The organism is Thalassococcus sp. (assembly GCF_982780845.1).
Genome location: NZ_CEYADA010000001.1, coordinates 1 through 56196 on the forward strand (window position 1 = coordinate 1; position 56196 = coordinate 56196).

Annotated in this window: 55 protein-coding genes and 1 tRNA gene (1 of these 56 only partly in view); 27 read left to right on the top strand and 29 right to left on the bottom strand. The window is 57.4% G+C overall.

Annotated features, from left to right (window positions below; translation table 11 throughout):
• Positions 1 to 206: 206 nt before the first annotated feature.
• The gene (locus tag AC4FIA_RS00005) at positions 207 to 893 is read right to left on the bottom strand and encodes a hypothetical protein (RefSeq protein WP_490364219.1); all 687 of its coding nucleotides are present in this window, start codon (positions 891 to 893) and stop codon (positions 207 to 209) included.
• 130 nt (positions 894 to 1023) lie between these two features.
• Between AC4FIA_RS00005 and AC4FIA_RS00010 the strand changes: the two genes are divergently transcribed.
• Positions 1024 to 2388, top strand: coding sequence for a cytochrome P450 (locus AC4FIA_RS00010; RefSeq protein WP_490364539.1), 1365 nt, complete (start codon positions 1024 to 1026; stop codon positions 2386 to 2388).
• Here the strand turns inward: AC4FIA_RS00010 and AC4FIA_RS00015 are convergent.
• From AC4FIA_RS00015 to AC4FIA_RS00030, 4 genes are all read right to left on the bottom strand, one after another.
• On the bottom strand, positions 2385 to 2957 hold the full coding sequence (locus AC4FIA_RS00015; RefSeq protein WP_490364220.1) for a cob(I)yrinic acid a,c-diamide adenosyltransferase: 573 nt from the start codon (positions 2955 to 2957) through the stop codon (positions 2385 to 2387). The two genes, AC4FIA_RS00010 and AC4FIA_RS00015, sit on opposite strands and share 4 nt — an antisense overlap.
• A 4-nt stretch (positions 2958 to 2961) precedes the next feature.
• Entirely contained in the window at positions 2962 to 3165 is a 204-nt protein-coding gene (locus tag AC4FIA_RS00020) for a twin transmembrane helix small protein (RefSeq protein WP_103910361.1), read from the bottom strand.
• 72 nt (positions 3166 to 3237) lie between these two features.
• Positions 3238 to 4065: an SDR family NAD(P)-dependent oxidoreductase gene (locus AC4FIA_RS00025; protein WP_490364221.1), complete on the bottom strand. Its 828-nt coding sequence runs from the start codon at positions 4063 to 4065 to the stop codon at positions 3238 to 3240.
• A 74-nt stretch (positions 4066 to 4139) separates the two neighbouring features.
• Entirely contained in the window at positions 4140 to 4859 is a 720-nt protein-coding gene (locus AC4FIA_RS00030) for an SH3 domain-containing protein (protein ID WP_490364222.1), read from the bottom strand.
• Here AC4FIA_RS00030 and AC4FIA_RS00035 point away from each other — a divergent pair.
• The 5 genes from AC4FIA_RS00035 (at position 4858) to AC4FIA_RS00055 (ending at position 11522) form a co-directional block, all read left to right on the top strand.
• Complete coding sequence (locus tag AC4FIA_RS00035) at positions 4858 to 7179, top strand: DNA topoisomerase IV subunit A (RefSeq protein WP_490364223.1); 2322 nt, start codon at positions 4858 to 4860, stop codon at positions 7177 to 7179. The genes AC4FIA_RS00030 and AC4FIA_RS00035 overlap by 2 nt on opposite strands.
• Positions 7180 to 7304: 125 nt before the next feature.
• Complete coding sequence (locus AC4FIA_RS00040) at positions 7305 to 8510, top strand: YjgN family protein (protein WP_490364224.1); 1206 nt, start codon at positions 7305 to 7307, stop codon at positions 8508 to 8510.
• Positions 8510 to 9631, top strand: a complete 1122-nt coding sequence (locus tag AC4FIA_RS00045) for a M48 family metallopeptidase (RefSeq protein ID WP_490364225.1) — start codon at positions 8510 to 8512, stop codon at positions 9629 to 9631. Before AC4FIA_RS00040 ends, AC4FIA_RS00045 begins: the two co-directional genes overlap by 1 nt.
• A gap of 206 nt (positions 9632 to 9837) precedes the next feature.
• Positions 9838 to 10596 carry an electron transfer flavoprotein subunit beta/FixA family protein gene (locus AC4FIA_RS00050; protein ID WP_103910367.1) on the top strand — a complete coding sequence of 253 codons (759 nt, stop codon included), beginning with the start codon at positions 9838 to 9840 and terminating at the stop codon, positions 10594 to 10596.
• On the top strand, positions 10596 to 11522 hold the full coding sequence (locus AC4FIA_RS00055; RefSeq protein WP_103910368.1) for an electron transfer flavoprotein subunit alpha/FixB family protein: 927 nt from the start codon (positions 10596 to 10598) through the stop codon (positions 11520 to 11522). The genes AC4FIA_RS00050 and AC4FIA_RS00055 overlap by 1 nt, the downstream gene beginning before the upstream one ends.
• A 53-nt stretch (positions 11523 to 11575) precedes the next feature.
• On the opposite strand, the gene AC4FIA_RS00060 is transcribed toward AC4FIA_RS00055, so the two are convergent.
• A complete protein-coding gene (locus tag AC4FIA_RS00060; protein ID WP_490364226.1) occupies positions 11576 to 12418 on the bottom strand; it encodes a DUF6473 family protein in 843 nt (280 codons plus the stop codon).
• Positions 12419 to 12573: 155 nt separating this feature from the next.
• On the opposite strand from AC4FIA_RS00060, the gene AC4FIA_RS00065 reads away from it, so the two are divergent.
• Positions 12574 to 13449 (top strand): 3-hydroxybutyryl-CoA dehydrogenase, encoded by an 876-nt coding sequence (locus AC4FIA_RS00065; protein ID WP_103910370.1) that lies wholly within the window; start codon positions 12574 to 12576, stop codon positions 13447 to 13449.
• Positions 13450 to 13515: 66 nt separating this feature from the next.
• A complete protein-coding gene (locus AC4FIA_RS00070; protein WP_490364227.1) occupies positions 13516 to 15462 on the top strand; it encodes an acyltransferase family protein in 1947 nt (648 codons plus the stop codon).
• Between the two features lie 31 nt (positions 15463 to 15493).
• On the opposite strand, the gene AC4FIA_RS00075 is transcribed toward AC4FIA_RS00070, so the two are convergent.
• Positions 15494 to 16414, bottom strand: a complete 921-nt coding sequence (locus AC4FIA_RS00075; protein ID WP_490364228.1) for a hydrogen peroxide-inducible genes activator — start codon at positions 16412 to 16414, stop codon at positions 15494 to 15496.
• Between the two features lie 97 nt (positions 16415 to 16511).
• Between AC4FIA_RS00075 and AC4FIA_RS00080 the strand changes: the two genes are divergently transcribed.
• On the top strand, positions 16512 to 17483 hold the full coding sequence (locus AC4FIA_RS00080) for a sodium-dependent bicarbonate transport family permease (RefSeq protein WP_490364229.1): 972 nt from the start codon (positions 16512 to 16514) through the stop codon (positions 17481 to 17483).
• Positions 17484 to 17487: 4 nt separating this feature from the next.
• On the opposite strand, the gene AC4FIA_RS00085 is transcribed toward AC4FIA_RS00080, so the two are convergent.
• The 7 genes from AC4FIA_RS00085 to AC4FIA_RS00115 are packed head-to-tail and all read right to left on the bottom strand — an operon-like array spanning position 17488 to position 22909.
• Positions 17488 to 18372: a lysophospholipid acyltransferase family protein gene (locus tag AC4FIA_RS00085; protein ID WP_490364230.1), complete on the bottom strand. Its 885-nt coding sequence runs from the start codon at positions 18370 to 18372 to the stop codon at positions 17488 to 17490.
• Positions 18373 to 18384: 12 nt separating this feature from the next.
• Positions 18385 to 18663 carry an HPr family phosphocarrier protein gene (locus AC4FIA_RS00090; protein ID WP_103910374.1) on the bottom strand — a complete coding sequence of 93 codons (279 nt, stop codon included), beginning with the start codon at positions 18661 to 18663 and terminating at the stop codon, positions 18385 to 18387.
• A gap of 22 nt (positions 18664 to 18685) precedes the next feature.
• Entirely contained in the window at positions 18686 to 19108 is a 423-nt protein-coding gene (locus AC4FIA_RS00095; RefSeq protein ID WP_103910375.1) for a PTS sugar transporter subunit IIA, read from the bottom strand.
• Positions 19105 to 20019, bottom strand: coding sequence for an RNase adapter RapZ (gene rapZ / locus AC4FIA_RS00100; protein ID WP_490364231.1), 915 nt, complete (start codon positions 20017 to 20019; stop codon positions 19105 to 19107). Before rapZ ends, AC4FIA_RS00095 begins: the two co-directional genes overlap by 4 nt.
• 4 nt (positions 20020 to 20023) lie before the next feature.
• Positions 20024 to 20455 (bottom strand): HPr kinase/phosphorylase, encoded by a 432-nt coding sequence (locus tag AC4FIA_RS00105; protein ID WP_490364232.1) that lies wholly within the window; start codon positions 20453 to 20455, stop codon positions 20024 to 20026.
• Positions 20456 to 20473: 18 nt separating this feature from the next.
• The gene (locus AC4FIA_RS00110; protein WP_490364233.1) at positions 20474 to 22204 is read right to left on the bottom strand and encodes a sensor histidine kinase; all 1731 of its coding nucleotides are present in this window, start codon (positions 22202 to 22204) and stop codon (positions 20474 to 20476) included.
• 3 nt (positions 22205 to 22207) lie between these two features.
• Positions 22208 to 22909: a response regulator transcription factor gene (locus tag AC4FIA_RS00115; RefSeq protein ID WP_103910378.1), complete on the bottom strand. Its 702-nt coding sequence runs from the start codon at positions 22907 to 22909 to the stop codon at positions 22208 to 22210.
• A gap of 338 nt (positions 22910 to 23247) precedes the next feature.
• Between AC4FIA_RS00115 and AC4FIA_RS00120 the strand changes: the two genes are divergently transcribed.
• Positions 23248 to 24846: a phosphoenolpyruvate carboxykinase gene (locus tag AC4FIA_RS00120; protein ID WP_490364234.1), complete on the top strand. Its 1599-nt coding sequence runs from the start codon at positions 23248 to 23250 to the stop codon at positions 24844 to 24846.
• Between the two features lie 101 nt (positions 24847 to 24947).
• On the top strand, positions 24948 to 25484 hold the full coding sequence (locus AC4FIA_RS00125) for a DUF3859 domain-containing protein (RefSeq protein WP_490364235.1): 537 nt from the start codon (positions 24948 to 24950) through the stop codon (positions 25482 to 25484).
• A gap of 12 nt (positions 25485 to 25496) precedes the next feature.
• Here AC4FIA_RS00125 and AC4FIA_RS00130 read toward each other — a convergent pair whose 3' ends face one another.
• The gene (locus tag AC4FIA_RS00130) at positions 25497 to 26270 is read right to left on the bottom strand and encodes a sulfite exporter TauE/SafE family protein (RefSeq protein ID WP_103910381.1); all 774 of its coding nucleotides are present in this window, start codon (positions 26268 to 26270) and stop codon (positions 25497 to 25499) included.
• A 146-nt stretch (positions 26271 to 26416) separates the two neighbouring features.
• Between AC4FIA_RS00130 and AC4FIA_RS00135 the strand changes: the two genes are divergently transcribed.
• Positions 26417 to 28114: an acyl-CoA dehydrogenase family protein gene (locus tag AC4FIA_RS00135; protein ID WP_490364236.1), complete on the top strand. Its 1698-nt coding sequence runs from the start codon at positions 26417 to 26419 to the stop codon at positions 28112 to 28114.
• Between the two features lie 65 nt (positions 28115 to 28179).
• On the opposite strand, the gene AC4FIA_RS00140 is transcribed toward AC4FIA_RS00135, so the two are convergent.
• The gene (locus AC4FIA_RS00140; protein ID WP_490364237.1) at positions 28180 to 28773 is read right to left on the bottom strand and encodes an Isoquinoline 1-oxidoreductase subunit; all 594 of its coding nucleotides are present in this window, start codon (positions 28771 to 28773) and stop codon (positions 28180 to 28182) included.
• A 4-nt stretch (positions 28774 to 28777) separates the two neighbouring features.
• Positions 28778 to 29236: a (2Fe-2S)-binding protein gene (locus tag AC4FIA_RS00145; protein WP_490364238.1), complete on the bottom strand. Its 459-nt coding sequence runs from the start codon at positions 29234 to 29236 to the stop codon at positions 28778 to 28780.
• Between the two features lie 247 nt (positions 29237 to 29483).
• Between AC4FIA_RS00145 and AC4FIA_RS00150 the strand changes: the two genes are divergently transcribed.
• Positions 29484 to 31295 (top strand): autotransporter assembly complex protein TamA, encoded by a 1812-nt coding sequence (locus AC4FIA_RS00150; RefSeq protein WP_490364239.1) that lies wholly within the window; start codon positions 29484 to 29486, stop codon positions 31293 to 31295.
• The gene (locus AC4FIA_RS00155; RefSeq protein WP_490364240.1) at positions 31292 to 35587 is read left to right on the top strand and encodes a translocation/assembly module TamB domain-containing protein; all 4296 of its coding nucleotides are present in this window, start codon (positions 31292 to 31294) and stop codon (positions 35585 to 35587) included. Before AC4FIA_RS00150 ends, AC4FIA_RS00155 begins: the two co-directional genes overlap by 4 nt.
• Here the strand turns inward: AC4FIA_RS00155 and AC4FIA_RS00160 are convergent.
• From AC4FIA_RS00160 to rnhB, 4 genes are all read right to left on the bottom strand, one after another.
• Positions 35584 to 36453, bottom strand: a complete 870-nt coding sequence (locus tag AC4FIA_RS00160; protein WP_490364241.1) for a DMT family transporter — start codon at positions 36451 to 36453, stop codon at positions 35584 to 35586. The two genes, AC4FIA_RS00155 and AC4FIA_RS00160, sit on opposite strands and share 4 nt — an antisense overlap.
• A gap of 435 nt (positions 36454 to 36888) precedes the next feature.
• Complete coding sequence (locus tag AC4FIA_RS00165) at positions 36889 to 37392, bottom strand: hypothetical protein (RefSeq protein WP_473031024.1); 504 nt, start codon at positions 37390 to 37392, stop codon at positions 36889 to 36891.
• A 240-nt stretch (positions 37393 to 37632) separates the two neighbouring features.
• Positions 37633 to 38745: a site-specific DNA-methyltransferase gene (locus AC4FIA_RS00170; RefSeq protein WP_490364242.1), complete on the bottom strand. Its 1113-nt coding sequence runs from the start codon at positions 38743 to 38745 to the stop codon at positions 37633 to 37635.
• A gap of 105 nt (positions 38746 to 38850) precedes the next feature.
• Complete coding sequence (rnhB, locus tag AC4FIA_RS00175) at positions 38851 to 39468, bottom strand: ribonuclease HII (RefSeq protein WP_490364243.1); 618 nt, start codon at positions 39466 to 39468, stop codon at positions 38851 to 38853.
• Positions 39469 to 39711: 243 nt separating this feature from the next.
• On the opposite strand from rnhB, the gene AC4FIA_RS00180 reads away from it, so the two are divergent.
• Positions 39712 to 40347 (top strand): imm11 family protein, encoded by a 636-nt coding sequence (locus AC4FIA_RS00180; protein WP_490364244.1) that lies wholly within the window; start codon positions 39712 to 39714, stop codon positions 40345 to 40347.
• 236 nt (positions 40348 to 40583) lie between these two features.
• On the opposite strand, the gene AC4FIA_RS00185 is transcribed toward AC4FIA_RS00180, so the two are convergent.
• Positions 40584 to 41054 (bottom strand): hypothetical protein, encoded by a 471-nt coding sequence (locus tag AC4FIA_RS00185; RefSeq protein WP_490364245.1) that lies wholly within the window; start codon positions 41052 to 41054, stop codon positions 40584 to 40586.
• A gap of 186 nt (positions 41055 to 41240) precedes the next feature.
• On the opposite strand from AC4FIA_RS00185, the gene AC4FIA_RS00190 reads away from it, so the two are divergent.
• Both AC4FIA_RS00190 and AC4FIA_RS00195 read left to right on the top strand, forming a co-directional pair.
• Positions 41241 to 41519 carry a hypothetical protein gene (locus tag AC4FIA_RS00190; RefSeq protein WP_103910392.1) on the top strand — a complete coding sequence of 93 codons (279 nt, stop codon included), beginning with the start codon at positions 41241 to 41243 and terminating at the stop codon, positions 41517 to 41519.
• Positions 41443 to 42195: a hypothetical protein gene (locus AC4FIA_RS00195; protein WP_490364246.1), complete on the top strand. Its 753-nt coding sequence runs from the start codon at positions 41443 to 41445 to the stop codon at positions 42193 to 42195. Before AC4FIA_RS00190 ends, AC4FIA_RS00195 begins: the two co-directional genes overlap by 77 nt.
• 38 nt (positions 42196 to 42233) lie before the next feature.
• Here the strand turns inward: AC4FIA_RS00195 and AC4FIA_RS00200 are convergent, their stop codons facing one another.
• Both AC4FIA_RS00200 and AC4FIA_RS00205 read right to left on the bottom strand, forming a co-directional pair.
• On the bottom strand, positions 42234 to 42557 hold the full coding sequence (locus AC4FIA_RS00200; protein WP_490364247.1) for a hypothetical protein: 324 nt from the start codon (positions 42555 to 42557) through the stop codon (positions 42234 to 42236).
• Between the two features lie 4 nt (positions 42558 to 42561).
• Complete coding sequence (locus AC4FIA_RS00205) at positions 42562 to 43380, bottom strand: GAF domain-containing protein (protein WP_490364248.1); 819 nt, start codon at positions 43378 to 43380, stop codon at positions 42562 to 42564.
• Between the two features lie 504 nt (positions 43381 to 43884).
• On the opposite strand from AC4FIA_RS00205, the gene AC4FIA_RS00210 reads away from it, so the two are divergent.
• A complete protein-coding gene (locus AC4FIA_RS00210) occupies positions 43885 to 45258 on the top strand; it encodes an aspartate aminotransferase family protein (RefSeq protein WP_490364249.1) in 1374 nt (457 codons plus the stop codon).
• Positions 45259 to 45287: 29 nt separating this feature from the next.
• Here the strand turns inward: AC4FIA_RS00210 and AC4FIA_RS00215 are convergent.
• Positions 45288 to 45364 (bottom strand) — tRNA-Arg (locus tag AC4FIA_RS00215).
• A gap of 118 nt (positions 45365 to 45482) precedes the next feature.
• On the opposite strand from AC4FIA_RS00215, the gene AC4FIA_RS00220 reads away from it, so the two are divergent.
• The 3 genes from AC4FIA_RS00220 (at position 45483) to AC4FIA_RS00230 (ending at position 48227) form a co-directional block, all read left to right on the top strand.
• Positions 45483 to 46508: a LacI family DNA-binding transcriptional regulator gene (locus AC4FIA_RS00220; protein WP_287473435.1), complete on the top strand. Its 1026-nt coding sequence runs from the start codon at positions 45483 to 45485 to the stop codon at positions 46506 to 46508.
• A 60-nt stretch (positions 46509 to 46568) separates the two neighbouring features.
• Entirely contained in the window at positions 46569 to 47711 is a 1143-nt protein-coding gene (locus tag AC4FIA_RS00225; RefSeq protein WP_490364250.1) for an amidohydrolase family protein, read from the top strand.
• A gap of 297 nt (positions 47712 to 48008) precedes the next feature.
• A complete protein-coding gene (locus tag AC4FIA_RS00230; RefSeq protein WP_103910399.1) occupies positions 48009 to 48227 on the top strand; it encodes a DUF1127 domain-containing protein in 219 nt (72 codons plus the stop codon).
• A gap of 140 nt (positions 48228 to 48367) precedes the next feature.
• On the opposite strand, the gene rpsD is transcribed toward AC4FIA_RS00230, so the two are convergent.
• Positions 48368 to 48988: a 30S ribosomal protein S4 gene (gene rpsD, locus AC4FIA_RS00235; protein WP_103910400.1), complete on the bottom strand. Its 621-nt coding sequence runs from the start codon at positions 48986 to 48988 to the stop codon at positions 48368 to 48370.
• Between the two features lie 292 nt (positions 48989 to 49280).
• Between rpsD and AC4FIA_RS00240 the strand changes: the two genes are divergently transcribed.
• From AC4FIA_RS00240 to AC4FIA_RS00260, 5 genes are all read left to right on the top strand, one after another.
• Positions 49281 to 50084 (top strand): EAL domain-containing protein, encoded by an 804-nt coding sequence (locus AC4FIA_RS00240; protein ID WP_103910401.1) that lies wholly within the window; start codon positions 49281 to 49283, stop codon positions 50082 to 50084.
• Positions 50085 to 50270: 186 nt separating this feature from the next.
• On the top strand, positions 50271 to 51446 hold the full coding sequence (locus tag AC4FIA_RS00245) for an acetyl-CoA C-acetyltransferase (protein WP_490364251.1): 1176 nt from the start codon (positions 50271 to 50273) through the stop codon (positions 51444 to 51446).
• A gap of 239 nt (positions 51447 to 51685) precedes the next feature.
• The gene (phbB, locus tag AC4FIA_RS00250; RefSeq protein WP_103910403.1) at positions 51686 to 52408 is read left to right on the top strand and encodes an acetoacetyl-CoA reductase; all 723 of its coding nucleotides are present in this window, start codon (positions 51686 to 51688) and stop codon (positions 52406 to 52408) included.
• Positions 52409 to 52547: 139 nt separating this feature from the next.
• A complete protein-coding gene (locus AC4FIA_RS00255) occupies positions 52548 to 53480 on the top strand; it encodes a VOC family protein (protein WP_490364252.1) in 933 nt (310 codons plus the stop codon).
• Positions 53473 to 54081 (top strand): alpha/beta hydrolase, encoded by a 609-nt coding sequence (locus AC4FIA_RS00260; RefSeq protein WP_490364253.1) that lies wholly within the window; start codon positions 53473 to 53475, stop codon positions 54079 to 54081. Before AC4FIA_RS00255 ends, AC4FIA_RS00260 begins: the two co-directional genes overlap by 8 nt.
• Before the next feature lie 97 nt (positions 54082 to 54178).
• On the opposite strand, the gene AC4FIA_RS00265 is transcribed toward AC4FIA_RS00260, so the two are convergent.
• From AC4FIA_RS00265 to AC4FIA_RS00275, 3 genes are all read right to left on the bottom strand, one after another.
• Positions 54179 to 54355: a YdcH family protein gene (locus AC4FIA_RS00265; protein ID WP_103910406.1), complete on the bottom strand. Its 177-nt coding sequence runs from the start codon at positions 54353 to 54355 to the stop codon at positions 54179 to 54181.
• A 119-nt stretch (positions 54356 to 54474) separates the two neighbouring features.
• Positions 54475 to 55251, bottom strand: coding sequence for a methyltransferase (locus AC4FIA_RS00270; RefSeq protein ID WP_103910407.1), 777 nt, complete (start codon positions 55249 to 55251; stop codon positions 54475 to 54477).
• The gene (locus AC4FIA_RS00275; RefSeq protein WP_103910408.1) at positions 55232 to 55447 is read right to left on the bottom strand and encodes a putative signal transducing protein; all 216 of its coding nucleotides are present in this window, start codon (positions 55445 to 55447) and stop codon (positions 55232 to 55234) included. Before AC4FIA_RS00275 ends, AC4FIA_RS00270 begins: the two co-directional genes overlap by 20 nt.
• A gap of 54 nt (positions 55448 to 55501) precedes the next feature.
• Here AC4FIA_RS00275 and AC4FIA_RS00280 point away from each other — a divergent pair, with 54 nt between their 5' ends.
• Positions 55502 to 56196, top strand: the 5' portion of a protein-coding gene (locus AC4FIA_RS00280; protein WP_490364254.1) for a polyprenyl synthetase family protein. Its footprint extends 307 nt past the window's final position; the window shows 695 of its 1002 coding nt (coding positions 1-695); it begins with the start codon at positions 55502 to 55504; its stop codon lies off the right edge, out of view.

Sequence of the window (56196 nt, forward strand, 5' to 3'; positions counted from 1 at the left end):
CAATCGTGCCAATGTTGCAGTGCGGCTTGCCGCGCTCAAACTTTTCCTTTGCCATCTCTCAAGACGCCTCACCGTTGGGGGGCCGAAACGGGCCCGAATTGCATCGCGGGCGGAGATATTGACTCGCGACGGGAAAATCAAGGCGCAGTTGCACCAAGTTCGACAGAAGTGCCCCGACAACACAGGCCGGGAACAGTCATTTAGGCTTAATTCGGCGCATCCAGCTCCGGTTCGATGACCGGAGCCATGACCTCGGACGCGGCGCTTTCTTCAGAGTAATCCAGCGCGGGACCGCCAATTACTACATCATATTCAACGGGTTCGCCGGTTGCAGTCAGGTTGGCTTCCGGTCCTCCGAACCAGCCGGCCTCCTGCTGCATGCGGCGCATCCAGTTTTCGATCTGCAGGGCTGCATTTTTCGTCAGATTTTCCATCTGCTCTTCGGCGGATTGCGTCACACCAGAGCCGACAATCGTTTCGGCAGAGGCGGCTTCTAGGGCTGTGATTTGCTCGGGCACATCATTCAGCTTTTTGCCGGTCGCATCTTCGAACACCGTAGCGCGGACAATCACCACCGATTTCGGGCTGAAGACCAGCGGAATACCCGGCTGGGCCAGAACAAAGCCTTCGACGCTGACGCCGATGTGGTAAAAGCTGTCACCCTCGTAGCGGCGGAAGCGTTCTTCGAGCGCGGCGTCCATGGCCTTGTTCCACTCATCCGCATCCGCCTGACGGGACGCAGGACCTTTGGTGATATTGGGCGACGTGACAACCGCATGGCCCAGCTTGAAATTGCCAAGCGGCACAAACGGTTCCTTCAGTTCGCGGGCGCCGTCAGCACAGGCTGCCAGAAGGGCCAAAATCGGAACAAAAACAAAGGTAGACAGACGCATGATATAGCTTCCCACATAGCTGTAGACATTGGCATATCGCACCGTCGCAATTGTCGCAATCAAACTAGGCTGGAAACTGCCGTTGTTGATACTATCCTAGCCGATATGGACGTACCCTACCGTGAACGACATGCGCCAGCGCCTGCCTGTTAAGCCCGCCTTTGCCCGCGGGCCGTTAACCACGTTGCAGACGCTCAAACACGTGCGGAAGAATGTTCTGAACATCATTCCGCAGACCGCACTGACCGAAAAGATAGTCACCGATGACAAACGCCCCCGCTGGCATATGGTCACCGACCCTGATCTGCTGCGCCGCGTTTTAAAGGATAACGTCGACAATTATCCGAAATCGCTTGTGATGAAGGCGCTCTTGCGGCCTGGTCTGGGAAATTCGATCCTGCTGGCTGACGGTGCGCCGTGGCGATGGCAGCGCAGGACCACCGCGCCTGTTTTTGCCCCGAACTATGTGCGCGCCTTGGGTCAAACGATGACCACCGCCACCGATCAGATCAGCCGCAAAATCGCGCGCAAAGCGGCCTCCGGCCCTGTGAACCTCTATGACGACATGACCGAGGTGACGTTTGACATCATCGCAAACGTCACGTTTTCCGGCGACGAGGGGTTGGATGGCAAAGCCATGCACCAGTTGATCAACGACTACACCTATTCGGTAGGCAAGCTGTCGTTGATGGATCTTCTGGCAGTGCCCGAATGGGTCCCCCGCCCGAGCCATTTGCTGAACCGCCGGACGATCAAGGCGCTGCACCGGCAGGCTGAACGGGCCATCGATCTGCGACGCGAACTGGGAAACGCGAACCGCCCTGATGATCTGCTGGATTTGCTGCTACGGACGGAAGACCCGAAATCAGGTCGACGGATGACCACCAAGGAACTTCGCGATAATCTTCTGACCTTTGTGATCGCTGGCCATGAGACTTCCGCGCTCGCGCTGAGTTGGGCGTTTTATTTGCTTGGGTTCGATCCCGAACGTCAAGCCAAGGCCCGCGCCGAAGCGCAAGCCGTGCTTGGAACGCGGACAGCAACCGCTGACGATGTTGAAAACCTGCCCTATATCCGCGCCATCATTGACGAAGCACTGCGGCTCTATCCGCCCGCGTCCTTGGTGGGGCGCGCGATTTTGCGCGATGACGTGCTGGGCGAAACCAAGGTTTATGCAGGCGAAGCGATCATGATCCCGATCTTCGCCCTGCACCGGCATCGCGATCTTTGGGATGCGCCCGATGATTTTGTGCCCGAAAGGTGGCTTCAGACGAAGTGGTCGGAACGGCGTTATTCCTACCTGCCGTTCGGGGACGGCCCGCGTGTTTGCATCGGGGCCAGTTTTGCCATTCAGGAAAGCGTGATTGTGCTGGCAACGCTGCTGGCACGGTTCGCGTTTGAAGCCGTGCCAGATAGAACACCGGAACCGGTGATGATTTTGACGATGCGCCCGAGTGGCGGCGTCTGGATGAAGGTGACGCCGCTAAACGCTTAGCGGCTTGCGCCCGGCACCCACAGAACGTCAGCTTTGCCGTCGTCATTGGCAATGCGTGCGGCCACAAAGAACCAGTCCGACAGGCGGTTCAGATACGTGACGGTCGCTGCATTCACATCCTCGGTCACGGATAGCTCGATCACCAGACGTTCCGCGCGACGTGCCACGGTACGGCATTGGTGCAGATGTGCCGATAGTGCCGACCCACCTGGCAGGATAAAGCTGCGCAGCGGCTCGAGGCGTTGGTTCATCTCGTCGATCTCGGCTTCCAGACGTTTGGTCTGGGCCGAAATCATCCGCAGCGGCGGATAGTCGGCCTCGTCATCGCGGTCCATGTCGGGGCGGCACAGGTCCGCGCCCAGATCGAACAGATCGTTCTGAATGGTGGCCAGCATGGCGTCCATTGCACCTTCGGAATGCAAACGGGCAAGGCCAACGACAGAATTCAGTTCATCCGTCGTGCCATAGGCGATGACCCGTGGGGAATGCTTGGCAACACGGTCGCCATTTCCCAAGGCCGTTTCGCCTTGGTCACCGGTGCGGGTGTAGATGCGGTTCAGGACAACCATCGGCTCAGGCTCCTCTTCTGATCCAAACGAACAAGAGGATCAGTACCACCGCAAAGAACTGTGCGTAAATGCGGTAGCGCATGATGCGGTTGGCGTGTTTGCGGTTAAATTCGCCACCTTTGGCGAAACCGCCGATTCCGACCATCAAAATCCCCAGAACAAGGAGGATGGAGAACCCCATGACGATAAATAGTGGATCCTGAAGCATAGCGGACCTTTCAGATGTCTACGCGTGTCTGCGAAGACATAGCTGCCCTTGCAGAAAAAGCGAATGCGACTTTCACGCCCGCTTTAGAACCCAGTCTAGCACAGCTTGCGGCAGAATGCGCTTGGCCACGGCCATGGCCTGCGTTGGCATGGTCACACGGTAACGCGCGGGTGGTTCAATCTCGGTCACAGCCTGAAATAGCTTTTCCGACACGGCCGAAGCAGGCAGCGTGCCCTTCATCTCGCCGCTTCCTTTGTACAGTTTGTTCAGCAAGGTGCTGCGATACTCATCAGCGCGGGGGGAACTTTCCCAATCCACCCATTTTTCGAATTGCTTGATCGCGTTATTCCGAAATTCAGATGTGATTGGGCCGGGCTCAATCAATACGACCTGAATATTTTCGCTTTCCAATTCCAGCCGCATCACATCGGCCCAACCTTCCAGCGCGAATTTGGTCGATACATATGCACCACGCCATTTCGTTCCGATAAATCCGAGAATTGAGGAATTCAAAACAATACGGCCATGCCCCTGATCGCGCATCACCGGCAAAAGCTTTTGCGTCAATTCATGCCAACCAAGGAAATTCGCTTGGAAAATCGTGCGCATCGCATCAGGAGAGATATCTTCCAATGGCCCCGGAATGGCGTAAGCGCCGTTGTGGAACACCGCATCAAGGGTGCCACCGGTCGCGGCCAGAATTTCTTCGATCGCAGGGGTAAAGGTGACGGGGTTTTCGTAGTCGATCAGCGGGCTGTCAAAACCCATCTTGCGCAGGCGATTGCAATCTTCGGGTTTCCGGCAAGAGGCAAAGACGCGCCATCCGCGTCGTTGCATCATCTGCGCTGCGTCCAATCCAATACCGCTCGAACATCCGGTGATCAGTATGGATTTGGTCATGTCTCAGTCCCGTCTTCATTGCAGTCAGGACTGAGATGATCTGTTAGGGGCGCCACTTCAAGCCTTTCAAAGGCTTAGTTTGAGGCTGTGACCAGATAATCAGCCATCCAGCCCACTTGGTTGCTAGATTTTACGCGCAGTTTGATCCAGCCGTCGCCATTGTCGGACAGAACCTGAACTTTATCACCGCGCACCAGCTTATCCAGAACCGAATACCGTGTGCCGGGACCGTTGCGCAGGTTTACTCGCGATGCAGACACTTCACGCAGGTCAACTTCGTTTGCGACAGCCGCGACAACTTCGGGTTCGGACACGTCAACTTGGATAGGTTCGGCTTGTGTGTAAAGAACGTTCACAACGCGCGCACCTCGCGTGCCGTCAGCATTGTAGGAAACCGGTGTCACCAAAGGCTTGGCTGTGGCAACAGCGCCAAGATCATTGATGCGCGTATCCGCCCGCGTCACGACAGCTTCTTCTTCTACTTTCGGCAGAACTGTTTCTTCGACAGCAGCAATTTCAACGCCGTCTTTATTCTCAATATACCATCCGGGTTCAAAATCAGCGCCGCCGCTCATTTCGTAAAAACCCCAGAATAGAAATCCAAAAGATGCAATAATGAAGCGGGCCATCCGCTCACCCCCAAAAATAGACTGTGTTACTGAACTAACGCCAAAAGGCAGCTGGCGTTCCCTGGGTCCTAACGATTCTCTTTTTACGGGATAAGGGGAAAACGAAAAAAAATGCATCAAGCGCAACTTGCCGAAGCACTTTCGCAGCGGTATCACGATGCCCATGAACGATAGCATAACCGAGCCGGACACCCCTTCGCACACAAGTTCTGAACCCCTTCGCCGCGCGATCGGGGAACGGTATCTGACGTATGCGCTGTCGACGATCATGCACCGTGCGCTTCCTGATGCGCGGGACGGTCTGAAACCTGTTCACCGCCGCATTTTGTACGCGATGCGCGAACTGCGCCTCTCGTCGACGGGTGGCTTCCGGAAGTCCGCCAAGATTTCCGGCGACGTGATGGGCAACTATCACCCGCATGGCGACGCCGCGATTTATGACGCGATGGCGCGTTTGGCGCAGGACTTTGCCGTGCGCTATCCGCTGGTTGATGGTCAGGGTAACTTCGGCAATATCGACGGCGATAACCCAGCTGCCTCACGTTACACCGAAGCGCGACTGACTGTCGTAGCCGAGGCGATGCTGGACGGTCTGAATGAAAACGCCGTCGACTTCCGCCCGAACTATGACGGCACGCTGGAAGAGCCCGTTGTTCTGCCCGCGTCTTTCCCGAACCTTCTGGCGAACGGCGCCAGTGGGATCGCGGTGGGCATGGCGACGAATATCCCGCCGCACAATATTTCCGAACTGATTGATGCCTGTCTGCATCTGATCAAGTCGCCCAACGCGCAGGACGACACCCTATTGAATTACGTCCCCGGTCCGGATTTCCCGACGGGTGGCGTTTTGGTGGAATCGCCCGAAAATATCGCTCAGGCCTATAGCACTGGTCGTGGATCGTTCCGCCTACGGGCGAAATGGGCGATCGAGGATCTGGGCCGTGGCGTCTATCAGATTGTCGTGACCGAAATTCCCTATCAGGTTCAGAAATCCAAGCTGGTCGAACGGCTGGCTGAACTGATCCAGACCAAGAAGGTTCCGATCCTTGCCGATGTCCGCGACGAAAGCGCCGAAGACATCCGCATGATCCTTGAACCCAAGTCCAAGAACGTGGACCCCGATGTTCTGATGAACATGCTGTTCCGCAACTCGGACCTCGAGATCAAGTTCAGCCTGAACATGAACGTTCTGATCGACGGCGTGACGCCCAAGGTCTGTTCGATGAAGGAAGTGCTGCGTGCCTTCCTTGATTTCCGTCGCGATGTTCTGTGCCGCCGCTCGGCGCACCGGATGGAAAAGATCGACCACCGCCTTGAGGTGTTGGAAGGCCTGATCATTGCCTTCCTCAACCTTGATCGCGTGATCGACATCATCCGCTACGATGACGACCCCAAAGCCGCGTTGATGCGCGAAGACTGGTCTCAGGATCACAAACGCGCCACGTCCGAGGCCGATTATGTCGGTCCGTCCAATGTGATCCCTGCGTCCGCTGTGACCCTGACCGAGGTCCAAGCCGAAGCGATCCTGAACATGCGCCTGCGGTCCTTGCGTCGTCTGGAAGAGATGGAATTGGTCGCAGAACGGGATCGCTTGATGGAAGAGCGCGCCGGTCTGGAAGACCTGCTGGCCAGCGAAGACCTTCAGTGGACCCGCATTTCGGAACAGCTTCGTGAAACTAAGAAGGCGTTCGGCAAGGGCTATGCGGGTGGCGCACGTCGCACCATGCTGGCCGAGGCCGCCGAAGCCGAAGACGTTCCGATCGAAGCGATGATCGAGCGCGAGCCGATCACCGTGGTCTGTTCGCAAATGGGCTGGATCCGCGCGATGACCGGCCACATCGACCTGACCCGCGAACTTAAGTTCAAAGACGGCGACGGCCCGCGCTTTATCTTCCACGCGGAAACCACCGACAAACTGCTGGTGGCCGCGTCGAACGGGCGCTTCTACACCATTTCCGCCGCGAACCTGCCCGGCGGGCGCGGCATGGGTGAACCGCTGCGCCTGATGGTCGATCTGCCGAACGAGGCCGAGATTATGGATATCCTGATCCACAATCCCGACCGCAAACTGCTGGTCGCATCCTCGGCTGGTGACGGCTTTGTCGTGCCCGAGGCCGATGTCGTGGCACAGACACGAACCGGCAAACAGGTTCTGAACGTCAAGGAAGGCATCCGTCTGCTGGTCGTGAAACCGGTCGAAGGCAATGCCGTGGCTGTCGTGGGCGAAAATCGCAAAGTTCTGATCTTCCCGCTGGATGAACTTCCGGAAATGGGTCGGGGCAAGGGCGTGCGCCTGCAAAAGTACAAAGACGGCGGATTGTCCGACGCGAAAACCTTTGTGCTTGAGGTCGGCCTGAACTGGCTTGATCCCGCAGGCCGGACCCGCACCGTCACGCATGAAGAACTGGGCGAATGGATCGCCAAACGCGCCTCGGCGGGGCGCATGGCCCCACGCGGTTTCCCGCGGGACAACAAGTTTACCTGATACCGAGAACAAAAAAGGGTGCTTCAAGGCACCCTTTTTTAGTTTCGCAAATCAATCGCTTTGCCCTTTACCGAGCGCACAACCTTTAGCAGAGTGATGGCAGTTAACCTTAGGGAAAGATATTTATGACCAGCCCATTAACAGGCTCGCCGAGCGGCGATCTAAACGTCAATTATAATGGCACCAAGAAAGAGATGTTCAGCCTTGCCTTCAAGACCGGGATGCTGACCATCGTGACCTTCGGCATCTACCGCTTCTGGCAGAAAACACGACTGCGCCGGTACATCTGGTCGCGCGCCAATGTGGGCGGCGACACCTTTGAATACACTGGCACAGGGCTAGAAAAGCTGTTGGGCTTTCTTGTCGCGATCGTGTTTCTGGCGGTCTATCTGGGGATCATCCAGATGGTGCTGTTCTACTTTAACATGAACATCATGGTAGACCCCGAAAACGCGTCGCCTGCACAGGTACTTGGACAGATCCTGGCGATCTATATTTCGTTCTTTGCCGTCCTGCCGTTTCTGCTGTTCGCGGTCTACCGCGCACGCCGCTACAAACTGGCCCGCACCCGTTGGCGGGGCATCCGCTTTGCCATGGAAAAAGGCGCGTGGGGCTATGTCTGGCGGGCGATTGGCCATGGTCTTTTGACGCTTATCACCTTGGGCATCATGCTACCGCGCCAGACTTATTACCTTGAGAAATACATGACCGACCGCAGCCACTTTGGTTCGGCCAAGTTCAAACAGACCGGTGAATGGAAAAAGCTGTATCCGGCGATGAAACATATCGCCATCGGCTTGATTATTTTGGTCGGAGCAGTGGCCGCGGGTGTCTCTGGCAGTGGGGCTTTGGCAGGTATTCTGGGCTTCGTCGGCTATGTCTGGCTGATTATCGGCAGCATCTATTACTCGGTCCACAGCTTTAAATACCTCACGAACAACAAGACCCTTGAAGATGTGCGTTTCAACGCAGACCCAAGCACGGGCACAGTCATTTCCAAGGCCATTCTCGGAGCGATCATCATCACTGCGATCATGGCAGCAGCGGCGCTGATCTTTGGCTTGGTCATGGGATTGTTCGGTGCCTTTGCGCAAGAAGGCGGAAGTCCGGTTATCCTGATCTTCATCGGGCTTGTCGGCTATCTGACGTTGCTGGTTCTGGCGCAAGCGCTTAGCCTTGTGTTTATCACCCAGCCCATTCTGGCGCACTACATCGACACGCTGACTGTGCTGAACCCCGAGGGGCTGAACATGATCCATCAGCGCGAGGCCGACAGCAATCTGGATGCCGACGGCTTTGCCGACGCGCTGGATATCGGAGGCGCAATCTGATGCAAGAAACGCAGGCCGTTTTCTTTGATGGCATGACAGCAGGCAGGATTCCGGTGACCGTGTCACTGGGGCCTGACCGGCTGGCCCTGTTCATCACCGGTGACGGCCTGCCGGAACCGCTGCGCTGGCCTTTGGGCGAATTGCGCGGCCTGCATTCGGATGGCGCCAAGCATCAGGTCATCCTGACGCTGCGCCAAGAAGGCGATGACGAACTGGCGCGCCACACGGCGCGTCTGGTTTTAGAAGATACCGTTGCCAAAAAATGGCTTCTGACCACGCGGCCCGATCTGTTCCGCAAGGATGTCCCGAAAGGCACATTTAAAAAGATCGCCAAGTTCACAGGCATGGCCGTGGGGGCCACTGTGCTGATGCTGTTCGTGATCCTGCCGGCCATGGCAAACACGCTGGCCGCAATCATTCCCATCGAACGCGAAGTTGCCTTTGGCAAAACCGTTGTGGCCCAGATTGCGCGGGTGTTTGGCGGAGTCGGAATAGATGAACTGACCTGTCAGGGGGAAGAAGGCCAGATCGCACTGCAAGTCATGGTCGACCGACTAACCGAAAATCAGGACATGACCTACACTATATCAAGTCGCGTGTTTGATCATCCGATGGTCAACGCCTTTGCCGCGCCCGGCGGTCAGGTGGTTGTGATGAAGGGCCTGATCGACAATGCAGAAAGCCCCGACGAGGTGGCCGCCGTGCTGGCCCACGAAATCGGCCATGTCGAATCGCGCGATGCGACACGCAATGCGCTCCGGTCCTCTGGGTCGGCCGGTTTGCTGACCATGCTGATCGGGGATTTCACCGGCGGCGCGGTTATGGCGATTCTGGGAGAACAGCTTTTGTCGGCGTCCTACACGCGCGAAGCAGAAGGTCAGGCGGATGAATTCGCGCTTGAAATGCTGCAAAACGCCAATGTGTCCGCCGACGGGATGGCGCGTTTCTTTGAACTTCTGGACGAAACTTACGGCGAATCCGCGCTGCCTGCGTATCTGTCAACGCACCCCGTTACGCTTGAAAGGGCTCAGCGCGCACGGGACTTTGCCGAAACACAAAGCGCCACAAGTCCGGTCATCTCTGATTCCCAGTGGCAATCGCTTAAGCAAATCTGCGATTGAGCCAACTTGCGACCAAAGGCCCCGTTTTCATGGGGCAAAAAACACTTATGCCGAAACGTCATAATCAGAAAACGCGACGTCGAATGCACCCGATGTGACGTTTTTTCCCTGTTTCAGTCACCGCTGAACGGTTATTCACGCCGTGGGAGAAAAGTTTTACCCGCGCATGGCCTCGGCCACGCGCCTGTACAAGGAGAGAAACGCATATGAAGGTACTCGTGCCTGTCAAGCGCGTGATCGACTACAACGTGAAAGTTCGCGTGAAAGCGGACGGAACCGGTGTCGATCTGGCTAACGTCAAAATGTCGATGAACCCCTTCGACGAAATCGCTGTAGAAGAAGCGATCCGTCTGAAAGAAGCGGGCAAAGCAGAAGAAGTCATCGCGGTATCCATCGGCGTCAAGCAGGCGCAGGAAACACTGCGGACCGCTCTGGCGATGGGCGCGGATCGCGCGATCCTCGTTGTTGCGGCTGACGACGTCCACACAGACATCGAACCCCTGGCGGTTGCCAAGATCCTTGCCAAGGTTGCCGAAGAAGAAGGCGCCGGTCTGGTTGTCTGCGGCAAGCAGGCGATCGACAACGACCTGAACGCGACAGGCCAGATGATGGCTGCGCTTCTGGGTTGGGCACAGGCGACAAACGCCAACACGCTGGACGTCGACGGCGACAACGCTGTTGTGGCCCGCGAAGTGGACGGCGGCCTGCAGACCATCAAGGTCAAGCTTCCCGCAATCGTCACAACCGACCTGCGTCTGAACGAGCCGCGCTATGCGTCTCTGCCGAACATCATGAAGGCCAAGAAAAAGCCTTTGGATGAGAAAACACCGGCAGACTACGGCGTCGACGCATCCCCGCGTCTGGAAGTTGTCAAAACATCCGAACCGGGTTCGCGCGAAGCGGGTGAAATGGTTGGCTCGGTTGACGAGCTAGTGGCGAAACTCAAAGAGAAGGGTGTTGTCTAATGGCTGTTCTTCTGCTTGCTGAAATCAACGACGGCGCACTGGCGATGGACGCCACAGCCAAGGCTGTGACTGCGGCCAAGGCACTGGGCGACGTGACTGTACTGGCGGTTGGCGCAACGGCGAAAGCCGCAGCTGACGAAGCCGCGACAATCGACGGCGTATCCAAAGTTCTGGTCGCCGAAGACGCGATCTATGGCCACCGTCTGGCGGAACCCGTCTCGGCTCTGATCGTTTCGCTGGCTGGCGGTTATTCGCACATCGTGGCCCCCGCCACGACGGACGCGAAAAACATCCTGCCCCGCGTTGCGGCGCTGCTGGACGTGATGGTTCTGACAGACGTCACAGGCGTTGTAGATGCCGACACGTTCGAACGTCCGATCTACGCCGGTAACGCGATCCAGACCGTCAAATCCTCGGATGCGACAAAGGTCATCACCTTCCGTACATCGACATTCGATCTGGCGGGCACAGGCGGTTCTGCGTCGGTCGAGGCGGTTTCCGCTGCTGACAACCCCGCCCTGTCCGAATGGGTCGAAGACAAGATGGCCGAAAGCGATCGTCCGGAACTGACATCGGCTGGCGTCGTTGTCTCCGGTGGTCGTGGCGTTGGTTCGGAAGAGAACTTCAACCTGATCGAAGCACTGGCGGACAAGCTGGGCGCAGCGGTTGGCGCATCCCGCGCCGCGGTTGACTCGGGCTTTGCCCCGAACGACTGGCAGGTCGGCCAGACAGGTAAGGTGGTTGCACCTGATCTGTACGTCGCCGTCGGCATCTCGGGCGCGATCCAGCACCTTGCGGGTATGAAAGACTCCAAGGTCATCGTCGCGATCAACAAAGACGAAGAAGCCCCGATCTTCCAGGTTGCCGACTACGGCCTGGTTGCGGACCTCTTCGATGCAGTTCCGGAACTGACCGAGAAACTGTGATCGACCCGATCATCTGAATTGGAAAAGCCCGCCGAATTCGGCGGGCTTTTTTGTTACAGCGACACCTCTAGCGCGGGTCTTAGTTTTTCCAGCAAATGCATGCTTAAGCGTTTGTGCGCATCCGGCCCGACACAGGCCCGTGCGGCGATCTCTTCAAAATCGGAAAAGATCATACCATCCGCGCGATGCGGACGGGGTGGGTCGCTGACCTCAACAAACCCCAGCAAGCGCGGGCGCAATTCGTCGATCATCGCTTTGGTGACAAACAACGGATCAGGCCCAAGCTGCTGGTTGGACTCGTAACTCACATGTTCGGGCACAGGTTTGTCTGACATCCAGACAAGTATCGTGCCGCCCAAAAAACCGCCGACCAGCGATTTCATCCGCGCGACCCAAGCCGTCTGAAGCTCTTGTATTACCTGATCGAACCTTTCCGGCCCGCGGTCGATCAGCGCCTGCAACAGATGGCGTGTAAAATTGAACTCGGTAAAATCGACCTCAGGATAGAGGTCCAACAATTTGTCCGACGCTTTCAGGAAGCGGTCATTCCGGCGTGGATGCACGCTGTAGTACCGGTTCGACATATTCGCCGCGCCCATCACCTGACAGACAACCAGCCGTGCCTCTTGTACCAAGGCCAACACATCTGGATCATTTCGAAACAGGTCGATGCCTGCGTTGATGACCCCGAAGTTGGCCACTGGCACATTCAGTCCGGCCTCGATCAACGTTGGATAAGGTTCAGGCACAAACCGCCCGTAGGTTTCTGTGCCCCCCAGACAGGCCAGATACGGCCCCTCTAACATGCGTCTGGGACCACGAAAGCCCAAACGCGATTTTCCGTAACGACATGGATAATATTCCAGTCCCCCACGGGACTTTGACAGTTCCGTCATCTCACCACCTATATTTTCACCCACTTGGAAAATTCGGTGATTCCTCTTGCCGAAATCCTAAATTTCAAATTTGACAGGAACTTGAGCACTTGGTCTTGCGGTTCCCCTAGGGCACGCCCTACTGTTGCGCTGCAGCAAGATGAAAAGGGCACGACATGGAAATTAAGTCGGTGGGTGTCGTTGGCGCAGGCCAGATGGGCAACGGGATTGCACATGTTATGGCCGTAGCCGGCTATGATGTTGTGCTGAACGATCTGAACGCTGATGCGCTGGAACGCGCCATGGCGGTGATCGATAAAAACCTTGATCGTCAGGTCAGCCGGAACATCATCTCGGCCGATGACAAGGCTGCGTCGCTAGCAAGGATTTCATCCACGCAGGAACTGACCGAGCTGGGCCAATGCGATCTGATCGTCGAGGCGGCGACCGAACGCGAAGAGATCAAGACGAAAATCTTTGAAACGCTTGTGCCGCACCTGAAGCCCAACACGATCCTGACATCGAACACGTCGTCCATTTCCATCACGCGACTGGCCAGCCGCACGGACCGGCCGGAAAAATTCATGGGCTTCCACTTCATGAACCCCGTACCTGTGATGCAACTGGTCGAGCTGATCCGCGGCATCGCAACGGATCAGGAAACCTATCAGGCCTGCCTGAAAGTCGTTGAAGACCTTGGGAAAACCGCAGCCAGCGCCGAAGACTTCCCCGCCTTTATCGTGAACCGCATCCTAATGCCGATGATCAACGAAGCGGTCTATACGCTGTACGAAGGCGTGGGCAACGTGTCGTCGATCGACCAAGCGATGAAGCTGGGTGCGAACCACCCGATGGGGCCTTTGGAACTGGCAGACTTTATCGGTCTGGATACCTGTCTGGCGATTATGAACGTGCTGCACGACGGTCTGGGCGACACCAAATACCGCCCCTGCCCGCTTCTGTCGAAGTATGTCGAGGCCGGGTGGCTGGGCCGCAAAACCAGCCGCGGTTTCTATGACTATCGCGGCGACGCACCTGTTCCGACGCGGTAATTTACGCCACTCCATTTAAATGATAGCCGAGCTAAAGTTTTCGCCTTACGGAACCTGAGGTTTGGCATGAAGTATCGAGCGGATATTGACGGGCTGCGCACCCTAGCAGTCGTTCCAGTCGTGTTGAACCACGCAAATATCCCCGGCTTTACCGGAGGATTTATTGGCGTTGATGTTTTTTTCGTTATTTCGGGGTTTCTAATCACCGGCATAATCGCAGGCGAAATTGAACACGGTCGATTTTCTCTGGCCAAGTTTTACGAACGTCGAGCCCGTCGAATATTGCCAGCTCTTTTTACAGTATTGGCGGCGTGTTCAATCGCTGGATGGTTTTTCCTAACTCCAACTGCATTTGTCGATTATGCAAATTCGCAGAAAGCCACTCTATTTTTCATATCCAACATAGAATTTTGGAAAACGAGCAGCGATTACTTTGGCTCGGGGGTAGAACTTGCCCCTCTACTCCACACATGGTCTCTCGCCGTAGAAGAGCAATTCTATTTGTTCTTTCCTTTACTACTGATCGCGATTGCGAAATTGGGACCGCGATGGTGGAAAATGGTAGTATCCACGATTGCTTTACTATCTTTCGTCGCATCTGTTTGGATGACATCTCGTTTTCCCGTTGCCAATTTCTACCTTTCACCATTTCGCGCCTGGGAACTAGGCGCAGGTGCTCTCTTGGCTTTGGGAATAGGTCAATCGTGGAATAGACCAATTTTCGCCGAAGTACTCAGCTGGCTAGGTATTATTCTTATAGCAGCAAGTATCGCGTTCATGGACGATGCCACCCCATTCCCAGGGCTTTCCGCGCTACCCTCCGTGCTAGGCGCGTCATTGATTATTTTCGCTAATTCAAGAAGCACAACTCAAGTTTCGAAGCTTCTATCCTGGCGCCCAGTCGTTTGGATGGGTTTGATTTCTTACTCGCTATATCTCTGGCACTGGCCGGTTTTGGTCTATGCCAGAATAATCACTGAAGCACATGAACTCCCGGCTCTGGTGAGCACTGGCTGCGTGATTTTATCAGTTTTACTTGCGTGGATAAGTTGGCGTTTCATTGAGCAACCCTTTCGCAAACGACAATCGGGTAAAAGCAAATCCACAGCACGAGTATTCGCCGCAACTGGTGCCGGCATACTGTGTCTTGCCAGTCTTTCGGGCTTCATTCACGAAAAAGACGGAATGTTGGGTCAGTTTTCGGAAGATCGATTGGCCATATACACTAAGGCGAAGCAGCGCCCTTCTTTGGATCTTTATTGCACGTCTTTGGACGTAGATGACGAACCCTGCAGATTTGGCGCCGAAGCGGCCCCAGTTACAGCCTTGATTTTCGGCGATTCGCACGCCAGCGCCATGCTAAATGGGTTTGATACCTATTTTGCATCTCAGAATACTTCTGCTGTTGCATTCGTCAAAAGCGCCTGTCCTCCCTTGCTGGGAGTTTACAGAGTTGACCGAGGACAAACTCATCAATGCGACAAACACAATGCGGCTGTTGTTTCAAAGATGCGAGAGTTTCCCGATCTGGATACCGTCTACCTTGCAGCACGATGGGCCTTGGCTACGGAAGGCAGCCGTGCCACCAACGAAATGGGCCGCCCTGCTGTTTTGGCAAAAACTGGATCTTACAACACAGCTATCCAGAATAATGCAGCTATCGCAAAAGAAGGGCTAGAAGCTACAGTTTCTGAGATACGCAATTTGGGGCTCAATGTGGTCATCCTAGCGGGTGTGCCCGAAATGCCTTTCGACGTAGCAGAAGCCATTCTTCGCAAACCAATTTCTAGTAACACACTCCCTTCGGCACAAAGTGTCGCGGCACGCAATCATCGTGCTGATCTAATGTTGGAGAGTGTCTCGAACGAATACGATGCCAGAATTGTCAGGCCTATGGATTTTTTGTGCGACACAGTCTGCATCGCTGAACATGAAGGCTTCTTGCTTTATCGGGATGACGACCATCTGAGCGCATACGGATCAAACTGGCTGCTACCAAAACTAATCGATTAGATTTCGCCTCTCTGGTATGCGAAGAAACGTTTCAATCATCTGTATTATATCTTTTCATCCCAAGACTGTGCGCGATTATGCGTAGTTTTCCGGCTAGTTCCTCAGGATCATCATTTCCAGTTTGATCCGGATCGAACATCAGGCTGATCACACGCGTGGCGTCGGCCATTTTCAGGGGCATGGTGACGACCTCGCGCCGATGGACCGCTTGGATACGGGCGAAAAGATCGGGGATGACGGCAACACCCGCACCAGTGGCAGCCATCAGTAGGATCGAATCCAGACTGGTGCCTTCGTAATCATCCGACACGATACCCCCGCTGGCCGCAGCAAGCCCGTAGACAATCCGCGCCAGCCTGTGGCCTGTATCGAGGGTCAGCAGACGCTGGCCACTCAGATCCTCGGCTGTGGCGCTTTTACGTCCTGCCAATGGGTGATCGCGGGACACCGCAATCCACAGAGGTTCGGTAAACAGCGGCATCTGGCGGGTGTTCGGATGATCCTCGGGTGTCGAGATGATCGCATCAAAACGGCCATAGCGGATGCCTTCATCCAGACTAAGCGTGTTTTCCTCGCGCACGATCACGCGCAAATCCGGCTGGTCGCGGTGCAACACCTGCATGGCTTGGGGCAACAGATACGGCCCGATGGACGGCAGAACGCCCAACCGCAGTCGCCCGCCGAACGGCGCGGATGAGGTCATCGCCCCGCGCAGGTTCGTCACCTCAGACAGAATGCGCCTTGCACGTTCGATGAACTCCAAACCCTTGGCCGTCGTCTTTACGCCGCTCCGGTTTCTGTGAAACAGCCGCACGCCCAATTCGGTTTCAACGGTCGCGATCTGTGTCGACAGGCTGGGCTGACTGACGTTCAGCACCTCGGCGGCCAATCCGAAATTGCCCAACTGATGCACCGTGACAATGTATTCAAGCTGCCTGAGCGTTGGACGCATACATAGCCTCAAACTATAGATAATGTGATCAATTTGTATTTAAGTTATCAAAATTCATCAGGCAACAGGGCGCGGATTTCATACTGGAGCCCTCCCCATGACCACCGTACTTGAAAGTCTGATTAGCAACTTGATGGTCCCAACCATCCTGTTTTTCGTTCTTGGCCTGATTGCCGCCGCTGTTCGCAGCGACCTGTCTATTCCCGAAGGTGCCGCCAAATTCATGTCGCTGTACCTGCTGCTGGCCATCGGGTTCAAAGGTGGGCACAGCCTTTCAAAGCACGGGCTTCAACCGGACCTGTTCCTGGCCATCGGGGTCGGCCTTCTTCTCTCATTCCTAATTCCTTTCATCGCTTTCGCGCTTCTGAAAACGATGACGCAGCTTGATACTCTGAACGCAGCCGCCGTTGCAGGGCATTACGGCTCGATTTCGATTGTCACCTTTGTTGCGGCGTCCAGCCTGCTGGAGCTGTCAGGCATCACCTTTGACGGCTACATGGTCGCCGTCGCCGCCGCGATGGAGGTGCCTGCGATCCTGTCCGCCCTATGGATCGCCCACAAATACGGAAAAGCCGACGAAACAGCGTCCGTTCCCATGCGCGAACTGCTGGCGAACGGGTCTATCGTTCTTCTGGTCGGGGCCTTCTTTATCGGTGCGGTGACTCGCGAAAACGGGATGGAGATGATCGCCCCATTCGTCGTCACGCCCTTCACCGGAATCCTGTGTCTGTTCCTTCTGGACATGGGCCTGAACGCGGGGCGCAGCCTGATGCGGAACAAACATATGCTAGGCGGTGGTCTTTTCGCATTCGGGGTGGTCATGCCCGTGATCGGCGCGCTGCTGGCTTGCGTGTTGGGCATGATGATCGGGCTCGGCACCGGAAGCCTGTTTCTGCTGATGGTCCTGTCGGCATCGGCCTCTTACATCGCCGTTCCCGCTGCAATGCGGATCGCCCTGCCCCAAGCCGAAGCGGGCATCTACCTGACGCTGTCATTGGGTGTGACGTTCCCCTTCAACATCACAGTAGGCCTGCCGCTGTACCTGTGGCTGGCGTCCTTGGCGGCTTGATAATTTAGCGGGCCAGACCCATCGTCTGTTCCCGCAACTTTGCCACCAATTCACGCCCACCTTTGGCCAGCGCCTGAATATCGTCGGGCGACATCGGCTGACCCACAATCGGGGCTTGCGGTTTCCCGCAGGCCCGCATCACTTCGTGGATCAACAGGCCCTGCCGGATGGTCGGCGAAATCGTATTCGCCATCTGATACGCGCGCGAATTCTGACCGGTGAACCGGATAGGCACCACAGTCGCGCCAGATCGCTGGATCATCTTGGCTGTGAACGGGTTCCAATCGCGTTCAATCACCGGACCGAACATCGTGTCGGACGAGGCCACCACGCCGGACGGGAACAGAACGATCAAACCATCCTGTTTCAGATGATCCATCGCCCGCGCCCGCATCTCAAGGCTTTGTTCCCGCGCATTTTCTTCGTGGGGAAACGGCACGGGGATCATGAATTGCTCGATCTCGGAGATACCTGTCAGTAGCGACCGCGTCAGGATTTTATAATCGGTGCGGACGCGGCCAATCAATTCTGCCAGAACCATTCCGTCAACCAACCCGTGGGGATGGTTCGCAACGACAATGACGGGGCCGGATTTCGGAATATTGGCCAGCTCATGGTCGGGCGTCTCAACCGCGATGTTCATCAATCCCAGCGCCTGCGCCCAGAATTTCTGACCCTCGGCAGGCCCCATCCGTTCAAACCGGCGCACGAGCCGCAGCAACGGGATCTTGCCCGTCGCCCACTCCATCGCGCGGATGGTGTTGGCTTTCCATGGATTGGTGAATGTGTTCGCGTAGCTTAGGCGACGCTTGTCATAAGGCGCATTTTGCGTGGCGACCGTGACACCGACGCCTTCAGGCTCTGTCGTCCCGGTGTCACGCACGGTCATCCTGACGACCGATCAGCAGGGTTCGCCGAAGCGGTCGGCAATCAGTGTTTCGATGGCATCGGCCAACGGCTCTGCGTCGGCGCCACTGGTTTCCACATCAACCGACGTGCCACGCGAGGCAGCCAGCATCAGCAAGCCCATAATGCTGTCTCCGGACGCGCTCATACCGTCTTTGGAAACTTCGGCGCGGGCGTCAAAGCCTTCTACAACCTCGACCAGCTTGGCCGACGCACGGGCATGAAGACCTTTTTCGTTCACAATCTTATGGGTACGGCGGATAGAGTCAGTCATACAGGCACTTTTTCTTGTTATATCAGGCTGTTTTGGCGGCAGCGTCCGATCCGTCGTCGGACTTGATATTGACGCTGTCGATGTACTTCCGACCGGCTTCAAGCGCTTGCCGAACCGCATCTGGCACCGGAAGGTGCCGGCTTTTGGCAAGTTTGATCAACATGGGCAAATTGGCCCCGTATAGAATTCGGCGGTTGTCGGGCTGACAGGCCATCAGGCTCAGGTTCGATGGAGACCCGCCAAACATGTCTGTCACAACAACAACACCTTGCCCCTGATCTACGGCATCCGCCGCAAGACAGATTTCTTTTTGCTTGGTCGCACGATCACAGTCGGCCTCGATGGCGATCGATTGAATGCCCTGCTGCGTGCCTACGACATGCTCTACCGCCGCGAGGTATTCGCGCGCCAGACCACCGTGGGCCACAATAACAATACCAATCAAACCAGAGCGTCCTTTTGTTCAGTGGGTAGAGTGGACGACCTCCAATTCGCCCGCCTCTCGGCCTCCCTATGCCTAATTGACACCCGCCAGCCGGACTCCGCAAGAGCACGCGCAACGATTTCCGTCACGGCGACGGACCGGTGTTGCCCGCCGGTACACCCAAAGGCGACAGAAAAATGTGCTTTTCCCTCGTCGCGGTAGGCTGGCAGCAGGAATTTCAGCATTTCCACCACACGTGTGCGGAATTCGTCGAACCGCCCGTCTTTGGCGATGTAGTCCACGACCTCGCGGTCCAGCCCTGTCATATGGCGCAGCGCCGGGTCCCAGTGGGGATTCGTCAGAAAGCGGCAGTCAAAGACCATATCGGCCCCTTGGGGCAGCCCGCGCTTGTAGGAAAAGGAATGCAACGACACCGCCAGCCCCGCGCCCGCGCTCACATCAAAGCGGTCCTGCAGCGTATCGCGCAGGTCGTGCGGGCTAAGTTCGGTGGTGTCGATCAACGTGTCAGCTACATCGCGCACCGGTTCCAGCAAGGCCAGTTCCTGCTTGATGCCTTCGGAAGGCGAGGTATCGGGCGACAGCGGATGGCGACGGCGTGTTTCGGAATAGCGGCGCAACAGAACATTCTGCGCACAATCAAGGTAGATCAGCTCAAGCGACAGACCCGGATCACGCTTCAGCTTTTCGTAGAGCTCTAGCAAGGCCTGAACCGAAAAATCACGGTTCCGAACATCGATCCCCAAGGCCATCGGCTGTGACGCCACAAGACCGTCCAGAAGACGGGGCACAAGGCTTAGGGGGATATTGTCGATGGTCTCAAAGCCGATATCCTCGAGAACATGGATAGTCGTCGTCCGGCCAGCTCCGGATGGGCCGGTGACAAGAACCACACTCTGGGGCGCTGCGTTCAAGATGTTACTCCTTACGACCCAGCTTAAGATATTGCAGGATCGCGGCTGCAAAAGAGGGCTGCGCGGATTTGTGAACGACTGGAACCGTAACGTCCAGCAAAACCACGCTGCGATGCGGCGGCAATCGGTCGGTTTCGGTTTGGTTCATGTCCACGGCTAGCACGATTTGGGTGCTGTCGACGGTGACGGCGTTCAGAATACCGATACCACGCGCTTCTATCATACCATGCAAATTGGGTGCCGTCCGCGCAATCAGGCTTTGGTCGCGGGTTTCCAGAACCACACGATCATCGCTGACCAGATCGGCCCCATAGCCCATCAGTTCAAGCGCCAGTCCGGACTTGCCACTGCCTGACGGCCCCATAATCAAAACGCCGCGCCCGTTTAAGGACACGGCGGTTGCATGGATGATACTGGACCCTTTGTTCAGGGACATAACACTGCCCCCGACAGATCAGATCGGCAGACCAACAACAAAACGCGCACCCAGCGGTTCGGACGTCACGTCCGCTTCGGTCGGGCGGATGTTTTCCGCCCAGATCACGCCGCCATGGGCTTCGACGATCTGTTTCGAAATCGCCAGACCAAGGCCCGAGTTATTGCCAAAGTCGCCTTCGGGACGGTGCGAATAGAACCGTTTGAAGATCTTGGTCAGCGATTGTTCCGGAATGCCCGGACCTGTGTCTTCGACCACGACCAGCACGCGGTTATCACGGCGGCGGATCCAGACGCGGATCGCATCGCCGTCTTCGCAGAAACTGATCGCGTTGGTGATCAGGTTTACAAACACCTGCGCCAAACGCGCCTCAAGGCCGGTGATCGAAATCGGATGTGGCGGCAGGTCGGTGATGAATTCGATCCCTTTACGCTTGGCATCTTCACCAAGGTACTGGGACAGATTGTCGATCATTTCGAGCAGGTTGAACTCTTGCTCTTCTTCCTTGACCAGTTCGGAATCCAGACGCGACGCGTTCGAGATGTCGCTGACAAGACGGTCCAAACGGCGCACGTCGTGTTCGATCACATCCAGAAGCTTGCCGCGCTGTTCGTCCTTTTTGACGATCCGGAGCGACCCGATAGCGGAGCGAAGGCTGGCCAGCGGGTTCTTGATTTCGTGGGCCACGTCCGCAGCAAACTGTTCGTTGCTGTCGATCCGGTCGTAAAGCGCAGACACCATCCCACGCAAAGCGCCGGACAGTCGGCCGATTTCATCAGGGCGCGCTGTGAGGTCAGGAATACGGATACGGCCCGGTGCCACGTTGCGTTTGTTGCGATCGCGGCCAATCTCGGCAGCATCGGCCAGATCGGAAATCGGATTGGCGATGGTCGACGCCAGCACAAGGCTAAGCGCGATGGACACAAGCGTCGCCACCACAAACATCTGCAAGACGCGTTCGCGTTCCAGACGGACCACCGTGTCGATCTCGCTTGCGATGGTCACAAACCCTACGGTGCCCACGACCTTGCCGGCATGGCGGATCGGGGCGAGTGCGGTGAATTGCGTTTCGCCGTCTTCAGAATTGTCCTGAATGACGCGGGTCTGATTGACGTTGCCGTCTTCGATCAGACGACGCAGGCGGTCTTCTTCGTCAATGGGTTCATCGCCCGACAGAATGCTGAACAGTTCCGACACCGACCGCCAAAGCGTCATCAGGAAATCGGAAATCACCGTGGGCTTATCGCCCTGTTCGTCCTGAAGGATAGACTGGCTGGGCGTCATCGTCCCGGTGGTTTCACCGACCAGAAAATTCTGGTCGTCGAACACCAGAACCCGCGACCCCTGCCGCAGATCAAGATTGCCCAAAGTCATCTGAACATTGACCGCGCCTTCGTCCGCCAGCCTGACTTGGGCTTCCCCTTCAAGCTGGGCTTCGAACACGTCTGCGATCAGTTCGACCTCGGCCTCCATCGCCACAGCGCGCTGGATGGCCAGCGTGTCACGCGATGAGTTCAGGTACAGGATGCCCGCGACCAGAACATTCAGAGCGATCAGGTTGAACGTGATAATCTTGCGCGTCAAAGGCGAACGGTTGAGCGAGAAAAGGCCACGGCGCGCGCGGCTTTCCCTGAGCTCACGTTCGACTGTGGAATCCGGCGCGACCCAATCGTCACCCAGAACCACATCATCCTCCCGCTTTTCAGCGGGTGAAGAGTCGCGCATATCCATTCCTTCAGCCAGCGACATGGCTTATTCTTCGTTGTAGCGATACCCGATGCCGTACAGTGTTTCGATTGCCGAAAACTCGTCATCAACAGTACGCATCTTTTTCCGCAAACGCTTGATATGGCTATCGATTGTGCGGTCGTCGACATAAACCTGATCGTCGTAGGCCACATCCATCAGCTGGTCGCGGGACTTAACAAAACCGGGGCGCTGTGCCAGCGCCTGAAGCAGCAGGAATTCTGTCACGGTCAGCGACACGTCCTTGCCCTTCCATGTCACCGAATGGCGCAGCGGGTCCATCGACAGGCTACCGCGTACCATCAGCTTGGTTTCTTCGGTGTCACCCACGGTGTTGTTGGCAACCGCTTCCTGACGGCGCAGAAGCGCGCGGATGCGTTCGACCAACAGACGCTGCGAGAACGGTTTCTTGACGTAGTCATCCGCGCCCATACGCAGGCCCAGAACTTCGTCGATCTCGTCGTCTTTGGACGTCAGGAAGATGACCGGCATCTTCGATTTCTGACGGACACGCTGAAGCAAATCCATACCATCCATGCGCGGCATCTTGATGTCGAACACGGCCATGTCGGGCAGCTTTTTGTTGAACGCATCCAACGCTGCCTGACCATCGTTATATGTTTCTACCTCGAACCCTTCGGCTTCAAGAGTCATGGCGACTGACGTCAGAATATTCCTGTCGTCGTCCACCAGTGCGATCTTGGACATGGTGTTATCCTTGTACTGCTCACAATTTATATTTTGGTCATATTATGGGGGGAATTGGACGTTGCAGCAATTCCAAAGTGCGAATCACCTGTTGAAACAGGATGAACCAAGGTGCGATTTTTCTTGTGAATGGCGAAATTGCCGCACTGCCCTGCGACAGATCGGACATGATTGCGCTAAACTGACGATGGTTGCGCTAACGGCCTTGGAGGGGTCTGTTCACTTGTGAAATCATCGTGTTACAGGCCCCGCATCCGACGGCATGCAGGCCGTAGGAGCGCGAAGCTTTCGTGCAAACAGTGACCGCCGCACCCTTCGCGGCTACAGGAGCATAAGAAATGACATTTGGACGCGTAAATCCGCAGTTCCGCCTTGAAGACCAGGGAATTGAGGGTCTTGGGAATGTCTATTACAACCTCATGGAGCCCGCGCTGATCGAGGCTGCCCTTGAACGCAAAGAGGGCACTCTGGGCAAAGGTGGCGCATTCCTCGTGACAACCGGCGCCTTCACTGGCCGTTCCCCCAAAGACAAGCACGTCGTCAAAACCGACAGCGTTGCCGATAGCATCTGGTGGGACAACAACGCCGAAATGTCGTCCGAGGGCTTTGACGCGCTTTATGCCGACATGGTCGAGCATATGAAGGGCCGCGACCACTTTGTGCAGGATCTGGTTGGCGGTGCCGACCCGGCCCACGCCATCGACGTTCGCGTCGTGACAGAACTGGCATGGCACGGCCTGTTCATCCGCCACATGCTGCGCCGTCCTGACCGCGAAGACCTGAACAGCTTTGTTGCTGATTTCACCATCATCAACTGCCCGTCGTTCAAAGCGGACCCCGCCAAGCACGGCTGCCGTTCGGAAACAGTGATCGCTCTGAACTTCGACAAGAAGCTGATCCTGATCGCCAACACAGAATACGCCGGTGAAAACAAGAAATCCGTCTTCACCTTGCTGAACTACCTGCTGCCCGAAAAAGGCATCATGCCGATGCACTGCTCGGCCAACCACGCGGTGGGCAACCCCGTCGACACAGCCGTTTTCTTCGGCCTGTCCGGCACAGGCAAAACCACCCTGTCCGCTGACCCCGATCGCATCCTGATCGGCGACGACGAACACGGCTGGTCCGACCGTGGCACCTTCAACTTTGAAGGCGGCTGCTATGCGAAGACAATCAACCTGTCCCGCGAAGCCGAGCCCGAAATCTACGACACGACCGAAAAGTTCGGCACTGTCATTGAAAACATGGTCTTTGACCCTGAAACCAAAGACCTTGATTTCGAAGATGACAGCCTGACAGCCAACATGCGCTGCGCATACCCGCTGAACTACATCTCGAACGCGTCCAGCACCGCGCTGGGTGGCCACCCGAAGAACATCATTATGCTGACATGTGATGCCTTCGGTGTTCTGCCTCCGATCGCGCGTCTGACACCGGCGCAGGCGATGTACCACTTCCTGTCCGGCTTCACGTCGAAGGTTGCCGGAACAGAGCGTGGCGTGACCGAGCCCGAGCCCACATTCTCGACCTGCTTTGGCGCACCGTTCATGCCGCGTCGTCCGGAAGTCTACGGCAACCTGCTGCGCGAAAAGATCGCCAAGCACGGCGCAACTTGCTGGCTGGTGAACACCGGCTGGACCGGCGGCGCATACGGCACAGGTTCGCGTATGCCGATCAAGGCGACACGTTCCCTGCTGACAGCGGCCCTGTCCGGCAAGCTGACCGAGGCAGAGTTCCGCAAGGATCCGAACTTCGGCTTCGACGTACCCGTCGCTGTTGAGGGCGTTCCTCAGCTTCTGCTGGATCCGCGCAAGACGTGGGACGACAAAGCCGCCTATGACGCGCAGGCCGCGAAACTGGTTCAGATGTTTGCAGACAACTTCGAACAGTATGTTCCCTTCATCGACGAAGACGTGAAAGCCGTCGCAATCGGCTGAACCGACTGAAAACCATTCGAAAGGCGCGCGGATTTTCGCGCGCCTTTTCTTTTGCGCGGGCCACTGGTTGACACATCACGCCACCTGACCACCTTTGGCCTATGACTTCGCTTCGCCTTACCACCGGGTTTTGCCTGACCCTGACCGCGCCTGCCGCATGGGCCAGTGCGGAATACGATGCCTCTGCCCTCTGGCTGGAACAGGGCGTGTTCTGTGCCGTTCCGATCGTCGATGAAATGCCCGCCCCAGGTACCGCCGCTGGCAAGATCGAACTGTTCGAAGGCATCCCCGAGTTTCAGTGGATCACCAACGAAGTCCCCGCTGCCGAGAACATCAGTTTCGGCATCAAGACCGAGGCCTTGGACGGTCGTGTCTATGACAATGTCATCCTGACGCTGACCCACCCCGAATTTCGCGACAGCGGCATCAACGTTCAGCGGTACATTACATCACTGGGTGGCGACGGCACGTCGATCAACGCCTACAGCTTTGACACACTGGAAGAGATGGAGCCGGGCATCTGGACCTTTTCGGCCACCCGCGATGGCGAGTTGGTCTACCGCGCATCGTTCCGCGTGGTGCCCCCAGCCCTGTCGCCCGAGATTGCGGCGGCTTGCGGTGGGCTTCCGCTATCTTGAACGACGCCTTGATCAGAAGAACGCGCGGCGTAATAGGTTCAGGCCTGCGATAAACAGCACGAACAGCGTGGCCTTTTTGAACGCCGCCTGATCGATCCGGTCTTGCACCATGCCACCCAGCTTCATTCCCAGAACGGCAGGGATGATCATCGTCGCCGAGAATAAGCCCGTTGTCAGGTTCAGCACGCCAGACGAGATATGCGCAAAGGTCAGGGCAAAGGCCCCAAGGCCATAGATCACGCCCTGAACCCGCATCTGTTCGCGCTTTTCCGTCCCTAAGGCTGTCAGATACGCCACCGTGGGCGGCCCCCAGACACCAGACATGCCGCCGATAAAGCCCGCGAAGGCCGCAATCGCGACCTCAAGCTTACGACCTGCTTTGGTACCTTCGGGCAGCGTGCCTTTCCATCCGAGGATCTGGGCCAAGGCAAAGGCCGTGATCGGCACGCCGATGATGGCCAGCATAAGCGACACAGGGATCACTGTGACCAGTTGCGCCGACAACAGCAGCATCACCAGTCCCACCAAAAGGAAGATACGGAACCGTTTCACCGATTCCCAAGCCGCCGCCGGACCCTGCCGCAGCGACTGCATGCCGTTCGTTACAAAGGTGGGCAAAATCAGCGCAGCCAGCGCCAGTTCGGGGGCAATCACCGATCCCATGCCAGAAATCATGATCATCGGCATTGCGAATCCCACCACGCCCTTGACGATGCCCGCAAGCAAAGCAAGTCCTAGACAAATAACGAATTCGGTCGGCGTGATAAGCGTCAGAAGCTGTTCCATGATGTATGGATAGCACTGCTTGTCATGCTGCACCGCAAAAATCGAACGGGTAATAATTGAACAATTGGTCGCATCCATTGGCATTATTGTTGCGCTGCAACTGCGAAAAGACTATATCCCGTTTATCGAAAAAGAGGATATGATTCATGGCGCATGACGGACAGGATCTGACGCTGAATGGTAGCACCGTGCTGCCCGATTTGCTGACACTGACCAAGGCTGCGGTCGCTCCGGCGGAAGCGGTCCTGGAAACAGCAAAAGCGCGCGTTCGCGACTTGGTTTCCAAAGACGGCCGCGTTTCCGCGCGTCTGGTCGAAGACAATCAGACAGCCGCACATGGCATCGCATGGCTCGCGACTTACGTTGAATCCCTGCGCCAGATGCAGAACTGGGCCGAAAAGCTTCAGGGTGAAGACAACTTTGGTGACGTTGAACAGCTGATCCACCAGATCGCCTTTGGTGAATACCTTGCGCAGATCGCAGGCGGCATCCAGATGAACCAGGGCGAAATCGTTCGCCTGAACGATCTGGGCCTTTCGGTTGACGATCAATCCCCACTGCAGAACGACGCGGTTCAGACGCTGATCCAGACCGGCAACACACAAGATGCGCGCACGCGCCTTGTACAGCTGATGCAGGAACGCGCAGCGGAAACCACTGTGGGTAAAACAGGCCTTGATGAAGAGCTTGAGATGATCCGCGAACAGTTCCGTCGCTACGCGGTCGAAAAGGTCGAACCCTTTGCGCACGAATGGCACCTGAAAGACGAACTGATCCCGCTTGAGGTCATCGACGAACTGGCGGAAATGGGCGTCTTCGGCCTGACCATCCCCGAGGAATACGGCGGCTTCGGTCTGTCCAAAGCATCTATGTGCGTCGTCTCGGAAGAACTGTCGCGCGGCTATATCGGCGTGGGTTCTTTGGGCACACGTTCGGAGATCGCGGCTGAACTGATCATCGCGGGCGGCACGGAAGAGCAGAAGCAGAAATGGCTTCCGCAACTGGCCAGCGCCGAAACCCTGCCGACGGCTGTTTTCACAGAGCCGAACACAGGCTCTGACCTTGGCAGCCTGCGCACCCGCGCGGTTAAGGATGAAAACGGCGACTACAAGATTACCGGCAACAAGACATGGATCACCCACGCGGCGCGGACCCATGTTATGACGCTGCTGGCACGGACCGATCCGGAGACATCCGATTACAAAGGTCTGTCCATGTTCCTAGCTGAAAAGACGCCGGGCACAGACGAAAACCCGTTCCCGACCGAAGGCATGACCGGCGGCGAGATCGAGGTTCTGGGCTACCGCGGCATGAAGGAATACGAACTGGGCTTCGACAACTTCCATGTGAAGGGAGAAAACCTGCTGGGTGGTGAAGAAGGCAAAGGCTTTAAACAGCTGATGGAAACCTTCGAATCCGCACGTATCCAGACAGCTGCACGCGCCATCGGTGTTGCACAGTCCGCAATGGACGTGTCGATCAAATACGCCGAAGACCGCAAACAGTTCGGCAAGTCGCTGATCGAATTCCCGCGCGTGTCGTCCAAACTGGCGATGATGGCGGTGGAAATCATGATCGCGCGTCAGCTGACCTACTTCTCGGCCTTTGAAAAGGACGAAGGTCGCCGCTGTGACGTCGAGGCTGGCATGGCGAAGCTGCTGGGTGCCCGTGTGGCGTGGGCCTGTGCCGACAACGGCCTGCAAATCCACGGCGGCAACGGCTTTGCGCTGGAATACACCATCAGCCGCATCCTGTGTGACGCACGTATCCTGAACATCTTTGAAGGTGCGGCGGAAATTCAGGCTCAGGTCATCGCGCGCCGCGTGCTGGCAAGCTCGAACTGATACGGTTTACACTGTTCTGAAAAAGAAACGCGCCCAACCCGGGCGCGTTTTTCTTTTTGGGGTGATCAGTCTGCCGGACAGGCCGCACCCGTATCAATCCACGCCTGCACTATCTCGCCGAACGCCTCTTGACTGCCCGGCGCGCGTTCGCGCCCCGGACCGGGGTGCCAGCCCCAACCAACCAGACCATCCTCGGCCATATGTTCATGGATCGCAGCAAGGTCGCGGCCGCCGTTGCGTTCGGGATCTTTCAACTGGGTACAGATGTCAGCACCACTTAGCCCGACCCAGCCCATGGATTGGGGCGCAAGGTGCCACGGCTCATGCCCCGGAATGGACCCGTCGCCCGTAACGAACGCGACATTCTCGGTCCCATGACAGGTGCTGCACATCATCCCCTCAGCGCCAAAGCCCGCGTCGCCGCGCACCACGGGTGGCATGTGCGGACGCATGTCATCGCCCTGTGTCGGCTTGTCGCCCACCGGATGGCAGTTCAGGCAACGGGGATGTTCGATCACCTTCAGCATCTCTTCGAACAGCGCGACCGAGCGTTCGGTTTCATCCGGGATACGGTCAAACGATCCGACAGGTTGCAGGTCTTCGGCAGAAACCGAGCCGGCCCATAGGCACGCAACCGCGATGGAAACAGAGACCCGCATACCCCTACCCCTCAAGCGATTTGGCGGCGGCATGGATGGCCTTCCGGATACGCAAATAGGTCGCACAGCGGCACAGGTTCCCTGCCATGGCGCGGTCGATATCTTCGTCCGTGGGCGTCGGGTTCAGGCGCAAAAGTGCGGTCGCGCTCATGATCTGGCCGGACTGGCACCACCCGCACTGTGGCACGGCGATATCCACCCATGCCTCTTGCACGGCTTGCGCTTCGGGCCCTTCGACCGCTTCGATGGTTTCAATGTCGGCCCCCTCAACGCTTCCCAAAGGCGTGACACACGACCGGCGTGGCGATCCGTCAACCATCACGGTGCAGGCCCCGCATTGCGCGACACCACACCCGAATTTGGTGCCGGTCATATTCAGCCCATCGCGCAAAGCCCAAAGCAAGGGCGTGTCATCCGTCATATCGACGGTCACATCCTGCCCATTTACCGTAAAAGTCGCCATACGCCCCCCGGACTGCGTCTGTTGATCACATAAAGCCGCAGCGTGACCAATCAACTGGTTCGGAAATACTATCCCCTTGGAACTTTGCTGCCAGCGTTTCGTTGGGTCACATCGAAATGCACACAAAACCCCGAACAAGGGCAAGGACCCGCGCAGATCGCATTTATGTGCGTGACATCTGCTGGCGCAGCCGCCGCAACAGCGCTAGATTCACCCTATAATTCTTGACCGAAAGGCCAACGCGACCGTGTTACGCAAAACCTCATTTATGGCGTTGGCCTGTGCTCTGGCTTTCGCTGCGCCGACGGGCACCGCCATTGCGTTGGAAGATCTGGATTTCGCGGTAGACGCGCCTAGCCCCGAAAAGGAAGAAACGGTCAAAGCGGCCCTACGCGCCGCATCCAACCTGCGCACGGCTGAAAATGAAGGCCGGACAGACGCGCAGGATTTGCTGGCTGCGGCCTTGGCCGATTACAGCGCACTGACACTGGCGCTTTATTCCGAGAGCTACTACGGCGGCGTGGTCAGTATTCTGATCGACGGTCATGAAGCCTCTCAAATCCCGCTGTTGAAAGTGCCCCAAACCATCAACCGCGTCGAAATCCGCGTGAAATCTGGGCCCAAGTTCGAATTCGACCGTGCCCGCATTGATCCGTTGGCAGGTGGTACCGACCTGCCCGAAGATTTTGCCAAAGGCCGCACCGCGCGATCCACTGTCATCACCGAAGCCGCCGACGCCGCCATAAGCGGTTGGCGCGACAAAGGCTATGCCAAAGCGCACATCGAGCAGGATCGCGCCGTGGCGGACCATGCACGCAACAAGCTTTCGGTCGAGATCGACCTCGACCAAGGCCCGTTGGTCAGTTTTGGCGATCTGGTCATCACCAAGCCCAGCGCCGTGCGCGAAAACGCGCTCCGTCGCATCGCCGGTTTCCCGAAAGGCGAACGGTTCTCACCGGCCGAGGTTGAAACCGTCCTTGCCCGCCTGCGCAGAACCCGCGCGTTTTCGTCGGTCACATTGACCGAGGCAGACACTGTTGATCCTGACGGCAGCATGGATATGAAGCTGGCCGTCACCGACCAGAAACCCCGCCGCATCGGGTTTGGTGCGGAATATTCCACGCAAGACGGCGCTGCGCTGTCCGCCTTCTGGCTGCACCGCAATTTCTATGGCGGGGCTGAACGACTGCGCTTTGATGTGTCGATCAAGAACATTTCGACCGTCAGCAGCGGCATTGACTATGGCGTCTCGGGCCGTTTGGACGTGCCTGCGATCTACGGCGCGGACACACACGGATTTACGCTGATCGCGCTAGAACATCTGGATGAACCGACCTTTGAAACCGACCGTGCCGAAGTGCGCTTTGGCTTTACCCGTCCCCTCAGCGAATACCTCAGCATCGAAAGCGGGATCGGCTTTGTCTGGTCCCACACGAACGATGACTTGGGCGAACGGGAATTCACGCTTGTGACCCTGCCGACAACCATCACATGGGACAAACGCAACAATTCGCTGAACCCGCGACAGGGCCATTATGTGGCGTTGCAACTGACGCCCTACGCAGGCCTGAACGGCAGCCAGTCGGGCGGACGCCTTTACGCGGATGCGCGCGGGTACTTCGGCTACGGCGATGGGGACCCAACGGTTTTGGCGACACGATTGCAGCTGGGCTCTGTCGTCGGGTCCGACATCGAAGGTACGCCACCTGAATACCTGTTCCACTCGGGCGGCGGCGGCACTGTTCGCGGCCAGCCCTATCAGTCGTTGAACGTCGATCTGGGCAATGGTGACGAAACCGGCGGCCGGAGCTTTGCGGCCCTCTCGGTCGAACTGCGACAGGACCTGACCGAAAATCTTGGCGTCGTTGCGTTCGCGGATGCAGGCTATGTCGGCGAAAGCAGCGAATTCGACAACAACGGCGAATGGCATTCCGGCGCGGGCCTTGGCGTCCGGTATCAGACCGGTCTTGGGCCCATCCGCTTTGACGTGGCCGGCCCGACAGGTGGCGAAACAAGCGACGGTGTGCAGTTCTACATCGGGATTGGACAAGCGTTTTGAAGCGGTTTCTCGTATACACCACTGTCGGCGCGACCTTTCTGTTTCCCGCCATTGCCCCGTCGCAAGAAAGCGACGAAACCTCACAAGAGGCCGCCGACCGGGGCTATCTTGAGGCGCTGATCGAAGACAATCTGTCGAACGGCGATTTCGCCGTGGATATCGTCGATTTCCAAGGCGCGCTCAGTTCACGCGCGACGGTGGCCGAACTTCGGATTTCGGACGCGCAAGGCACATGGCTGACCTTGCGTGGCGTGGAACTGGACTGGAACCGCTCTGCCCTGTTGCGGGGTCAGCTGGATGTGACCGAACTCTCTGCCCAAGAGATCATCGTGCCACGCCTGCCCGGATCGTCCAGCGACGCCCCCAGCCCCGAAGCCTCGCCCTTTGCCCTACCAGAATTGCCCGTTGGCGTGCAGATCGGTCGTATTGCAGCGGAACGTGTTGAACTGGGCGAACCTATCCTTGGTCAGATCGCCATCCTCAGCGTCGAGGGCTCTGCGCAACTTGCGGAAGGCTCTGGCAACGTATCAATTGCCGCGCAACGGCTTGACGGTGCCAGCGGCGCATTTGGGGTCGAAGGCAGTTTCGACAACGCTACGCGCATACTGGCACTGGATGTGTCGCTGCAAGAGGGTGAAAACGGCATCGCGGCTTCGCTGCTCGGGTTGCCGGGCCAGCCGTCGGTCGCATTGAACATCGATGGCGAAGGCCCGCTGTCGGACTTTGCCGCAGACATCGGTCTGGCCACCGACGGACAGGACCGGATCAGCGGCACTGTGGCGCTTTTGGCCAATGACAACGGCGAACCTGGAACGTCGTTCACTGCCGATATTTCCGGCGACATCCGCCCCCTGCTTGAACCTGAAAGCCGCGAATTCTTTGGTGAAGACCTGTCGCTGAAAGTGGACGGCACGCGGTATCAAAGCGGCGCGCTGGATCTGACGGATCTGACGGTGACGTCAGACGCCATCAACATTTCTGGCTCTGCGGCCTTCGGCGAAGACCTGTGGCCCAGCCGTGTCGCGCTGACAGGGGATATTGCAGCACCGGAAGGCGGCAAGATTGAACTGCCGATTCCGGGTGAGGTCACCCGACTGGATCGCGCCGATCTGGACATCCTTTACAACGCAGAAACCAGCGATGACTGGTCCGCCCGTATCGAGGTCGTGGGCCTTGACCGCCCCACCCTGTCCGCCCGCCTGCTGCGCATCGACGGCGCAGGGTCACTGTCACGTGGCGAAGGCACGGCGCTTGGGCAACTGGCGGGGACGTTCGATGTTCAGGCTGAAAGTCTGGAATTCACGGACCCCAACCTGTCGCAAGCCGTTGGTACAGACGCCACCGGCCAATTCGATGTCAGCTATATCGAAGACGCGCCCTTCAAGATCAGCAACCTGACCCTGTCCGGCGCAGGAACCGATGTTGCGGGTGATCTGGAATTCGACGGTCTGGGCGACGACCTGAACCTGATCATCTCGGGCGATCTGCGGGCCGATGTGGATGACATCAGCCGCTTTTCCGGTCTTGCCCAGCGCGAAGTTGCAGGCGCGGCTGACGTCCGTGTTGTCGGCAATATCGCCCCTCTTTCAGGTGGTTTTGACGCGGTGATCACCGGATCGACGCGCGATCTGATCGTCGGGATCAAACAGCTGGACACACTCGTCGCGGGGCAAACCGAACTGACGCTCAGTGTTCTGCGCGATGAAAACGGGATATCGCTGCGCGATCTGACCACCGAAAGCTCGGTTGCGAAAATCGAAGCGAACGGCCTTTTGGCCAGCGACAACAGCGAAATCTCTTTTGACGCCCGCCTGACCGATCTGGGCGATGTGCTGGAAGGCGCGAACGGCGCGACCAGCCTGACAGGTGTGGCCACGCAAACCGGCCCGCGCTGGGGCGTCGACCTGAAGGCACAGGCCCCCGGTCAAACGGCGGTGGATGCAACGCTTGGCCTGCTGCTGATCGACGGCGAACTATCGGATATTTCCGGCCAAGGCACGCTGTCCGCCGATGATCTGTCGGTTTGGTCGAAAATCGCGAACCGGCCCCTTGGCGGCGGTGTCGAGGCCACAGCAAACGGGCGTTACAGCCTGCCGACCGGTCATTTCAACGTGGCCGCCGATGGTATTTTGAACAGCCCCGAAACCGGCATCGCCGAAGCCGACCGCATTCTGGAAGGCCGCAGCACGTTCAAGATTGATGCGATTATGGATGCGCTAGGCCTGACCGTCAGCGACTTTAACATCATCGCGCCGCGGGGTTCGGTTCAGGCCGATGGCCTGTACACCCCCGACGGTGATGGCAGCCGGATCACGTTCACATCCGAACTGACGAACCTGAACGATATCTTTCCCAACATGTCCGGCAGCGCCTATCTGAACGGCAATGCCACGCAAAGCGGCGAAACACTGGACTACACCGTTCAGGGCGCAGGGCCCGGTGGATCGAAAATTGACGTCTCGGGTCAGGCCGATATTGCAGATTTCAAACCGACCGAAGTGACGGCACAGGGTGCGATCAACATCAACGATCTATCGCCACTGTCCGGCCTTGTCGGGCAATCCTTGGGCGGCGCGGCGCAGCTTTCCGGCTCTGGCAGCGTGGATCTGACGGACGGCTCTTTTGCGACAAACGTCAGGGGCCAAACCGTCAACCTGCGCACCGGCATTGATGCGGTGAACAAGCTGATGCGCGGTACGGCGGATCTGACCGCTATTCTGGAACGCTCTGATACAGGCACAATCAGGATCGACACGCTGACCGTCGATGCGACCGAGTTTGATATTCAGGCGTCGGGCAGCAGCGATGATCAGAATGATGTCATCCGCTTTTCCGCCGATCTGCGCGATGTCGGGCTGTTCGCGCCTGACTTTAGCGGGCCGGCATCCGCCACAGGTACAGCGCGCCGCTCGGGCGAAACGCTGTTTGTTGATACGGTCCTGAATGGGGCTGGCGGCACCACCGCCACGATCAACGGCACCGTCGCGCAGGACGGCAGCACAGCGAACCTGACAATTGACGGCAATGCGCCTCTCGGGCTGGCGAACTTTGCGCTGACCCCGAACGTTGTATCCGGCACAGGACGCTTTGATTTGCGCCTGAACGGTCCTTTGCAGCTGTCGTCTCTCAGCGGGCGTATCGGCACTGAGAACGCAAGCCTTACTGTCCCGACCCAAGCGCTGGCCTTTGATCCACTGACGGCAACGATCGATCTGAACGCAGGCCGTGCGCAGATCGACGTAGAGGGCCGGTCAACCACCGGCGGACGGATACAGGTGAATGGCCCCGTGTCATTGGAGGCGCCCTTTAACGGCGATCTGAACATCCGTCTGCGCAGCCTAGGGTTCGAAGACCCGTCGCTTTACGCAACAACTGTCGAAGGGCGGCTTAATCTGAACGGTCCGCTGGCGTCGACGGCCCGCCTGTCGGGCACAGTCGATCTGGGGCAAACCGAACTGCGGGTTCCGTCGGGCGGCACCGGTTCAACTGCGCTGACCTTCCAGTTGGCACATGTCAACGAACCCTCCGCAGTGCGCACGTCCCGCGCACGTGCCGGACTGCTGGATACTGCAGAGGCAAAGCCGGAAGGCCTGTTGGATTATCCGCTGGATGTGACCGTGAACGCGCCCTCGCGCATCTTCGTGCGTGGCCGTGGTCTGGATGCCGAACTGGGTGGCCGTGTCCGCATTGGCGGCAGTCTGAAGAACGTCACGCCAACGGGTCGTTTCGACCTGATCCGCGGTCGTCTGGATATCCTTGGTCAACGCCTGACGCTAAGCGAGGCCTCTATCGTCCTGCAGGGCGATCTTGATCCCTACCTGCAGGTGCGCGCCGATGCGTCCCGTGCGGACACCGAAATTCAGGTGAATATCGTCGGCCCCGTGTCTGACCCCGAGGTGAGCTTTACCTCAAGCCCCGACCGCCCCGAGGAAGAGGTTCTGGCCCTGCTTTTGTTCGGTCGCGACCTGACCCAAATCTCGGGCCTGCAAGCGCTGCGCATCGCCGCCGCGCTGAATACGCTGGCCGGTCGCAGTGGCAATTCAATCATCGACAACATCCGGATGAGCACGGGCCTGGACGATCTGGATGTCCAGACCTCTGAGGACGGCACGACCGAGCTTCAGTTGGGCAAGTACATCAATGATCGCACCTATACCGACGTGACGGTGGGCAGCGACGGGACGTCTGAAATCAACCTGAACTTGACAGTGACGCCCAACATCACCGCCCGTGGCACTGTTGGCTCGGACGGAAATACCGGCGTGGGTGTGTATTTCGAAAAGGATTACTAGGCTTTGGACTGGCGCGCCAATTGGACCGCCAGAATGCCAGCCGCGATGATCGCGACGCCAATCACATCCCACACCCCTAGGTTTTCATTCAACAGAACCGCAGCAATCGCCACGCCGAAAAACGGGTTCAGGAAGTGGAAGGTCGCAGCTTTGACCGCGCCGATGCGATCCACCAGCAGGAACCACACCAAAGTGGCCAACACGCCCGGAACCAGTGTCGTGTAGGCAAAGGCCGCCAACAGGGTCCACGACGGTTCGAACGTCAGCGTCTCAAACGCCAGCGACGGCACGATCAGAGCGGCAGAGCCGACCAGCATCTGTAGGCCCACGATCATCAGAACATTGCCGCCCGCTGTGACGGATTTCACCGTCAACGTCGCCACGGCCAATGACGCCGCACCGATCACACAGAGCGCCAGACCGATCAGATCAACCCCACCGGTCACACGCATCCCCATGATCAACAGAACGCCCGCGACACCGGCAAACAGGCCGATCACACCCATCAAGGGAAGGCGCTGACCAAGGAAGGCCCAGCCTGCAAAGGCCACGATCAGGGGCATGGTCGATGCGATGATAGCCGCCAGTGATGCCTCGACCGTTTGCATCGCGACAAAGTTCAGACCCAGATAGAGCGCGTTCTGGCACAGACCGAAGATCACCACACCGCGCCATTGCGACCGCGTCAGGTTCATGTTCTGGCCCAGCGCGCGGGCTATGAGGATCGCCAGAACGCCCGATATCAGGAAGCGCAGGGAAAGGGCGGCCAAGGGCGGGGCCGACATGACGATGATACGGGCCGAGGCAAAGGCCGACGACCACATCAAAGCAAAGGCCAGCCCCATAAAGATTGCGCGAATATCCATAAAGCCCTCTGCCCTGCGTTTCCCGCACCTGATCCGAAGGTTCCGATGACGTCAAGGCAACCCCGCTATGTACACAAATCGCGGCTTGCATGCCTTTGCCCAATATGGGCCCCTACAGAAGGTCGCGGAATTCGCGGTCACCCCTTTTCTTTGCCCAACTCTCTGTCATGCTCGGATCAGAAAGTTTGCCGCTGGAGCGCAAATATGCTTCTGGACCCCGAGACCGACCTAAGCTTTTCTCTTACCCTAGACGCCCCTAGGGCCGTGATCTGGCAGTGCTGGACATAGCCCTGGCATCTCAAAGAATTCTTCGTTCCCAAACCCCACTTTATTGAATCCTGCACATCGCGTGTCATTCTTAAAAAAGAAAACACGCCGCGTTTTGATCAAACGCGGCGTGCCCTAAAATGTCTGACGATCTGTCGCTAGTGCGATTTAGTTGCGGCCTTTACCGTTGCCGCCACCGTTTCCACCGCCATTGCCGCCGCCGTTACCGTTGCCGCCGCCGTTTCCACCACCGTTGCCACCGCCACGGTTGCCTTTGTCGCCGCTGTCACGGCTTGTGGCACCGGCGTCACGCTCGGCTTTGCGTTCTGCGTTGCGGGCTTTGGCGGCTTCGCTGTTGCCGCCAGCGTTGTTGCCTGCACGCACTTCATCGAGGGTCACGATACCGTCGCCATCCGCGTCAAATTTCAGCAGGGCGCGTGTCGCGTTGGGACCGAAGGCATGTGTCAGCTCTTCTTCGTCCAGTTCGCCGTCGTCATCTGTGTCGATCTCGTCGAATGTCAGCTGACCGTCGTCATTTGTATCCAGCTCTTCAGTCGGCGTCTGTTCCTCTGTCGGCGTCGGCTCTTCAGTTGTTTCTTGTGCAGAAACCGAAGTCGTTGCCAGTGCCAGACCCAAAATCAGTGCCGTCGTCGAAGTTGTAAATTTGAGCATGAGAACCCTCTTTAGATATCCAATAATCCGTCTTCCGCACCGTCATCTTCAATTTTTGTGCCCAAATTAGGGCTAAACTGCGATTTTATATTCATAAGACAAGATATCATGAACAATCAGACACATAGCTGTCGCATTTGCCTGCCCAAACCAAAAAGCCCCGCCTGACAGACAGGCGGGGAAGGTCGCGTCACGTAGGCGGCTACGGACGCGGGCGGTAAACTGTTCTGTATTTTCGGCTTAGTTCGGACGGTCTTCCATCTCGGCGCGGATCTGCTGGCGCAGGACGTCGATCGGAACAATCTTACCGTCTTTCTTGAAGTGCCAGTAGGTCCAGCCATTGCACGACGGTGCGCCTTCCAGATGGGCGCCGACCTGATGGATCGAGCCTTTGACGTCCAGACCGACCAGAGTGCCGTCTGCACGGACCTTGGCGCTTTTGCCCGACGGGGAAACAAGCGTTTCGCCCGGACGCAGCATGCCACGTTCCACCAGCTGACCGAACGGCACGCGCGGCTCGGCGCGTTTTGCGCGGGTCACTTCCAGCGCGGCCTTGTCGAATTTGCGGATGTTCGCGATGCGCTTTTCCGCGACTTCTCGGTAGGCCGCTTCGCGTTCGATACCGATCCAGTCACGGCCCAGCATTTTCGCCACGGCACCGGTTGTGCCTGTGCCAAAGAACGGGTCCAGAACCACATCACCGGGGTTGGTCGAACCAACCAGAACACGGTGCAGCAGGGATTCCGGTTTTTGTGTCGGGTGTGCCTTGTCGCCATTGGCGTCTTTCAGGCGTTCGCCACCGTTGCAGATCGGCAGAACCCAGTCAGAACGCATCTGGATGCCTTCGTTCAGGGATTTAAGCGCCTCATAGTTAAAGGTGTACTTGGCACCTTCCGACTTGGACGCCCAGATCATTGTCTCATGCGCGTTGGTGAAACGCTTGCCGCGGAAGTTCGGCATCGGGTTCGACTTGCGCCAGACCACGTCGTTCAGAATCCAGTAACCTGCGTCCTGAAGCGCAGAACCCACGCGGAAAATGTTGTGATAGGAACCAATGACCCAGATCGCGCCATTCGGTTTCAGAAGACGACGGGCCGCCGCCAGCCATTCGCGTGTGAACTCGTCATAGGCGCCAAAGCTGGAAAACTGGTCCCAGTGGTCATCCACGGCATCAACGCGCGAGTTATCAGGGCGGTGAAGCTGCCCTTTCAGCTGAAGATTATACGGCGGATCTGCAAAAATCAGATCGACAGAATTCTCCGGCAGGGACCGCATTATATCAATGCAATCCCCCGATAGAATCGTGTTGAGAGGGAGCGCTTGCGCGCTCTTAATATCGGTCATCTTCGTCATACTCTGCCTCTGTCCCGTTGGCGCTTTTGCGCTCTGTGGTTGGGTACAATGGTGAGTCAAACGTGATTCGGGGTCAAATTCTTTTTTGAATCAGTACGTTAGAAATTATTCTTGATACAAGATATTGTGTATCGGTTTGAAGCTACGTCTATGATGTGGGGTAACACCAAAATCTCGGAGCGCTTCTTTGTGGCTTTTTGACGGGTATCCCGCGTTCGAGTCCCAGCCATACTGCGGATAGTGTTGCGCCAAATCACACATCACCCTGTCGCGACATATTTTGGCCACAATTGCGGCCGCCGAAATCGACACCGATTTGGCATCGCCCTTGATGATTGCGCTGGCGGGAATGGTCAGGTCTTTGGGGATCATATTGCCGTCGACCAGCACATGATCCGGCTGCTCGGGCAACGCCGCAATCGCACGGCACATCGCCACGTGGCTGGCGCGCAAGATGTTGATTTCGTCGATTTCCTCGACCGTCGCCTCGCCGATGGCATAGCGGCAGTTCGCGGTGATCAGCTCGGACAATGCCGCCAGCTTTTTCTTGGACAGCGCTTTTGAATCGCGCAGGCCCTCGGGCAAAGTTGCCGGATCAAACAGAACAGCTGCCGCCACCACAGGCCCCGCCAACGGCCCGCGCCCGACCTCGTCCACACCAGCAATCAATTTGCACCCTTGCGAGATCAGCGCACGTTCATGGGAATCGTCAGGAATGTTCATGGTTGCTGGGATACCTGACAGGCATCGGTACAACCACATCAAAAGTTTGAGTAGTCTTGAAAGCGAGAGAGTCTGGTTTGAGCCCAGAGTGCAAGATGCTGCGGAGCGTCCGAATGTCGGGTTTGACGCGAAGGCATGGTATAGGCATGCACGGGACGTTGGCGAAAAGCTGCATTTTGCATCGTACTGTCGCGTCGGTTGTGTGAAGGCGACTTGCGCCTCCATCCGATCGTCGGATCGCTTGTGGACAAAGAAACGCTCGAAAAGTTGGGCGCGCAAAAGCGGAGAATTTTGATGCCATGGATGCTGAAATCGGAGCTTGATGACATGTCTGCCCGGCATCACTGGGAACTAATTTCCGCGAATGGTGAATCGATCATGTTTCCCGCGTTGTCAAACTGGCGGCTGGCGGTCACACCGGATGATCTGCCGCTTCACCTCAAGCTCATGGCCGATGGCCCGGATAATCTTTATGACATGATGCAGGGACCGGGTAGCTCGTGGCTGGTTAGTGCGCGTCTCAAGACATTGTTTGAATCGATCGACGATCAAAGCGGATCTTACTTCCCTGTGGTTTTGCACTTGGGGCATGAGACGATGGAAGACTCACATTACTGGCATCGGATGACAGACGTCGTCTCGGGTGGCATCGATGTCGGGCAATCCGACGTCAAACCCGTCAAGGTCGCCGGCCAAGTTGCGTTCTACAGCACACCGCACACGCCCAACATTGTCTGGAATGCTGAGGCGGTCGCAGGGCGACACGTTTGGACGGATGAATTTTTGAGAGAACGACTTTTTGTATCAGACCGCGCGTTGGAGGAGATGGTCGGCGCTGAAATGACCGGTTTCAAGAAAGTGGCGTCTCCTTTTGCATAAGAGGCTTTGTTAACCGTGATGACTTTAGACGACCTGGTGGCGAAATAGTTCACCAGCGCCTGAGCGGCCATTCGAGCGGCATTCAGAGAAGGTCCGCTTCGTCCCGCATAGCAGACAATGCCACATTTCTTGCGCCATCTTACAAAATAAGACGCGCGGCCTTCTTTGGGCCGCGCGTCTGTGGCGATGCAAGGGGACAGGGGATCAAACCCGATGCATCTCCTGCTCGAAAAGGATCAGCGGCGGCGCATCACGTAGCCGCGTTTGCGCAGGCACTGGGCGCCGTAGGCATGAGCATAACCGCGCTGGGTGCGCACCTCGGTCCGGCATTTGCGCGGCAGGCGGTTGGATGCGTCGTATTTGCGGTTCAGGCAGCGGGCGCTGAAAACCGCATCGTGCTTTTTCGAACCGTTGCGCGGCACCCACAGGCATTCAGCGGGCAGCGGCGGGCGCATACGGTTCTGGAAGTTGTTCTTGCCGTACTGCGGCCAGGCCCGTTCGTAGATCAGCTCTTTCTGCTTTTTGGTGACCTTACCGTCATTGCGTTCCCGCGCCTGTTCGGCAGCATTGGCGATCACATAGATCGTGGCGGCCCCTGCCAGAAGTTTCACAAGATCATCGGCATCGGCGGCACGGGCGCTGGTGGCCCCGAAGCTGGTCAGGGCAAGGGCGGTACTTAGGACGGCGGCAATAAAACGGCGGGACATGGGGCGGCTCCTGTGGGCTGTTGGACATTTCGGTGATGCACCTGATCGAACGAGACCAAGCTTGTGTCCCGAACCTGTCCCAGCCCCCCGAAGTCAGGCAATGACGACCGCCTGTTATCGGATAACAGCCCTTATTTTGCGCGTTGTTATTGAATTGCAGCACCCATTGCGTGCAATCATGTCCTTATGAAAAACGCCCTGATCCTTTCCCTGCTTCTTGCCCTGCCCGCCGCGGCAGAGGCCGGTTGCTATGCCGATTACAAGGCCAAGCAGGAAGACCCGTTGCGCCTGCATTACGGGGTGGCCGAGATTTCTGGCGACTGCAGCAAGAAATCCGCCAAGAAAGAGCTGAAGCCCCGCCTGAAAGACGCAGGCTGGACTTTGCTGAATGTTGTGTCTGTATTTGACGAAAGTGGTTTGGAGGAAAGGAAGACCAGTGCCGGAAACAACTACCTCCGCTACTGAGGCGCGCCGGTCCGGCACGCGTATCGTCAGCCTTGGGATTGTCGCGATCGTCGCCTTGTTGGCGGGTGCAGGGATCTGGCTGTTGCTGGCCCTGCCCGACGCCAACGCCTTTGATGCGCAGGTCGAACGTATCTTTATCGAAAACGACGACCTGACATCGCAGGCCGAAATCAAACTGCTGGAAATTCTGGCCCAGTCCGGCAATGCCTTTGCCGAAACGCTGGCCAGCTACCGGATGGTCATTTTCGTCCTTTTGATCTTTGCCACCGCCATGCTGGTCGCCGCCTTGGTGTTCCTGATCATGCTGGTCACGATGAACCGCCGGATGGCCCAGATCGAACGGTCAGGGATCGAGGTGTCGTCGCTGATCATCAGCCGCGATGAAAAGACGGTCTATCTGAACACCATGGGCTTCAAACTGACCGACGCGATGATGGAGACGATATCGGTTCTGGCCGAGGCCCGCATGGACGACGAAATGCTGACCGGCGTCCAGATCGAGGCGATGATTTCCGGCCGGTCCGAGGCCGACTGCGACGAAGCAGCCGGTGCCACCCGCATCAAACGCCTGCGCGACGGGCTGGGCAACCAGTTGGTCAGCGAACTGCTGGTCAAAACCATCGCCAAACGCGGCTATGTGCTGGCCATCGACAAGGGTGTGATCGAGGTGGTGTAGGAAGCTGCTGCAAAAGCAGCTTCCTTAGCCCGCGTCATTTACCCCAGAGCGGATAGTGCCGCATTGGTTGCCTCGCGTTCGTAACGGAACACCGGAACGGCGGCATAATCCACGGCGCGACAGGTGAAGGATTGCTTCAGTTCGTTGAACAGCTCTTCCTGCCCCGCTTCAAAGGCTTTCATCTCGGATATGTCGTCGAAATTGATCGTCACGTACAGCGAGCCTTCCTTGCACAGAAAGATATTCAGCCCTGTCATGTTGTGTCTGGCAATCGATCCGCCCAGTTCCTCGGCAACGTAGGACGCAGCAATCTTGCCTTCGGTTAAGCTGGTCAGCTTGATCTGATAGATTTTGGTGTACATCGCGCTACTCCATCATTGCAAAGAGATCTTCGACGTCCAGCGTCGCTTTGGGGGCCAGGATTTTGCGGCGGAACATCGCGGCGGACAGGCCCTGATTGCCCTGAACCTCTCGGCCCACGGCGGACAGCTCTGCGCCAATTCCTTTCTTTTCGGCCAAACCCATGTCAATCAGCGTTCGCAAGGTATCCTTGGACACCGGGTTGCCAGCACAGAGGCTTAGAAAGCCTTCCAACTCGGGCAAGCCCATTTCCGGGTATTCACGACCAAGGTTCCGGCAGACTTCGGACATGCGTTCCGTGACAGCACCGCGTTCTTCCATTTGCAGCGTGATCATCAGGGTCATGTTCGACGCCAGTTCAACCATCCGGTCCACGACCTCGGGTGACATCACCCTTGGCTTGTAGTCCACAGTGCATAGCGTTCCCAAAACCAGACCGTCATTGGTCACAAGCGGATAGGCCCCCCAAAACACCCAATGGGGCGACTCAAGCACCAGAGGATTGTTCTTAAGCTTTTCGTGCTCTCGCAGGTCTGGAACAATTGTCGGTGCTGTGCTGCCCAATGCATATTGGCAAAGGGTCATTTTACGGGGCACTTCAGTGGCGTCGATCAGCCCGTTGAAATCCTGAGCAAGGAAAAACTGGCGATCCTCATCCAGCAGCCCTGTATAGGCGACCGGACAATCCGTAATCAGTTTCGCAAGATCGACATATATATCCCACCGGTCAGGCTGATCTACATCCATGACCCCGGACCGGTGAACCCGTGCGTTGCGTGCTTCTTCGTTCGCAGGCAAGGGTGCGGCTTCGTATGCAGGTACCATAACAACTCCATTCCGAAAATTTACCCAAGGTAAATTGTGAAGCAAAAAGCCCGTACGTCGAGATGACCTAAGATCAAATGAAGCTGTCTTGGGCGATCTGAAACTTCGAAAGACATCGCGTCACAGCTATAAAATGAGCCCGAGGTCTGTCGTACACCTCGACGTCTCGACGCGGCCCGAAATCAAAGCGCCGTGTCCCTCCGCGCGTGGCGCGACCCACGTATACGTTAAGACGGGAACACCCTATCAAAAACGGATGCGTCCATTTGGGAAATCGGGCGTATTTGCGTGCCTATTCCGTCGAGTCAAAAAACGTCCAAAGGTCCTTTTCAATCTTTTCGCCACGAACTAGGCTTTGTCTGTCTTGGCAATAAAGGCATTGCGCGCTGCTGTCAGGATGAGCGGAGCTTTCCCTCTTGGTCAGACGCCCTGAAGCGTCGGCTGCGTGCACAAGGCTCCTTTCATTGAAACAGGCGGCGCGCCGCCGGAACCGATAGGTGAGCCATGCTTCGCAACGACCAACTTGAACAGTGGGATCGCGACAATTTTTTCCACCCCTCCACACATCTGGCCGAGTTCGCCCGCGGCAACGTCCCGCAGCGCGTCGTCACCGGCGGGTCAGGCTGTCATATCGAAGACCGTGACGGCAACCGCCTGCTGGATGCCTTTGCCGGCCTTTACTGTGTGAATGTCGGCTATGGCCGGTCTGACATTGCTGATGCGATTGCGGATCAGGCCAAGGAATTGGCCTATTACCATTCCTATGTGGGTCACGGCACCGAGGCGTCGATCACACTGGCCAAGATGGTTCTGGACCGCGCACCCGATCATATGTCCAAGGTCTATTTCGGCCTGTCCGGATCAGACGCGAACGAGACCAACATCAAGCTGGTCTGGTATTTTAATAATATCCTTGGCCGCCCCGAAAAGAAAAAGATCATCTCGCGCTGGCGCGGCTATCACGGCTCGGGTTTGATGACCGGATCGCTGACAGGGCTTGAGCTGTTCCACAAGAAGTTCGATCTGCCACTGACGCAGGTGATCCACACAGAGGCCCCCTACTATTTCCGCCGCCCCGATCTGAATATGAGCGAGGAGCAGTTCACCGCCCATTGCGCGGCCGAGCTCGAGGCGCTGATCGAACGCGAAGGCGCAGACACCATCGCCGCCTTCATCGGCGAACCGGTTCTGGGCACAGGCGGTATCGTCCCCCCGCCCGCAGGATACTGGCAGGCCATTCAGGCGGTGCTGGACAAACACGATATTCTTCTGATCGCGGATGAGGTCGTGACAGGCTTCGGTCGTCTGGGCACCATGTTCGGGTCTGACCATTACGGCATGCGCCCCGACATCATCACCATCGCCAAGGGCCTGACTTCGGCATACGCGCCATTGTCCGGCTCGATCGTGTCCGACAAAGTGTGGAAGGTGCTGGAACAGGGCACAGACGAAAATGGCCCCATTGGCCACGGCTGGACCTATTCCGCACACCCCATCGGCGCGGCGGCAGGTGTGGCGAACCTGAAACTGATCGACGAATTGGACCTTGTCACGCAGGCGGGCAAAGTCGGTGGCTATCTGAACAAAACCATGTCCGAGGCATTGTCGGCCCACCCCCATGTCGGAGAAGTCCGCGGCGAAGGCATGCTCTGCGCGGTCGAGTTCGTCAAAGACCGCGACAGCCGCACATTCTATGACGCCGCCGACAAAATCGGCCCGCAAATCGCAGCGGCCTTGCTAGAGCAAAGCAACATCATCGCCCGCGCCATGCCCCAAGGCGACATCCTAGGCTTCGCCCCACCGTTCTGCCTGACCAAACAAGAGGCAGACGAGATCGTCGCGGCAACCACGCGGGCTGTGACGTCGGTTTTGGGCTGATCAATGCCCTGAGATCACAAAATGAATCCTGGCGATCCCGGCAGGATTCGAACCTGCAACCTGCCCCTTAGGAGGGGGCTGCTCTATCCAGTTGAGCCACGGGACCGCACGGGTTTTTTGCATATCGTCTGCATCAAGGCTTGTCATCCCTGAATGGACTGTCGTTTGCCTTGTATGATCTTATGGGATTGCGCTAGACTTTTAGAAAAGCACAGGAAAACACCGTGGCCCCGACAGACCATCGCCCCTTGACGCTCCGCGACGTTTCAGAAGCTTCTGGCGTTTCCGAAATGACCGTGAGCCGCGTTTTGCGCAACCGTGGCGATGTCAGCCCAGCCACCCGCGAAAAGGTCCTCGAAGCGGCCAAGGCGCTTGGGTACGTGCCCAACAAAATTGCAGGCGCTCTGGCCAGCCAGCGGGTCAACCTTGTGGCCGTCATTATTCCCAGCCTGCGCAACATGGTTTTCCCAGAGGTTCTTTCCGGCATCTCGAACGTGCTGGAAACCACTGACCTTCAACCGGTCGTTGGCGTCACGGACTACCTGCCGGAAAAAGAAGAACGCGTTCTTTACGAGATGCTGTCGTGGCGTCCCTCGGGCGTGATCATCGCCGGTCTGGAACATTCCGATGCGTCCCGCGCCATGATGCGCGCGGCAGGCATCCCGATTGTCGAGATTATGGATATCGACGGCACGCCCATTGATGCAGCTGTCGGTATTTCACACCGTCGTGCAGGCCGCGAAATGGCGCAGGCGATCCTGAAACAGGGCTACCAGCACATCGGCTTTATGGGCACCAAGATGCCCTTGGACCACCGTGCGCGGAAGCGGTTCGAAGGCTTTACCGAGGTTCTCGCCAAAAGCGGCATCGAGGTCGAGGATCAGGAATTCTATTCCGGAGGATCGGCTTTGGCGAAGGGTCGCGAGATGACCGAAGCCATGCTGGAACGTTCGCCCGAGCTGGATTTCCTCTATTACTCAAACGACATGATCGGTGCCGGTGGCCTGCTGTATCTGCTGGAAAAGGGCTATGACGTGCCCGGCAAGATCGGTCTGGCCGGTTTCAACGGGGTCGAGTTGCTGGACGGCTTACCGCGCAAGCTGGCCACGATGAACGCGGGCCGGAGCGAGATTGGCACCAAGGCTGCCGAGATCATTGCAGAACGCGTTGCCGACCCAACGAAAGAGGTCGAGCGTATTGTCGAGCTTAGCCCCAAGGTTCTTTACGGCGACACGCTGAAACGCCGCTAAATTTACGCTCTAAACGGGTTTTGTCATTATCCCGATACACGCGACGTCTACACCGGCGTCATGGAGCAGCGTCTTTTTTCACCTCAGAAATCGCGCCGCCTGTCGCTTCGCCTGACAGGGGCCGAGGTTTTGCGCGACGGAAAAATGCAACGCAGGTCTGTCGCCATTCAAAAAGGTCGGGTCACCAAGGGGCCTTTGCCTGAAGTTGACCTGTCCGGATATTTTGTACTGCCCGGGATCGTCGACCTGTGTGGTCTTGGCTTTCAGAACCGGATGACTGCGTCCGATATGTCGATGCAATCCGCGTTACTTACGACCGCACGCGATGCTGCGGCCAACGGGGTCACGACGGCGCGCATTGCTCAAGGATGGGGTTGGGAGGCCGAACACTCAAGTCCGGATGTTGCACGAACTGTGCTGGCCTTAATCGAGCATATGCGGCCCAGCTGTCTGATTGATATGCGGGCCGTATTGCTGTGCGACACGCACACGACCACAACACGTGATGCTCTGCTGGCTTCGGTCCGCCGCCATGGCGTGGATCTGGTGCTGTTCACCGATTTGCTGAAACGTATCGAGCTAGGAAAGCTGGATCGCGGCCCACTGCTGGAAAAAGCGGCCTCTGTGGCACCCGAAAAACGTGATGTGCCGCGCCATCTGTGCCGTCTGGCCGAAGCCTTTGATCTGCTGGGCACTGTGTACGGCAGTCTGGATGACCCCGATGGGGAAACGCGGGAAACCTATTCAATGCTGGGCGCCAAGCTTTGTGCACGACCCGACAACCGTAAACCCGCCGCATTGGCCAAAGCCGTTGGTGATCCGGTGACTTTGCCCGCCTCGTATATCCTGCGAAGCGATCAAGCTGCCCTGACGACAGATCTTTTGCGCTCTGGATTGTGTCAGGCTTTGATGTCGGACCACCATTACGCCGATTTGGTGCGCGCCGTATTCAAGATCGTGGACGACGGGCGCATGTCCCTGCCCCGTGCTTGGGCGCTGATATCACAAACTCCGGCCGAGATTTTGCGACTGCCCGATCGAGGGCATATCGATTATGGCCGCCGCGCGGATCTGGTTGTGGTGCATGCCACCACGAAAAAGGTCGAGGCCACCATCTCTGACGGGCGCATCGCCTATCTGGCGGGCGGTGCCGCACAGCGTTTTCTAGCGGCGGGCAGCGAAGCCGCGCTGGCCGCAGAATAGCACTGTTACCGAACTGTCATCGGAATCACATACCTTGCTTTTGCGAGTAGTGACCGCGCTTGGTCCGTCCCACGGACCGCTTTATTACTTTGGCCTTCGGGCATAAATTTTCCAAACGTCTCTGGGGTGGCTTCGGTCACCCCAATTCCTTTGCAGCTGCAGCATAGCAGCCCTGCAAATTGCGACTCTAGCCATGCAAATAATGGAAACCGGCTATTACCAGACAGCTCTTTTTTTGCCGCGCCGCAGCATATATCAATGTCTCAAGGGAGCAGACTTGAACAGGAGTTTGTCGAAATGGCACTTGCAGAAACAACACTCGTCCGCGAATCCAGCAACGTATTCGCAAACATCGGTAACGCGATTCTGCGTACCATGACAGCTATCGCAGAAGCCGACGGTCGCGTCCGTCGCGTTCAGCAGCTGCAGGCAATGAGCGACGCAGAACTGGCGAAGCGCGGCCTGAAGCGTGACGAAATCGTCCACCACGTTTTCCGATCCACATACTACATGTAATCCGGTTTATCGGTACTCTGAAAAAGGCCGTGCCCACTGGGCGCGGCCTTTTCTTTTGCCCGATCGTCAAATCACAGACGCCAAAAACAAAAAGGCCGCATCGAATGATGCGGCCTTTCCGTATGGGGTGGCGCGGAACCTTAGTTCTGCGCGTAGAATTCGATGACCAGGTTCGGTTCCATGACGACCGGGTACGGTACGTCGGACAGGCCCGGCTGGCGTACGTATGTCGCTTTCATCTTGCTGTGGTCAGCGTCGATGTAGTCCGGAACGTCACGCTCTGTCAGCTGAGTTGCTTCCAGCAGAACGGCCATTTGCTTGGACTTCTCGCGAACTTCGATCACGTCACCTTCTTTAACACGGTAGGACGGGATGTTGACGCGCTTGCCGTTCACCAGGACGTGGCCGTGGTTTACGAACTGACGAGCAGCGAAAACTGTCGCAACGAACTTGGCGCGGTAAACAACGGCGTCCAGACGACGCTCGAGCAGACCAATCAGGTTTTCACCTGTGTCACCCTTGATACGTTCCGCGTCCGAGAAGATGCGACGGAACTGTTTTTCGGTCAGGTCGCCGTAGTAACCCTTCAGCTTCTGCTTGGCGCGCAGCTGGATACCGAAGTCGGACAGCTTGCCCTTACGACGCTGGCCGTGCTGGCCGGGGCCGTATTCACGACGGTTAACGGGGGATTTCGGACGACCCCAGATGTTTTCACCCATCCGGCGGTCAATTTTGTACTTGGCAGAGGTGCGTTTTGTCACCGTCTGATCTCCTTCTGTAGGCGACACCCCTTCGGTGGTCTTGGGGGTATCTATGAAGGGCGTTGTCCTCTGGGTCGAAACCCTGACAGGCATCCCCTTGCGGGGGCCACCAACACCAATGAAGCCGCGCTTATATGCGCACACCTTTCAGAGTCAAGCGCTTTGCCACGGGGTCCCTGATTTTAAAGGCGCAGAGGGAAATAGGTGGCATTTGAATAGAGCCTGATTTCTTAACCAACCCGTTAACCTCTGGCGGGCACTTTGGCGATGGCCATAGTGGAAGAGTGGATCAATGCGCCCGCAACACCAGAAAATGAAATCCAACGCCCTGTCAGAGGCTGTTCGCAACCGTGACAAGGATATTCCGTCAATGGTTGCCGCGGCCGTGCGGCACAAAGAGGTGAAACTGGCCTATCAGCCCATCGTGCAGGCCAGTGCCCAGAACCGCGTGGCTTTCTGGGAAGGCTTGATCAGGGTCACCGACCCTACGGGCCGCATCATCCCTGCGCGGGAATTCATCGGATATGTCGAAGAACAGGAAACCGGCCGTTTGCTGGATTGCCATGCGTTGGAACACGGGCTGCGCATGCTGGCCAAAGTGCCCGACCTGCGCCTGTCGATAAATATGTCTGCCCGTTCGATCGGGTATATGCGGTGGCAACGCATTCTGGATCGTCAATTGTCCGCCAACCCGACACTGGCCGAGCGACTGATTCTCGAAATTTCTGAAGACTCAGCCATGCGCGTGCCCGAATTGGTGACCGAATTTGCACGGCGATTGCGGAAAAAGGGCATTTCTTTTGCCCTCGATTCTTTCGGTGCAGGGCAAACGGTGTTCCGCCATTTCAAGCAATTGGACTTCGATATCCTGAAAATCGACGGGCATTTTGTCGCAAACGTGGCCCATGATTCAGACAATCAGGTCGCTATCCGCGCCCTTGCTGCCGTGGGTGGCGAATTTGGTATGATCACTGTCGCAGAACGGGTGGAAACCCTAGAAGATGCAGCCTTTTTGGCCAGTGTGGGCATTGACTGTTTGCAAGGTTACGCCTTTTCCGCACCCACGCTTTCTCCGCCTTTTGTTCACAAGCCCTAGGTTTGTGTATTTCATCCACTTCACGCGGCACACGAATAACACAGCCCGCCCTGTCGGGCAGTGATTGGGCCACCTTCGGGCAGGTTGCCGCGTTGGAATTGCTGCTGTAACCGTTACACAGGAGGAATTGTGCGGCGGCGCAGCAATGCACGTCGCACCACCGGCTCATTGGATGGAGAACCAAATATGACCAACATCGTCATCGCATCCGCAGCGCGTACCGCTGTAGGTAGCTTCAACGGCTCTTTTGCCAACACCCCTGCCCATGATCTTGGCGCCGCCGTTCTTGAGGCACTGGTCGCACGCGCAGGCATCGACAAAGCGGATGTGTCGGAAACCATTTTGGGTCAGGTTCTGACCGCGGCTCAGGGCCAGAACCCTGCCCGTCAGGCGCACATCAACGCCGGCCTGCCGAAAGAGGCAGCAGCCTGGGGCATCAACCAGGTGTGTGGTTCGGGTCTTCGCGCTGTTGCGCTGGGTGCACAGCACATCCAACTGGGTGATGCGGACATCATCTGTGCCGGTGGCCAGGAAAACATGTCGCTGTCCACACACGCCGCGCACTTGCGCGCTGGCCACAAAATGGGCGACGTAAAGTACATCGACACGATGATCCGCGACGGTCTGTGGGATGCGTTCAACGGCTACCACATGGGCCAGACAGCCGAAAACGTTGCCGAGCAGTGGCAGATCAGCCGCGACATGCAGGACGAATTCGCGCTGGCATCCCAGAACAAGGCCGAAGCGGCCCAGAAGGCTGGCAAGTTCGACGACGAAGTCATCGCCTTCACGATCAAAACCCGCAAAGGCGACATCGTTGTCGATAAAGACGAATACATCCGTCACGGCGTGACACTGGAAAGCATGCAGAAACTGCGTCCGGCCTTCACAAAAGACGGCTCGGTCACAGCGGCCAACGCATCCGGCATCAACGACGGCGCGGCGGGCGTTCTGCTGATGACAGCGGACAACGCAGAAAAGCGCGGTATCGAGCCTCTGGCGCGCATCGTGTCCTACGCGACAGCCGGTCTGGACCCGTCCATCATGGGCGTTGGCCCGATCTACGCATCGCGCAAAGCGCTGGATAAAGCAGGCTGGAAGGCCGAAGACCTGGATCTGGTCGAAGCCAACGAAGCCTTCGCCGCTCAGGCCTGCGCCGTGAACAAGGACATGGGCTGGAACCCCGAGATCGTGAACGTGAACGGTGGTGCAATCGCCATCGGCCACCCGATCGGCGCATCCGGTGCCCGCGTTCTGAACACGCTGCTGTTCGAAATGAAACGCCGCAACGCCAAGAAGGGTCTCGCCACCCTTTGCATCGGCGGCGGTATGGGCGTCGCCATGTGCGTCGAACGTCCGTAACAAACAAAGGCGGGTCGGAAACGACCCGCCTTTTTCTTTTGTACATTGGCGATTGCTTTTTTTAAGATTTTCATCGGGACAAACAGTGGAAACGCGGCCAAATCACGCACAGGAAACGGTGATTTAGCCCATTCGTCTGCTTGACGTCCCCCGCGAAACCTGTTTTTTGAAAAGTAACAATCTTGCAAAAACAATGCAGGTTTGCGCAATAGAATTACTCAGTGCTTGGAGGACAAGACATGGCACGTACAGCATTGGTCACAGGCGGCAGCCGCGGAATCGGCGCTTCGATTTCCAAAGCCCTGAAGGACGCAGGTTATCAGGTTGCGGCAACATTTGCCGGCAACGAAGAAAAAGCCGCGGCTTTCACTGCCGAAACCGGCATCAAGACCTACAAATGGAACGTTGCGGATTATGAAGAATCCAAAGCGGGCCTTGCACAGGTCGAAGCCGATCTGGGCCCCATCGATGTTGTTGTTGCCAACGCTGGCATCACCCGCGACGCACCGTTCCACAAAATGACACCGGAACAGTGGCACGAAGTGGTCGACACAAACCTGACAGGCGTTTTCAACACTGTGCACCCCGTCTGGGGCGGCATGCGTGAGCGTAAGTTTGGCCGTATCATCGTGATCTCGTCGATCAACGGTCAGAAAGGCCAGTTCGCTCAGGTGAACTACGCGGCGACCAAAGCGGGCGATCTGGGCATCGTGAAATCGCTGGCCCAAGAAGGCGCGCGCGCAGGCATCACAGCCAACGCAATCTGCCCGGGCTACATCGCAACAGACATGGTTATGGCGGTTCCGGAAAAAGTCCGTGAATCCATCATCGCGCAAATCCCGACAGGCCGTCTGGGCGAGCCGGAAGAAATCGCGCGCTGCGTTGTGTTCCTTGCGTCCGACGACGCGGGCTTTATCAACGGCTCGACAATCTCGGCAAACGGCGGTCAGTTCTTCGTCTGATCAGACCGACAGTCAAACGCGAAACCCCGTCCAATGTGGCGGGGTTTTGTGTATCAGCGCACAGGATCAGCGCTACAGGTGGAATTTACGCACACCGATTGCGGCCTATATTGCGGACCAAACGCTATAGGAGCTTTCCATGATCCGCGACATTCAGGGCCTTCACCACGTCACATCGCTGGCGTCTGACGCCCAGAAGAACAACGACTTCTTTACCAAAGTGCTCGGCCTGCGCCGCGTCAAAAAGACGGTGAACTTCGACGCGCCCGAGGTCTATCACCTGTACTACGGCGATGAGCTGGGCACGCCAGGCACAGTGATGACGTACTTCCCCTTCCCCGGTGCGCGCCGTGGCCGCGCAGGTATCGGCGAGGTCGGCACGACGGTTTTTGCCATCCCGACCGGTGCTGTCGGCTATTGGCAGGAACGCCTGACCAAAGCAGGCGTCGCCAACATCAGCAGCGACACCTATTTCGGCGCGCCGCGCCTTCGTTTCTCTGGCCCTGATGGCGATGCCTTTGCCGTGGTCGAGGTCGAAAGCGACAGCCGCGAGCCTTGGACAGGAAACGGTATGCCTGCCGATGTGGCCATTCGCGGTTTTCATTCCACCGACATGCGTTTGTGGGATGCGACAGCCACTGCGGAACTGCTGGAATTCATGGGCTACGAAAAGCAGGATCAAAGCGGATCGGTCACGCGTTACCACATCCCCGGCGGCAACGATGCCAATGTGATTGATCTGGCCCAACTGCAGGCATCGCCCGCCGCGCAGGGCGCGGGATCTGTCCATCATGTGGCCTTTGCCGTGGAAAACCGCGCCAAACAGCTGGAAGTGCGCAAGGCGCTGATGGACACAGGATACCAAGTGACGCCTGTGATTGACCGGGATTACTTCTGGGCCATTTACTTCCGCACTCCGGGCGGCGTTTTGTTCGAGATCGCAACAAACGAACCCGGCTTTGACCGCGACGAAGATACAGCGCATCTGGGCGAGGCGCTCAAGCTGCCATCACAGCACGAACATCTGCGCGACTTGCTGGAACAGAAGTATCTGGAGCCGATCCATGACTGATCTGGTCTTTGCTGAAACCAAAGGCACCGTAGGCGCCCCGCTGGTCTTTACCTTCCATGGCACAGGCGGTTCGGAACGACAATTTCACGACTTTGCCCAAAGCTTGATCCCCGGCGCGCATGTGATTTCGCCGCGCGGCACCGTGAACGAACACGGCGCGTTGCGGTATTTCAAACGTACCGGCGAAGGTGTCTATGACATGGACGATCTGCGCGAACGGACCCAAGACATGGCCCGTTTCCTGTCCGATCATAAAACACGTTTGGGCGCGGATCGGGTGGTTGGCCTTGGCTATTCGAACGGCGCCAACATTTTGATGAACGTGATGTTGGAGCATCCGGATATCTTTACCGATGCGATGCTGCTGCACCCGCTGATCCCATGGTCGCCTGCCCCGCAACCGGGTCTGGCGCAGTCGCGCATTCTGATCACGGCGGGCGAAATGGACCCGATCTGTCCGGCCCAGCAGACACGGGCTTTGATTGCCTATCTGGAACAACAAGGCGCGGATATCCGCGCAGACTGGCATTCCGGCGGTCACAACATCATGCAGAACGAAGTCGAAGCCATGACCGATTTCTGCGCCGCGATCACCGCCTGATTCCCCATTGCCCTGAAACCGAAAACGCCCTCATGAAAAATCATGAGGGCGTTGAAACCTACTATCATGCGATGCCTTCAGGCACCGGCCTTATGCGTCAGTGCATCGTCTGAGGAGACAGACGTGTAATTTCTTCTTTAAGCTTAAGCTTTTGCTTTTTCAGTTGGGCCACGCGCAAATCGTCAACGCCGGGCGATCTTTGCGCCTCTTCTACTGCGTCTGACAGAACACGGTGCTTCTTCTTCAGTTCCTGCAAATGCGAACTCAAGCTCATAGTGACCTCCTGTTTGTGAATAGAATTTCAGTGCATCATATTTTTTTTACAAAGTCACGCTGCACGCGCATTCTTGGGCGAGGAATATCAAAAGTATTTAGCAAAAGTTGTGCAGGCGCCTAGAAAGATAGCGCGCCGCCATGGCGTAGGATGGCCCTGATCTCGGGGCGATAGTCATCCCCGTCGGTCATGTGCTGGCGGCCTTGGTGCAAAACGATGGGCGCATGCAAACGGAACGGCGCGCGACCTTCCTTGCGTCCGCGGATCAACACCAACCCCGCATCACGACCTGTGCGCGGCACAAAGGGTTTCACTTCGACCGAGCCCAGATATTTCGCAAATCCGGAAATAAGTTCCGGCAATTTTTCGGCGCGATGGATGAACGTCACGGTGCCACGCGGCGCGGTGCGCTTAGCGGCGGCCTTGATCCAGTCGGCCAAGGGCGTTTCGATGGACAGCCCCGCCTCTTTCCCGCTGTCTTGCGCAGGTACGCGTTGGGACGGATCATAATACGGCGGATTGGCGATCACATGGTCAAACGACATTTGCCGCAGCTCAGCAGACAGATCGCGCAGATCGTTGGTTTCGATCACAGCGTCCAGACCGTTGCTTTCGGCGTTCCAGCGCGCAAGTTCGGAATAGTCAGGCTGTCGTTCGACGCCCCACAGGTGCAATCCGCTAACGCGTGCGCCCAGACACAGCAACGCAGGCCCTGCCCCGCAGCCAAGTTCGAGCACACGGTCACCGGGCTTTGCCGGAACGCTGGCGGCCAGGAAAACAGGGTCAACGCCCGCGCGATATCCAATGCGCGGTTGGCGCAACGTCAGTTTGCCGCCCAAAAAGGCGTCTTGCGTCAGTTCGTCGTCTGAAAAGGTTCTAACCTTCGAATTTAACACCGTTTTCCCAAAGAATTGTTCTTGCACGTGCAAGGTCCTGCGCCCTAACCATAAGGCGGCGTGGCAAAATGCCAATGGACCCTTCGAGCACGCTCATATTTACGTCGAGTTCAAAGGTTTCTATACCCGCGTCGTCCAGCACTGTGCGGGCAAGTGGAATAAGAGTAATATCGGTCGTGCGCAAAAGCTCTTCCATATTTCTCATCTAAACATCGGGGTCGGCCAAAGTCGACCCTTGGGGAGCATCACAATGGGTTTGGATCACACATCTGTAAAACCGCATGAACGCCTCGCTCAGGTCCTGTCGGGCGAGATGGAACAGGTGAACACGCTGATCCGCGACCGGATGGCATCGGAACATGCCCCGCGCATCCCCGAAGTGACGGCCCATCTGGTTGAGGCCGGCGGCAAGCGCCTGCGCCCCATGCTGACACTCGCATCCGCCAAGATGTGTGGTTACGACGGCCCGTATCATATGCATCTGGCGGCCACCGTAGAATTCATTCACACCGCGACCTTGCTGCATGACGATGTCGTCGATGAAAGCGCCCAGCGTCGCGGACGCCCGACGGCAAACCTGCTTTGGGACAACAAATCCAGCGTTTTGGTGGGTGACTATCTGTTCGCCCGATCGTTCCAGTTGATGGTGGAAACCGGATCGCTGCGCGTTCTGGATATTCTGGCCAACGCCTCGGCGACCATTGCCGAAGGCGAAGTTCTGCAACTGTCCGCCGCAACCGACCTGCGCACAGACGAATCCGTTTACCTACAGATCGTGCGCGGCAAAACCGCCGCCCTTTTCTCGGCTGCGATGGAAGTGGGCGGCGTGATTGCAGGCGTCGATGATGCGCTGACACAGGCGCTGTTTGATTACGGCGATGCGTTGGGCATTGCCTTCCAGATTGTGGACGATCTGCTGGATTATCAGGGCGACACGAAAGCCAC

Coding starts and splice junctions, on each gene's coding strand:
- AC4FIA_RS00190 (WP_103910392.1), top strand. CDS start 41,241: ATGAAAAACGCCCTGATCCTTTCCCTGCTTCTTGCCCTGCCCGCCGCG.
- AC4FIA_RS00260 (WP_490364253.1), top strand. CDS start 53,473: ATGACTGATCTGGTCTTTGCTGAAACCAAAGGCACCGTAGGCGCCCCG.
- AC4FIA_RS00160 (WP_490364241.1), bottom strand. CDS start 36,453: ATGGATATTCGCGCAATCTTTATGGGGCTGGCCTTTGCTTTGATGTGG.
- AC4FIA_RS00110 (WP_490364233.1), bottom strand. CDS start 22,204: ATGTCGCTGGCTGAAGGAATGGATATGCGCGACTCTTCACCCGCTGAA.
- AC4FIA_RS00145 (WP_490364238.1), bottom strand. CDS start 29,236: ATGGCGACTTTTACGGTAAATGGGCAGGATGTGACCGTCGATATGACG.
- AC4FIA_RS00020 (WP_103910361.1), bottom strand. CDS start 3,165: ATGCTTCAGGATCCACTATTTATCGTCATGGGGTTCTCCATCCTCCTT.
- AC4FIA_RS00045 (WP_490364225.1), top strand. CDS start 8,510: ATGCAAGAAACGCAGGCCGTTTTCTTTGATGGCATGACAGCAGGCAGG.
- AC4FIA_RS00170 (WP_490364242.1), bottom strand. CDS start 38,745: ATGACGAAGATGACCGATATTAAGAGCGCGCAAGCGCTCCCTCTCAAC.
- AC4FIA_RS00060 (WP_490364226.1), bottom strand. CDS start 12,418: ATGACGGAACTGTCAAAGTCCCGTGGGGGACTGGAATATTATCCATGT.
- AC4FIA_RS00255 (WP_490364252.1), top strand. CDS start 52,548: ATGATCCGCGACATTCAGGGCCTTCACCACGTCACATCGCTGGCGTCT.
- phbB (WP_103910403.1), top strand. CDS start 51,686: ATGGCACGTACAGCATTGGTCACAGGCGGCAGCCGCGGAATCGGCGCT.
- AC4FIA_RS00275 (WP_103910408.1), bottom strand. CDS start 55,447: ATGGAAGAGCTTTTGCGCACGACCGATATTACTCTTATTCCACTTGCC.
- AC4FIA_RS00165 (WP_473031024.1), bottom strand. CDS start 37,392: ATGCTCAAATTTACAACTTCGACGACGGCACTGATTTTGGGTCTGGCA.
- AC4FIA_RS00105 (WP_490364232.1), bottom strand. CDS start 20,455: ATGTCCCTGAACAAAGGGTCCAGTATCATCCATGCAACCGCCGTGTCC.
- AC4FIA_RS00230 (WP_103910399.1), top strand. CDS start 48,009: ATGGCACTTGCAGAAACAACACTCGTCCGCGAATCCAGCAACGTATTC.
- AC4FIA_RS00245 (WP_490364251.1), top strand. CDS start 50,271: ATGACCAACATCGTCATCGCATCCGCAGCGCGTACCGCTGTAGGTAGC.
- AC4FIA_RS00050 (WP_103910367.1), top strand. CDS start 9,838: ATGAAGGTACTCGTGCCTGTCAAGCGCGTGATCGACTACAACGTGAAA.
- AC4FIA_RS00195 (WP_490364246.1), top strand. CDS start 41,443: ATGTTGTGTCTGTATTTGACGAAAGTGGTTTGGAGGAAAGGAAGACCA.
- AC4FIA_RS00240 (WP_103910401.1), top strand. CDS start 49,281: ATGCGCCCGCAACACCAGAAAATGAAATCCAACGCCCTGTCAGAGGCT.
- AC4FIA_RS00205 (WP_490364248.1), bottom strand. CDS start 43,380: ATGGTACCTGCATACGAAGCCGCACCCTTGCCTGCGAACGAAGAAGCA.
- AC4FIA_RS00140 (WP_490364237.1), bottom strand. CDS start 28,773: ATGCGGGTCTCTGTTTCCATCGCGGTTGCGTGCCTATGGGCCGGCTCG.
- AC4FIA_RS00130 (WP_103910381.1), bottom strand. CDS start 26,270: ATGGAACAGCTTCTGACGCTTATCACGCCGACCGAATTCGTTATTTGT.
- AC4FIA_RS00185 (WP_490364245.1), bottom strand. CDS start 41,054: ATGTCCCGCCGTTTTATTGCCGCCGTCCTAAGTACCGCCCTTGCCCTG.
- AC4FIA_RS00030 (WP_490364222.1), bottom strand. CDS start 4,859: ATGGGCATCGTGATACCGCTGCGAAAGTGCTTCGGCAAGTTGCGCTTG.
- AC4FIA_RS00090 (WP_103910374.1), bottom strand. CDS start 18,663: ATGACTGACTCTATCCGCCGTACCCATAAGATTGTGAACGAAAAAGGT.
- AC4FIA_RS00075 (WP_490364228.1), bottom strand. CDS start 16,414: ATGCGTCCAACGCTCAGGCAGCTTGAATACATTGTCACGGTGCATCAG.
- AC4FIA_RS00040 (WP_490364224.1), top strand. CDS start 7,305: ATGACCAGCCCATTAACAGGCTCGCCGAGCGGCGATCTAAACGTCAAT.
- AC4FIA_RS00135 (WP_490364236.1), top strand. CDS start 26,417: ATGGCGCATGACGGACAGGATCTGACGCTGAATGGTAGCACCGTGCTG.
- rnhB (WP_490364243.1), bottom strand. CDS start 39,468: ATGAACATTCCTGACGATTCCCATGAACGTGCGCTGATCTCGCAAGGG.
- AC4FIA_RS00115 (WP_103910378.1), bottom strand. CDS start 22,909: ATGTCCAAGATCGCACTGGTGGACGACGACAGGAATATTCTGACGTCA.
- AC4FIA_RS00015 (WP_490364220.1), bottom strand. CDS start 2,957: ATGGTTGTCCTGAACCGCATCTACACCCGCACCGGTGACCAAGGCGAA.
- AC4FIA_RS00085 (WP_490364230.1), bottom strand. CDS start 18,372: ATGACCGTGCGTGACACCGGGACGACAGAGCCTGAAGGCGTCGGTGTC.
- AC4FIA_RS00065 (WP_103910370.1), top strand. CDS start 12,574: ATGGAAATTAAGTCGGTGGGTGTCGTTGGCGCAGGCCAGATGGGCAAC.
- AC4FIA_RS00265 (WP_103910406.1), bottom strand. CDS start 54,355: ATGAGCTTGAGTTCGCATTTGCAGGAACTGAAGAAGAAGCACCGTGTT.
- AC4FIA_RS00225 (WP_490364250.1), top strand. CDS start 46,569: ATGGAGCAGCGTCTTTTTTCACCTCAGAAATCGCGCCGCCTGTCGCTT.
- AC4FIA_RS00210 (WP_490364249.1), top strand. CDS start 43,885: ATGCTTCGCAACGACCAACTTGAACAGTGGGATCGCGACAATTTTTTC.
- AC4FIA_RS00070 (WP_490364227.1), top strand. CDS start 13,516: ATGAAGTATCGAGCGGATATTGACGGGCTGCGCACCCTAGCAGTCGTT.
- AC4FIA_RS00035 (WP_490364223.1), top strand. CDS start 4,858: ATGAACGATAGCATAACCGAGCCGGACACCCCTTCGCACACAAGTTCT.
- AC4FIA_RS00005 (WP_490364219.1), bottom strand. CDS start 893: ATGCGTCTGTCTACCTTTGTTTTTGTTCCGATTTTGGCCCTTCTGGCA.
- AC4FIA_RS00125 (WP_490364235.1), top strand. CDS start 24,948: ATGACTTCGCTTCGCCTTACCACCGGGTTTTGCCTGACCCTGACCGCG.
- AC4FIA_RS00025 (WP_490364221.1), bottom strand. CDS start 4,065: ATGACCAAATCCATACTGATCACCGGATGTTCGAGCGGTATTGGATTG.
- AC4FIA_RS00080 (WP_490364229.1), top strand. CDS start 16,512: ATGACCACCGTACTTGAAAGTCTGATTAGCAACTTGATGGTCCCAACC.
- AC4FIA_RS00200 (WP_490364247.1), bottom strand. CDS start 42,557: ATGTACACCAAAATCTATCAGATCAAGCTGACCAGCTTAACCGAAGGC.
- AC4FIA_RS00120 (WP_490364234.1), top strand. CDS start 23,248: ATGACATTTGGACGCGTAAATCCGCAGTTCCGCCTTGAAGACCAGGGA.
- AC4FIA_RS00055 (WP_103910368.1), top strand. CDS start 10,596: ATGGCTGTTCTTCTGCTTGCTGAAATCAACGACGGCGCACTGGCGATG.
- AC4FIA_RS00010 (WP_490364539.1), top strand. CDS start 1,024: ATGCGCCAGCGCCTGCCTGTTAAGCCCGCCTTTGCCCGCGGGCCGTTA.